The 56,669-nt window shown below is 71.3% G+C and carries 51 protein-coding genes and 2 pseudogenes (2 of these 53 running past the window's edge); 29 read left to right on the top strand and 24 right to left on the bottom strand.

Translation table 11 applies throughout. The features are described from left to right. Together WMF12_RS29575 and WMF12_RS29570 are read left to right on the top strand one after the other, a co-directional pair. Window positions 1-724: the 3' portion of a hypothetical protein gene (locus tag WMF12_RS29575; RefSeq protein ID WP_437850798.1), read on the top strand. 47 nt of this gene lie to the left of the window's left edge; the window shows 724 of its 771 coding nt (coding positions 48-771); the start codon falls outside the window, past its left edge; the stop codon is at window positions 722-724. A 491-nt stretch (window positions 725-1,215) separates the two neighbouring features. Then, complete coding sequence (locus tag WMF12_RS29570) at window positions 1,216-1,746, top strand: hypothetical protein (protein ID WP_437740037.1); 531 nt, start codon at window positions 1,216-1,218, stop codon at window positions 1,744-1,746. A gap of 206 nt (window positions 1,747-1,952) precedes the next feature. On the opposite strand, the gene WMF12_RS29565 is transcribed toward WMF12_RS29570, so the two are convergent. From WMF12_RS29565 to WMF12_RS29555, 3 genes are read right to left on the bottom strand one after another with little or no spacing between them, the layout of a single operon-like run. Continuing rightward, complete coding sequence (locus tag WMF12_RS29565; RefSeq protein WP_437850797.1) at window positions 1,953-3,764, bottom strand: hypothetical protein; 1,812 nt, start codon at window positions 3,762-3,764, stop codon at window positions 1,953-1,955. 1 nt (window position 3,765) lies between these two features. Continuing rightward, window positions 3,766-5,013, bottom strand: a complete 1,248-nt coding sequence (locus tag WMF12_RS29560) for a tetratricopeptide repeat protein (protein WP_437850795.1) — start codon at window positions 5,011-5,013, stop codon at window positions 3,766-3,768. 5 nt (window positions 5,014-5,018) lie between these two features. After that, window positions 5,019-6,665 (bottom strand): protein kinase domain-containing protein, encoded by a 1,647-nt coding sequence (locus tag WMF12_RS29555; protein ID WP_437850793.1) that lies wholly within the window; start codon window positions 6,663-6,665, stop codon window positions 5,019-5,021. 334 nt (window positions 6,666-6,999) lie between these two features. On the opposite strand from WMF12_RS29555, the gene WMF12_RS29550 reads away from it, so the two are divergent. From WMF12_RS29550 to WMF12_RS29525, 6 genes and pseudogenes are all read left to right on the top strand, one after another. Further along, entirely contained in the window at window positions 7,000-7,935 is a 936-nt protein-coding gene (locus WMF12_RS29550) for an ATP-binding cassette domain-containing protein (RefSeq protein WP_437850792.1), read from the top strand. Next, entirely contained in the window at window positions 7,935-8,993 is a 1,059-nt protein-coding gene (locus WMF12_RS29545) for an ABC transporter permease (RefSeq protein ID WP_437850790.1), read from the top strand. The genes WMF12_RS29550 and WMF12_RS29545 overlap by 1 nt, the downstream gene beginning before the upstream one ends. A 186-nt stretch (window positions 8,994-9,179) precedes the next feature. Next, window positions 9,180-9,755, top strand: a complete 576-nt coding sequence (locus WMF12_RS29540; RefSeq protein ID WP_437850788.1) for a cache domain-containing protein — start codon at window positions 9,180-9,182, stop codon at window positions 9,753-9,755. 70 nt (window positions 9,756-9,825) lie between these two features. Then, window positions 9,826-10,665 (top strand): annotated as a pseudogene (locus WMF12_RS29535) (ATP-binding protein); the annotation flags it as partial. 190 nt (window positions 10,666-10,855) lie between these two features. Then, window positions 10,856-12,538 (top strand): annotated as a pseudogene (locus WMF12_RS29530) (hypothetical protein); the annotation flags it as partial. 281 nt (window positions 12,539-12,819) lie between these two features. Beyond that, complete coding sequence (locus WMF12_RS29525; protein ID WP_437850786.1) at window positions 12,820-14,178, top strand: LLM class flavin-dependent oxidoreductase; 1,359 nt, start codon at window positions 12,820-12,822, stop codon at window positions 14,176-14,178. 66 nt (window positions 14,179-14,244) lie between these two features. On the opposite strand, the gene WMF12_RS29520 is transcribed toward WMF12_RS29525, so the two are convergent. Next, window positions 14,245-14,904, bottom strand: coding sequence for a TetR family transcriptional regulator (locus WMF12_RS29520; RefSeq protein ID WP_437850784.1), 660 nt, complete (start codon window positions 14,902-14,904; stop codon window positions 14,245-14,247). 47 nt (window positions 14,905-14,951) lie between these two features. Between WMF12_RS29520 and WMF12_RS29515 the strand changes: the two genes are divergently transcribed. Beyond that, the gene (locus tag WMF12_RS29515; protein WP_437850783.1) at window positions 14,952-15,833 is read left to right on the top strand and encodes a CPBP family intramembrane glutamic endopeptidase; all 882 of its coding nucleotides are present in this window, start codon (window positions 14,952-14,954) and stop codon (window positions 15,831-15,833) included. A gap of 291 nt (window positions 15,834-16,124) precedes the next feature. Beyond that, a complete protein-coding gene (locus tag WMF12_RS29510; RefSeq protein ID WP_437850781.1) occupies window positions 16,125-16,463 on the top strand; it encodes a hypothetical protein in 339 nt (112 codons plus the stop codon). Window positions 16,464-16,517: 54 nt separating this feature from the next. On the opposite strand, the gene lysA is transcribed toward WMF12_RS29510, so the two are convergent. The 4 genes from lysA to WMF12_RS29490 form a co-directional block, all read right to left on the bottom strand. Then, on the bottom strand, window positions 16,518-17,825 hold the full coding sequence (gene lysA / locus WMF12_RS29505) for a diaminopimelate decarboxylase (protein ID WP_437740022.1): 1,308 nt from the start codon (window positions 17,823-17,825) through the stop codon (window positions 16,518-16,520). A gap of 186 nt (window positions 17,826-18,011) precedes the next feature. Beyond that, a complete protein-coding gene (locus WMF12_RS29500) occupies window positions 18,012-19,568 on the bottom strand; it encodes a phospholipase D-like domain-containing protein (RefSeq protein WP_437850779.1) in 1,557 nt (518 codons plus the stop codon). Window positions 19,569-19,581: 13 nt separating this feature from the next. Beyond that, window positions 19,582-19,803 carry a hypothetical protein gene (locus WMF12_RS29495; RefSeq protein ID WP_012238184.1) on the bottom strand — a complete coding sequence of 74 codons (222 nt, stop codon included), beginning with the start codon at window positions 19,801-19,803 and terminating at the stop codon, window positions 19,582-19,584. Between the two features lie 276 nt (window positions 19,804-20,079). Further along, on the bottom strand, window positions 20,080-20,622 hold the full coding sequence (locus tag WMF12_RS29490; RefSeq protein WP_437850777.1) for a hypothetical protein: 543 nt from the start codon (window positions 20,620-20,622) through the stop codon (window positions 20,080-20,082). Here WMF12_RS29490 and WMF12_RS29485 point away from each other — a divergent pair. Next, window positions 20,621-21,115 carry a hypothetical protein gene (locus WMF12_RS29485; RefSeq protein WP_437850775.1) on the top strand — a complete coding sequence of 165 codons (495 nt, stop codon included), beginning with the start codon at window positions 20,621-20,623 and terminating at the stop codon, window positions 21,113-21,115. The two genes, WMF12_RS29490 and WMF12_RS29485, sit on opposite strands and share 2 nt — an antisense overlap. 338 nt (window positions 21,116-21,453) lie before the next feature. On the opposite strand, the gene WMF12_RS29480 is transcribed toward WMF12_RS29485, so the two are convergent. The 3 genes from WMF12_RS29480 to WMF12_RS29470 form a co-directional block, all read right to left on the bottom strand. After that, a complete protein-coding gene (locus WMF12_RS29480) occupies window positions 21,454-22,218 on the bottom strand; it encodes a hypothetical protein (RefSeq protein WP_437850773.1) in 765 nt (254 codons plus the stop codon). Window positions 22,219-22,764: 546 nt separating this feature from the next. Next, window positions 22,765-23,970 carry a glycoside hydrolase family 11 protein gene (locus WMF12_RS29475; RefSeq protein ID WP_437850771.1) on the bottom strand — a complete coding sequence of 402 codons (1,206 nt, stop codon included), beginning with the start codon at window positions 23,968-23,970 and terminating at the stop codon, window positions 22,765-22,767. 831 nt (window positions 23,971-24,801) lie between these two features. Further along, the gene (locus tag WMF12_RS29470) at window positions 24,802-26,169 is read right to left on the bottom strand and encodes a sigma-54 interaction domain-containing protein (RefSeq protein WP_437850769.1); all 1,368 of its coding nucleotides are present in this window, start codon (window positions 26,167-26,169) and stop codon (window positions 24,802-24,804) included. A 179-nt stretch (window positions 26,170-26,348) separates the two neighbouring features. Here WMF12_RS29470 and WMF12_RS29465 point away from each other — a divergent pair, with 179 nt between their 5' ends. From WMF12_RS29465 to WMF12_RS29450, 4 genes are all read left to right on the top strand, one after another. Next, complete coding sequence (locus WMF12_RS29465; RefSeq protein WP_012238179.1) at window positions 26,349-26,672, top strand: 4Fe-4S dicluster domain-containing protein; 324 nt, start codon at window positions 26,349-26,351, stop codon at window positions 26,670-26,672. A gap of 109 nt (window positions 26,673-26,781) precedes the next feature. After that, window positions 26,782-27,477, top strand: a complete 696-nt coding sequence (locus tag WMF12_RS29460; protein WP_437850767.1) for a hypothetical protein — start codon at window positions 26,782-26,784, stop codon at window positions 27,475-27,477. Then, window positions 27,474-28,016 (top strand): hypothetical protein, encoded by a 543-nt coding sequence (locus WMF12_RS29455; RefSeq protein WP_437850765.1) that lies wholly within the window; start codon window positions 27,474-27,476, stop codon window positions 28,014-28,016. Before WMF12_RS29460 ends, WMF12_RS29455 begins: the two co-directional genes overlap by 4 nt. 70 nt (window positions 28,017-28,086) lie before the next feature. Continuing rightward, the gene (locus WMF12_RS29450; protein ID WP_437850764.1) at window positions 28,087-28,764 is read left to right on the top strand and encodes a hypothetical protein; all 678 of its coding nucleotides are present in this window, start codon (window positions 28,087-28,089) and stop codon (window positions 28,762-28,764) included. A 14-nt stretch (window positions 28,765-28,778) separates the two neighbouring features. On the opposite strand, the gene WMF12_RS29445 is transcribed toward WMF12_RS29450, so the two are convergent. The 3 genes from WMF12_RS29445 to WMF12_RS29435 all read right to left on the bottom strand — a co-directional run bounded on the left by WMF12_RS29445 (window position 28,779) and on the right by WMF12_RS29435 (window position 30,523). Then, entirely contained in the window at window positions 28,779-29,162 is a 384-nt protein-coding gene (locus WMF12_RS29445; RefSeq protein WP_437850762.1) for a hypothetical protein, read from the bottom strand. Window positions 29,163-29,376: 214 nt separating this feature from the next. Further along, entirely contained in the window at window positions 29,377-29,601 is a 225-nt protein-coding gene (locus WMF12_RS29440) for a DUF2845 domain-containing protein (RefSeq protein WP_437873905.1), read from the bottom strand. A 445-nt stretch (window positions 29,602-30,046) separates the two neighbouring features. Then, window positions 30,047-30,523, bottom strand: a complete 477-nt coding sequence (locus tag WMF12_RS29435; protein WP_437850760.1) for a helix-turn-helix domain-containing protein — start codon at window positions 30,521-30,523, stop codon at window positions 30,047-30,049. Window positions 30,524-30,791: 268 nt separating this feature from the next. Here WMF12_RS29435 and WMF12_RS29430 point away from each other — a divergent pair, with 268 nt between their 5' ends. From WMF12_RS29430 to WMF12_RS29410, 5 genes are all read left to right on the top strand, one after another. Next, window positions 30,792-31,448 carry an FMN-binding negative transcriptional regulator gene (locus WMF12_RS29430; RefSeq protein ID WP_437850758.1) on the top strand — a complete coding sequence of 219 codons (657 nt, stop codon included), beginning with the start codon at window positions 30,792-30,794 and terminating at the stop codon, window positions 31,446-31,448. Window positions 31,449-31,847: 399 nt separating this feature from the next. Next, window positions 31,848-32,795 (top strand): hypothetical protein, encoded by a 948-nt coding sequence (locus WMF12_RS29425; RefSeq protein ID WP_437850756.1) that lies wholly within the window; start codon window positions 31,848-31,850, stop codon window positions 32,793-32,795. A 19-nt stretch (window positions 32,796-32,814) separates the two neighbouring features. Further along, the gene (locus WMF12_RS29420; RefSeq protein WP_437850754.1) at window positions 32,815-33,072 is read left to right on the top strand and encodes a hypothetical protein; all 258 of its coding nucleotides are present in this window, start codon (window positions 32,815-32,817) and stop codon (window positions 33,070-33,072) included. 182 nt (window positions 33,073-33,254) lie between these two features. Further along, entirely contained in the window at window positions 33,255-34,178 is a 924-nt protein-coding gene (locus WMF12_RS29415; RefSeq protein WP_437850752.1) for a HEAT repeat domain-containing protein, read from the top strand. Next, window positions 34,178-34,480, top strand: a complete 303-nt coding sequence (locus tag WMF12_RS29410) for a hypothetical protein (RefSeq protein ID WP_437850750.1) — start codon at window positions 34,178-34,180, stop codon at window positions 34,478-34,480. Before WMF12_RS29415 ends, WMF12_RS29410 begins: the two co-directional genes overlap by 1 nt. Here the strand turns inward: WMF12_RS29410 and WMF12_RS29405 are convergent. Further along, window positions 34,413-35,285, bottom strand: coding sequence for a carbohydrate-binding protein (locus WMF12_RS29405; protein WP_437850748.1), 873 nt, complete (start codon window positions 35,283-35,285; stop codon window positions 34,413-34,415). The genes WMF12_RS29410 and WMF12_RS29405 overlap by 68 nt on opposite strands. Before the next feature lie 125 nt (window positions 35,286-35,410). Between WMF12_RS29405 and WMF12_RS29400 the strand changes: the two genes are divergently transcribed. Then, complete coding sequence (locus WMF12_RS29400) at window positions 35,411-36,205, top strand: hypothetical protein (protein ID WP_437850746.1); 795 nt, start codon at window positions 35,411-35,413, stop codon at window positions 36,203-36,205. A 61-nt stretch (window positions 36,206-36,266) separates the two neighbouring features. On the opposite strand, the gene WMF12_RS29395 is transcribed toward WMF12_RS29400, so the two are convergent. Then, complete coding sequence (locus WMF12_RS29395) at window positions 36,267-36,419, bottom strand: hypothetical protein (RefSeq protein WP_437850744.1); 153 nt, start codon at window positions 36,417-36,419, stop codon at window positions 36,267-36,269. Here WMF12_RS29395 and WMF12_RS29390 point away from each other — a divergent pair. Beyond that, a complete protein-coding gene (locus WMF12_RS29390; protein ID WP_437873904.1) occupies window positions 36,352-36,984 on the top strand; it encodes an AI-2E family transporter in 633 nt (210 codons plus the stop codon). The two genes, WMF12_RS29395 and WMF12_RS29390, sit on opposite strands and share 68 nt — an antisense overlap. 21 nt (window positions 36,985-37,005) lie before the next feature. Here WMF12_RS29390 and WMF12_RS29385 read toward each other — a convergent pair whose 3' ends face one another. The 4 genes from WMF12_RS29385 to WMF12_RS29370 form a co-directional block, all read right to left on the bottom strand. Beyond that, window positions 37,006-37,911 (bottom strand): YihY/virulence factor BrkB family protein, encoded by a 906-nt coding sequence (locus WMF12_RS29385; protein WP_437850742.1) that lies wholly within the window; start codon window positions 37,909-37,911, stop codon window positions 37,006-37,008. A gap of 127 nt (window positions 37,912-38,038) precedes the next feature. Further along, window positions 38,039-38,968: an alpha/beta fold hydrolase gene (locus WMF12_RS29380; RefSeq protein WP_437850740.1), complete on the bottom strand. Its 930-nt coding sequence runs from the start codon at window positions 38,966-38,968 to the stop codon at window positions 38,039-38,041. 84 nt (window positions 38,969-39,052) lie between these two features. Beyond that, window positions 39,053-39,259: a hypothetical protein gene (locus WMF12_RS29375; RefSeq protein ID WP_437850738.1), complete on the bottom strand. Its 207-nt coding sequence runs from the start codon at window positions 39,257-39,259 to the stop codon at window positions 39,053-39,055. 264 nt (window positions 39,260-39,523) lie between these two features. Next, entirely contained in the window at window positions 39,524-41,017 is a 1,494-nt protein-coding gene (locus WMF12_RS29370) for a serine/threonine-protein kinase (RefSeq protein ID WP_437850736.1), read from the bottom strand. A 127-nt stretch (window positions 41,018-41,144) separates the two neighbouring features. Between WMF12_RS29370 and WMF12_RS29365 the strand changes: the two genes are divergently transcribed. Then, window positions 41,145-45,158, top strand: a complete 4,014-nt coding sequence (locus tag WMF12_RS29365) for a protein kinase domain-containing protein (RefSeq protein ID WP_437850735.1) — start codon at window positions 41,145-41,147, stop codon at window positions 45,156-45,158. Window positions 45,159-45,358: 200 nt separating this feature from the next. Continuing rightward, on the top strand, window positions 45,359-46,234 hold the full coding sequence (locus WMF12_RS29360; protein WP_437850733.1) for a hypothetical protein: 876 nt from the start codon (window positions 45,359-45,361) through the stop codon (window positions 46,232-46,234). 81 nt (window positions 46,235-46,315) lie between these two features. On the opposite strand, the gene WMF12_RS29355 is transcribed toward WMF12_RS29360, so the two are convergent. After that, a complete protein-coding gene (locus tag WMF12_RS29355) occupies window positions 46,316-47,683 on the bottom strand; it encodes a hypothetical protein (protein ID WP_437850731.1) in 1,368 nt (455 codons plus the stop codon). A gap of 120 nt (window positions 47,684-47,803) precedes the next feature. On the opposite strand from WMF12_RS29355, the gene WMF12_RS29350 reads away from it, so the two are divergent. The 3 genes from WMF12_RS29350 to WMF12_RS29340 all read left to right on the top strand — a co-directional run bounded on the left by WMF12_RS29350 (window position 47,804) and on the right by WMF12_RS29340 (window position 51,025). Then, complete coding sequence (locus WMF12_RS29350; RefSeq protein ID WP_437850729.1) at window positions 47,804-48,436, top strand: hypothetical protein; 633 nt, start codon at window positions 47,804-47,806, stop codon at window positions 48,434-48,436. A gap of 140 nt (window positions 48,437-48,576) precedes the next feature. Next, complete coding sequence (locus WMF12_RS29345) at window positions 48,577-50,163, top strand: SNF2-related protein (RefSeq protein ID WP_437850727.1); 1,587 nt, start codon at window positions 48,577-48,579, stop codon at window positions 50,161-50,163. Between the two features lie 307 nt (window positions 50,164-50,470). Then, the gene (locus tag WMF12_RS29340; protein ID WP_437850725.1) at window positions 50,471-51,025 is read left to right on the top strand and encodes a hypothetical protein; all 555 of its coding nucleotides are present in this window, start codon (window positions 50,471-50,473) and stop codon (window positions 51,023-51,025) included. 135 nt (window positions 51,026-51,160) lie between these two features. Here WMF12_RS29340 and WMF12_RS29335 read toward each other — a convergent pair whose 3' ends face one another. Then, window positions 51,161-52,540 (bottom strand): cytochrome P450, encoded by a 1,380-nt coding sequence (locus tag WMF12_RS29335; protein ID WP_437850723.1) that lies wholly within the window; start codon window positions 52,538-52,540, stop codon window positions 51,161-51,163. 67 nt (window positions 52,541-52,607) lie between these two features. Beyond that, window positions 52,608-54,065 (bottom strand): hypothetical protein, encoded by a 1,458-nt coding sequence (locus tag WMF12_RS29330; protein ID WP_437850721.1) that lies wholly within the window; start codon window positions 54,063-54,065, stop codon window positions 52,608-52,610. A gap of 125 nt (window positions 54,066-54,190) precedes the next feature. Between WMF12_RS29330 and WMF12_RS29325 the strand changes: the two genes are divergently transcribed. Then, window positions 54,191-55,951 carry a hypothetical protein gene (locus WMF12_RS29325; RefSeq protein WP_437850719.1) on the top strand — a complete coding sequence of 587 codons (1,761 nt, stop codon included), beginning with the start codon at window positions 54,191-54,193 and terminating at the stop codon, window positions 55,949-55,951. Then, the gene (locus WMF12_RS29320; protein WP_437850717.1) at window positions 55,921-56,163 is read left to right on the top strand and encodes a hypothetical protein; all 243 of its coding nucleotides are present in this window, start codon (window positions 55,921-55,923) and stop codon (window positions 56,161-56,163) included. The genes WMF12_RS29325 and WMF12_RS29320 overlap by 31 nt, the downstream gene beginning before the upstream one ends. A 27-nt stretch (window positions 56,164-56,190) precedes the next feature. On the opposite strand, the gene WMF12_RS29315 is transcribed toward WMF12_RS29320, so the two are convergent. After that, a protein-coding gene (locus WMF12_RS29315; protein ID WP_437850715.1) for a hypothetical protein crosses the window boundary here: on the bottom strand, window positions 56,191-56,669 show its 3' portion. It continues 49 nt past the right edge of the window; the window shows 479 of its 528 coding nt (coding positions 50-528); its start codon lies beyond the right edge, outside the window; the stop codon is at window positions 56,191-56,193.

The raw sequence follows: 56,669 nt of genomic DNA, 5'->3' as shown, positions 1-56,669 counted from the left end.
GAGCGGCGGAGCGGCGCCGGACGGCGTCGCAGCCGGGCCGCGGGACGAGAATTCGGTGGTGATCTCCCTGAGCGCGCTGCTCGCGGTGGAGAAGGACGCCTCCACCAAGAGCGGCGCGCGGGCCGATCGCGGCCCGAGGAGCTCCGGGATGGAGGATAGCCACGGGTCCCCCGCAGGCGACGGAGAGCGCAGCAGCTACCTCGAGATCTTTCCGTTCGGCGTGCCTTCCGAGCTGCCGGCGTTCAGGCCGCCGGATCTCACGCCCGTGCCCTCCGAGGTCCCGATCGACCTGCGCCCGCCGCGCGCGCGGCGGGCCGCGGGCGTGCGCTACGGAATCGCGGGCGTCCTCGGGGCGGCGGTCGTCGCCAGCGCGGTGTGGCTCGGCGCCCCGCGCGAGACGCTCCAGGCGGCTGCGCAGCCCGGCGTGCGGCACGCGGCGAGCGCGGCGCTGGCGCTGCTGCCGAAGGTGGAGGCCAAGGCTGCGGCCGCGCCCGCCGAGGCGCCTCCGGCCACGAAGAAGAAGGGCGACAAGGCGCGCGAGCGCGGGGCGAAGGCCCCACCCGCCGCCGCAACCGGGGGCAAGGCGTCGGCGAAGCGCGCCGCGGAGAGCAGTGGACCGGCGACCGCCGCGCCGCCGGCGAGCCCGGGCGGCGCGCGTACAGCGGGCGACCCCTGCAAAGGCGACCTCGACTGCGCCATGCGGCGCGCCGCGGGCGGCTCGTAACACAGCCCGCGCAAGCAAAAGGGCCGAGAGCTCGCCGCCGCTCCATCGAGATCTCGATCGTTCGGAGCGCGACAGGCCACCAGCGAGCTCTGGTGGGCGCCTCCTGTCTCACCTCTGCCGTTGAGGTCGCCCGCGTGCCCAGCGCGTTCCCCTGGAGCAGGTTATCCACGCGGAGCCGCTTGATCTCCCGCACCTGCCCTGTGCTAGGGTCTGCTCCTGTTGCATAAAACTGCTGACAACCGATCTGTCCCGGTGGATTGCGCGCACATTGTGCAGAGACATGCGTGCTCCTCGCGCGACCGCTCGGGGCGCAGAGGCGCAGCTGTAGGCACGAAGCAGATACCATCACGTAAAATTCTGGTGTAGGAACAGCGCCCGGCGCCGACGGTGGCGTTGAAGTGCACAGGAAGCGTGGCCCGGCGACGTCGCTCGACGTGTAGTGCCGAGTTACGAGCCGCGCGGCGCGACCCTACTCGTCTGGAGGTGGATTCATGAAAGCTTTCGGTTTCGCAGCGATCCTGATCAGCGTGGGTATGATGGCGGCCTGTACGGTCACGAGCGGTGATGGCGACACGAGCGGCGACGGCGGCTCGGGCGCCTCGGGCTCGACCACCACCACGTCGTCGGCCACCACGGGCGAGGGCGGATCAGGCGGGACGGGCGAGGGCGGCTCGGGCACGGGCGGGGCCGAGGAGTGCTCCGACGCCGGGACCGAGAACGAGTGCTTGGACTGCTGTGATGAGACGTACGCGGAAGGGCTGGAGGCCCTCGGGATTCACGGGTTCGAGGCGTGCGGTTGCACGGCTGACGCCACGTGCGCCAGCGTGTGCGATACCACCGATGCCACGACCGACGTCTGCAACGATGACGGCACCATCAACCTGGATGCGAACAACGCCGACTGCGTGGCGTGCCTGAATGAGCTCGCCGAGGACGATGCCTGCATCGAGGCCGCCGCGGCCGCCTGCGAAGACGATGCGGAGTGCCTCCCGTACCTCGAGTGCCTGGGCACCTGCCAGTGATGGCTCTCAGGCGCCGAGCCGGCGTCGTGCGCCATCGATCCTGAGGTGATCCGAGCCGGCCGGGCAGGACAGGCGATCTCGACGAGATCGCCTGTCCTGTTTTGTCGCATACCGTCCTGCCGGCGACCATCGAGGGGCGCGCGTCGAGCGGCCCCCTGCGATGAGCGGTCCTGCCGGGTGCGAACCTGCCAGGGAGCGCCGGCGCCCTACGGCGAGAGCCGCACCACCAGGATGTCGGACCAGGTCGACTGCGCCGTGGCGCCGTCGAGGTCCACGCTGCCCTCCACGGTCCCGGCGAGCAGGGCGTGGCCGCGGTCCACGAACGACGCGACCCCCGCCGCGGACCGGCGCCCGCCGCTGCTCCCGGCGCCCGGGCCGAGCCGCTTGCTCCAGACGTGGCGCCCCCCGGCGTCGAACCGCGCCACGACGATGTCGCCGCCGCCGCCCGCGCCGTCGAGCGGCCCCCCGCCGAGGTGGGTCGGGCCATCGACGTCGCCCGCCAGGACGAGCCCGCCGTCCGCCTCGAGCGCGACGCGCGGCGGCCGCTCCGCGGGGTAAGCCCGGCTGAAGCGGTGCTCTCGCGCAGGCCCGAGCTCGGCCACGAACGCCGACATCCCCTCCGAGAACAGCTCGCCGCCGCCCAGATCGAGGATCCCGTCGAAGGTCCCGCTCAGCGCGATCTCGCCGCCCGGCCCGATCTCGATGTCGCCGCCGCGCTGCAGGCGGCCGTCTCCGAAGGCCAGCGACGCGACGTGCTCGCCGCCCTCGTCGAGCTTGGCCAGGAACACGTCGCTCATCCCCCTGGACAGGAGCCGGGGCGCGTCGTCGCCGAGCTGGAGCTCGCCGTCGAAGGTCCCTGTCATGACCACATCCCCGCGCGGGTCCACCGCCACACCCGTCGGCTCCTGGTTCCCCGCGCCGCGGAACTCCCGCCTCCAGAGGAGCTCGCCCGACGTGTCGAGCTTGGCCACCGCCACGTCGGTCCCGCCGGGGTCCATCAGCGTCGACACGACCACGAACTCGCCCCGCGCCGAGGCCGCGATGTCCTGCGGCCTGCCGAGGAGCATCGCGCTCCACTGCGGCTCGCCCAAGTCGTCCAGCTTGATCACGAACCCCAGCGGCGCGTCGGCCGTGAGCCCCACGTCGTTCATCTTCCCCACGAGCTCGCCCGTGATCGCGACATGGCCGTCGAGATCCACCGCGAGCGCCTGCAGCGAGCCTCGCCCCTCGGTGACGAACCGACGTATCCACGCCACGGTGCCGCCCGGATCGAGCCGCGCGACGAAGACGTCCTGCTCGGCGCCGGTCGCGAACTGCCCTGCGCCGAGATCGAGGGAGCCCGCGAACTCGCCGCCCAGGATCGCGGAGCCCCCGGGGCCCGCCGCGAGCGCGCGCGCCCGCTCCTGGCCTGCGCCGCCGAGGAGGGCGCCGAGCGGTCCGCCGGGGAGCACCGCGCCGCAGTCCCATCCGCCGTTGCAGTCCTCGTCGGCCGGCGTGCTGCAGTCCTCGACCCGCGGCGTGACCTCGCCGGCGCAGGCGCCCCACCGGCTGTCGAGCCCGCACGTCCGCCGGCCGGCGCGGCACGCGCCGACGCCCACGGTGCCCGGCGGTCCTCCGTACGGGCACGGCTCGACGGTCCCGGGGGCGCAGGCGCAGACGGCGCTGCCGCCGTCGGCCGCGGGATCCTCTGGCCGGCCGCCGTCGCGGTCCGCCTCGTCGATCGCGCCGTCGCAGTCGTCGTCGGCCGCGTTGCCGCAGCGCTCCGGCGCAGGCGTCACCTCGCCCTCGCAGGGGCCGTAGCCGTCGCCGGCGGCGTTGCACCGCATGAGGCCGGTCTGGCAGGCGCCGACCCCCTCGGTCGCCGGCGGCCCGCTGTAGCAGGCGATGGTCGAGAGCGGCGCGCAGCCCTCCTCCACGAGGATGCCGTCCTCGAGCCCGAGCAGCGCGTTGCAGCCGGCGCAGCCGAGCGCCACGAGGGTGAACCGCAGGCCGAGCCCGGTCGTGCCGCGCGCGCCCACGTCAATAACTCCCGCCCACGACGAGGGAGAACCCGCCGGGGCCGGCGGCGGCCGCCGCCGTGGCGCGGCGCGAGGGCGGGCCGGCGGCGCTGGGCGGGGCCGTCCAGAGGAGCAGGCCGGCCGCGAGCAGCGCGGCGGTGCCGGTCGAGAACGCGATCGTCGAGGCGGTGCCGGCCTCCTGCGCGTCCTCGCGCAGCGAGACCCCGACGGCGTCGCAGCGGCTCCGGGCGTCGCAGTGGCCGCGGTTCGAGGCGTCCCTGCGGGCGATCGCCTCGGCGCCGAACACGGCGCCAAGGCCGAGCCCGACGAGGCCGGCGCCGCCGGTCACGAGCGCGATCACGCGCTGCGCGCGCCCGGCGCCGGCGCCGCCTCCGCGGTCGTCGAGCGGCAGGACGGGAGGCACCTGCGTCCTCTGGCCTTTCGGCGCGGCGGCGAGCGCGCGCGGGAGCGGCTCTTGCGCCAGGAGGAGGGGCACGTCGATGACGACGCCCGCGCCGTCGGGTGGGACGACGCGCTCGACCGACCAGCGCTTCCTGCCGGGCGCCTGCGCCTCGATCGTGTGCGTCCCCGGGTCGACCGGGAGCGCCTGTCCCCACTGGGAGGGCAGGAGCAGCACGCCGTTGCGGCGGATCTCGAGCCCCGGCGCGGCGCTCCCGGGGGGCACGGCGATCGCCATCCGCGAGAGCCGCGGCTCGAGCGCCGCCGCGAGCGCGGTCGCGCGCGCGGCGCGGGGGTCTCCCGCGCTCTTCGCGATGGCCGCGGTCTCGCTGAAGACGTTCCAGGCGCCCGCGGTCCTGCCTGTGCGCGCGAGGCACTCGCCGAGCCGCAGGAGGAGGTTGAGGGCGGTTGGATCGAGCGTCCGGCCCTGCTCGAGCATGGCACACGCCTCGGCGATGCGGCCCGCCTCGAGCAGGCGCGTCGCGGCCTGATAGAGCGCGAGCACCTGCTCCTTGTGTCCGCCCGGCTGTCCCGGGTTGGGGTTGGGCTGTCCCAGGTTGGGCAGGTTGGGCTGTCCCGGGTTGGGCTGTCCCGGGTTGGGCTGTCCCAGCCGTCCCGGGTTGGGGTTGGGCTGTCCCAGGTTGGGCTGTGCCAGGTTGGGGCTCGTCTGTGCCGTGTCGGACTGCGCCGAACCGGGCTCGCCGGCCTGGCCGCCCGCCGGCGCGAGCGACAGCGACACGGCCGCGAGGGCGGAAGCGAGCCCGCGCGGGCGCGAGCAGCAGGGGATCTTCGGCAGGGCTCCTCGGGGCATGGCGATCACCACGGGCTGTCCGGCGCGCCCGCCGGCGTCGCCGCTTCAGCGCCGCTGCCGGGCGCTGCCACGAGGGACGGCGCGCCCGCCGCCGCGCCCCGGACGGGCGCCGGCGCATCCGCCGCCGTCCGCACCGCGGCGCCAGCGGCGGGCGCCGGTGAGGACCCGGACGTGTGCACCCCGCGCGCCAGCGCGCGCTGCGGACTCCCCGCGTTCGCCCGCGCAGGCGGCGCGGCCCTCGTGGACAGGACGGCGCCGGCTCCGCTGTGCGCGGCCGGGCGCGCGGCTCTGGCGTCGGCCTGGGGCGCGTCGCACGCGCTGGCAGCGCCGTCGTGCAGCGCACCTTCGGCCGCGTCATCGGGCCCCTGGAACGACCTGGCTGCCACCGCGTTCCCCTTCGGCTCCGCGGCGAGCCCCTGCGGCACGCCCGCGAGGTGCTGGGCACCGGCGCCGTCGGCCCAGGTCAATCCCGCTGCCCGCGGCCACCCGGGCGACAGCAGGATCGCGGCCAGCGTGGCGCTCGCGGAGACCGCGCCGGCCGTGGCCGCCAGCCAGGTTCGCCTGGGGCGGCGGCCCTCGCGCCTCGTCTCGGCCGGCCCGGAGGACGTCGTGGGCGGCCGAACGGAGGTCGCGGCCGGCCGAGCGGAGGCCGTGGGCGGCCGCGCGGCGGTCGTGGGCGGCCCATCGTCCAGCCACGTGAACGTCGGTTGGCTCCGGTGCACCCCCGTGGGCAGCGTCGCGTCGGGCGCTCCGCGCAGCGCGAACGGCGCGAGCGCGGCGGCGAGCTCGCGGGCCGAGGCCGGGCGGCGCGTCCGGTCCTTCTCGAGGCAGCGCATCACGATCTCCTCGAACCCCTCGGGCAGATCGGCGCACGCGCTCCGGAGCGGCCGGGGCGCCTTCTCCGACACGACCAGCACGAACTGCTCCAGCGTCTCCGCGCCGAACGGCAGCGTGCCGCTCACGAGCTGGTACAGCACGACCCCGAGCGCCCACAGATCCGCGCGCAGATCGATGTCCTTGGGCGTCAGCATCTGCTCTGGCGCCATGTAGCGGCGGGAACCCATGACCGACCGCGCCGTCGTCATCTCGAGCCCGTCGTGCTCCGGCTTCGCGCTCATGAACTTCGCGACGCCGAAGTCGAGCACCTTGAGGAGCGGCGTGCCGTCGGTCCGGTACGTCAGGAACAGGTTCGCGGGCTTGAGGTCCCGGTGCACCATCCCGAGCGCGTGCGCCTCCGTCAGGGCAACGCAGGCCTGACGGACGTACTCCGCCGCCTCCTCGACCGGCAGCCGCCCGCGGCGCTCCAGGATCGAGCGGAGATCGTTGCCCGAGAGGTGCTCCATCACGATGTACGGCACCGGCAGCGCCATCCCCGGCCTCGGGGCGAGCGCGCCCAGGTCGTAGATCCGCGGCACGTGCTCCGTCTTCATCCGGAACATCCCGCGCGCCTCGCGCTGGAACCGCCTCAGCAGCGCCGCGTTGCCGCAGTGCTCCGGCCGCATGAATTTGACGGCCACCAGCTCGCCCAGCGACAGGTGCCGCGCCGCGACGACGGCCCCCATCCCGCCGATGCCAAGAGGCCGCTCGACCCGGTAGCGGTCTGCGATGACCTCGCCGCAGTGCACGGGCACCACTCCCTCTTCATCGCTCACCACGCGCCCCCCCACTCCGTCGCTCTGAGCTTGCAGACCGGCGAGCCACGATTCCGGACCGGATGGTTCCTTGCAGGGCCACGCTCGACGCGCTCGCCGCAGGGTGTCTGGTGAGATTCGATTCTCCGGAGAGGCGATACGTCGCGTCGTCTGTCGAATTTTCCGGCGCTCCTGTGGGCGCGTGGAGGTGCGCTTCATCTGCTGAGGGCGATCCGAGGGCGCCTCCGCCCTGCACGCGTCGTCGCGCCGGAGGCCGTGATGGGTCGCGCCGAACGCCGCGTTGGATTGAAGTGTCCCGGTTCCTTTCTGCCGTCCTCCGCGATACATACGTGCCGTGTCTGCCTCTCCCGCCCTGGTCTGCCGCGGCCTGGTCAAGCGTTATGGGGACGTCGTGGCCGTGAACGGGCTCGACCTCGAGGTGCAGCGCGGCGAGTGTTTCGGCCTGCTCGGCCCGAACGGCGCGGGCAAGACGACCACGGTGGAGATCCTCGAGGGGCTGACCCGCCCCGACGCCGGCGAGGTCGAGGTGCTGGGCGAGCGCTGGGTGGGGGACGGCATCGCGCTGCGCGCCCGGCTCGGCATCCAGCTCCAGGAGACGCGCTTCCCGGACAAGCTCCGGGTCGGCGAGGTGATCGCGCTGTTCCGCAGCTTCTACCCGCGCGGCATCGAGCCGGAGCAGGCGCTGCGCCGCGTGGCCTTGCAGGAAAAGTCGAGCGCGTTCGTGCGCACGCTGTCGGGCGGGCAGAAGCAGCGGCTGTCGCTCGCCTGCGCGCTCGCGGGCGATCCGGAGGTGCTGTTCCTCGACGAGCCGAGCACCGGCCTCGACCCCGCGTCGCGCCGTCAGATATGGGCCATCGTCGAGGATCTGAAGGCCCGCGGCCGCACGATCCTCCTGACCACGCACTACATGGAGGAGGCCGCGCGCCTCTGCGACCGCGTGGGGATCGTCGATCGCGGGCGGCTGCTCTCGCTCGGCACGCCGGCGGCGCTCGTCGCCTCGCTCGGCGCCGAGCACGTCGTGGAGGTCGAGGTGGACGCGGAGATCGCCGAGGAGGAGCTCATGGGGCTGCCGGGCGTGGAGGCCGTGCGCTCCGCGCAGGGGGCGCTCCGGCTGACGGTGCGCGACGTCGCGCGCGTGATCCCGCCGCTGCTCGCGCTCTGCGCGGCGCGCGGGGCCACGCCGAAGCGGCTCGCGACGCACCACGCGAGCCTGGAGGACGTGTTCATGGCGCTCGCCGGGCGGACGCTCGCGGACGACGAGGCCGCGTGATGGCGCGCTGGCTCCGCTCCCTGCGCGCCTCGTCGCTCGCGCTCCTCATCCGGGCGCGGGTCGTCGAGTTCCTGCGCGAGCCCGAGGCGATCTTCTGGATGTTCGTGTTCCCGATCCTGCTCTCGTCGGCGCTGGCCGTCGCGTTCAGGGACCAGCCCGCGGAGCCCGTGCGGGTGAGCGTCGAGGAGGGCGCCGGGGCCGAGCCGCGGCGCGCGGCGCTCGAGGCGTCGGGGCAGGTCGTCCCGCGGGTGGTCCCGCGGGCGCAGGCGCAGCAGGAGCTCCGGACGGGCAAGGTCGCGCTGGTCGTGCTCGCCACCGATCCGCCCACGTACTGGTTCGATCCGGCGCGGCCGGAGAGCCGCCTCGCCCGGCTCGAGGTGGACCAGGCGCTCCAGCGCGCGGCCGGGCGCGCCGACGCCTTCCGCCCGGCCGCGCTCGAGGTGACCGAGGCCGAGAGGGGCTCCCGCTACGTCGATTTCCTGGTGCCCGGGCTGCTCGGCATGAACGTGATGTTGACCGGGATCTGGGGGATCGGGGTCGCGATCGTGCAGCAGCGCATCGGCAAGCTCCTGAAGCTGTTCGTCGCGGCGCCCATGCCGCGGTGGCAGCTCCTCGCGTCGCACCTCGGCGCGCGGCTCGTGTTCCTGGCGCTCGAGGTCGTGGCCCTGCTCCTGTTCGCGGCCCTCGTGCTCGGCGTGCCGATCGCCGGCTCGCTCGCTGCGCTCGCGCTGGTCGCCGTGGTCGGCGCGCTGGCGTTCGCCGGGGTCGGCCTGCTCATCGCGGCGCGGCCGCGGACCCTCGAGGGCATCTCGGGCCTGGGCAACCTCGTCACGTTCCCGATGTGGATCTGCTCCGGCGTCTTCTTCTCGGCCGATCGCTTCCCCGACGCGATCCAGCCTTTCGTCCAGGCCTTGCCCCTCACCGCGCTGAACGACGCGCTCCGGGGCGTGATGCTCGAGGGGGCGCCGCTCGCCGCGATCGCGCCCGAGCTCGCGCTGCTCGTCGTCTGGGGCGTCGCGACCTTCGCGCTCGCCCTCAAGCTCTTCCGCTGGGAGTAGCCGCCGCGCCGCGGCCAACGCCAACGGGCCACGGTGCGTGAGCTCACCGGCGCACGCTGTGCGCCAATCGCTCCATCGCTCCGCGAGCATGTCAGTCAACCTGCGTCGTGGTGGCGGCGCAGTCCTCGTCAGGCTCGCATGCTCCTACCGTGTGTCCATATTTCTGTTCAGGACATTGACCTTCGCATGACCGAGCTGTACTCGGCGGGGGCGCCGGGGGAGCCCATCAACACCTGGCTCATCCCCAGGCGGAACGGGCTCGTGATGTACTGGCCCAGCCACACGAACTACATCGATCAGGTCGACACGACCGTCGATTTCGTCAACTCGGAGTGGACGACGCTCGCGCTCCCGGCGAACAACCCGGAAGGAAAGCCGCGCTGGACGCCGACGAGCTACGACCCGGGGGCACGCGAGTGGATGGTGAGCGTCGTGGTGCCGTTCTTCCGCGACGGGGTGTTCGCGGGGAGCGCCGGGCACGATGTCACGGTCAACGCGGTGATGGACAGCTTCCGGGAGCTCTCGCTGTATCCGGGGACGGAGCACGCCCTCGTGAGGGGCGAGGGGACGGTGCTCGTCTCGAGCGTGCACCAGGACAAGATCCACGGGAGCAAAGGCACGCTGACGGTCGACTCCATCGGCGACGACGATCTCAAGCGCGCGTTCGAGGCGGCGAAGCGCGACGACGCCGCGGCGGCGCACGTGGTCGGCCGCACGGATCAGCGCGTGATCGTGGCGGCGCGCATCGCGGCGCCGGACTGATTTCCCGTCGTTCTTGAACGCGACGGCCGAGATCTGCCGGATCCGCGCGGAGCAGAAGGCGATCGCGTTCGTGTTCAAGCCCGGCCCCACGCTGCCCGAGGGGGTGCGCGCCGACCAGCGGCGCCTGCGTCAGATCCTGCTCAATCTGCTCGGCAACGCCATCAAGTTCACCGAGAACGGGAGCGTCACCTTCACGGTCGTGGAGGTGCCCGGCGGGCCACACGGCGCGCGCAAGGATCTCCCGGAGGACGGCGCGAGCCCCGAATCGCGGACCAAGACGCACAGGATACGATTCCAGATCGAGGACACGGGGACCGGCATCGGCGCCGAACACCTGGACCAGATATTCCTGCCCTTCAAGCAGGTCGGAGACAAGAGTCGCCACCGCGAGGGCACCGGGCTCGGGCTGGCGATCAGCCAGCGCATCGTCACGCTGATGGGCAGCTCCATCCAGGTCAGGAGCGAGCTCGGGAAGGGCAGCGTCTTCTGGATGGACCTGGCGCTCGCCGAGGCGCCCGACTGGACGGACACCGTGAGGCGCACGGAGCAGGGGCAGATCGTCGGCTACAAGGGCTCGCGACGGAGGCTCCTCGTGGTGGACGACAAGCCGGAGAACCGCGCCGTGGTCATCAGCATGCTCGCGACCCTCGGGTTCGAGCTGGCGGAGGCGAACGACGGCCAGGAGGGCCTGGACAGGACGGCGAGCGAGAGGTTCGATCTGATCATCACCGATCTCGCGATGCCCGTGCTCGACGGCTGGGAGATGATGCGCCGCATGCGCAAGGCGCCCGAGCTCGCAGGGACGGTGATCATCGCGTCTTCCGCAAGCGCGTTCATCACCGACCAGGACAAGAGCCTGGAAGCGGGCGCGGACGATTTCCTGGCCAAGCCGCTGCAGATGGATGAGCTGCTCGAGAAGCTGCAGCGACACCTCAAGCTGGAGTGGATCTACGAGCGGCAGGACGGCGCCAGCGAGGAGACGGAGCCGAGCCCAAGCTCGGGTGTGACCAGCATCCGCGATGTCGTCCTGCCCTCGGACGAGGACCTCAAGGCCTTGCGCGATCTCGCGCGCAAGGGGCTCGTCAATCACATCCAGAAATACCAGCTGCTGCGCGCCGGTGCCGAACGACGAGAGCAAGAAGAGCCTGGCGCAACCGCTGCAGATGGCCGTGACGCGCAACGGCGCGACCCTGTATGTCGCGGCGCTCGGCTCGGACAAGATCGGCGTCTTCGACACCGCGAAGCTCGAGAACGACACGTTCGTGCCCAGCGCCGCGAACCAGATCCGCGTCCCTGGAGGCGGGCCGACGGGCCTCGTCCTCGATGAAGACAGGCACCGTCTCTACGTGCTCGCGCGCTTCGATAACGCGATCTCGGTCATCGACACCCGGACCCGCCGCGAGGTCGCGCACGTGCCGATGCACAACCCGGAGCCTCCGAGCGTCGTCCGGGGGCGCCGCGTCCTCTATGACGCGTCGCGGAGCTCGAGCCACGGCGACTCGTCCTGCGCGAGCTGCCATATCTTCGGCGATTTCGACAGCCTCTCGTGGGACCTCGGGAACCCGGACGGCACCGCGCTGGAGAACCCGGGGCCGTTCTGTACCGATCTCTTCGGCCAGGATACGAGCTTGCACCCGATGAAGGGGCCGATGACGACCCAGAGCCTGCGCGGCATGGCGAACCACGGGCCGATGCACTGGCGCGGCGACCGCACGGGCGGCCATGATGCGCCCACGTCGCAGCCGGACAGCGGGGTCTTCGATGAGCGGGCGGCGTTCAAGAAATTCAGCGTATCGTTCGTCGATCTGCTCGGGCGAGACGAGACGATCCCGGAGGAGGAGATGGACGATTTCACGGACTTCATCCTCCAGGTCACGTATCCACCCAACCCCATCCGCGCGCTCGACGACTCGCTCACGCCCGATCAGAGCGCGGGGCGCGACTTCTTCGGGGGGCCCGTGTCGAGCGTCCTCGGCGCCTCGTGCATCGGGTGCCACGCCGTCGATCCCGACGCCAACCCCGACGACTTCGCGCCGGGCTTCTTCGGCAGCGACGGCGGATCGGCCAACGCCAACGAGACCCAGCTCTTCAAGGTCCCGCACCTGCGCAATCAGTACCAGAAGGTCGGGATGTTCGGCATGGCGGAGTCGTTCGTGTTCCCGTTCGGCGGCTCCAACGCGCACATGGGCGATCAGGTCCGCGGCTTTGGCTTTCTCCACGACGGCGCCGTCGATACGCTCGTCCGCTTCAACGCGTTCTCCGATTTCGTCCAGACGCCGGAGAACCCCGGCGGCTTCCCCGTCGACCCCGACGGGGAGCTCCTGAAGCGCCAGGTGGCGGAGTACATGCTGGCGCTGGAGTCGAACCTCAAGCCCATCGTGGGCCAGCAGATCACGCTCACGTCGTCGAGCGCGGCCGTGGCCGGCCCGCGCGTCGATCTGCTCGTGGCGCGCGCCGACGCCGGCGACTGTGATCTCGTGGTCAAGGGCTGGTCACATGGGGACGAGCTGGGCTTTCTGTACACCGGCAATGGCCGTTTCGACGCCGACCGCGCGCGCGCGCCGCGGCGGTGGGACGGCGAGCTCCGCTGGCTGGCCACGAGAGGCGGCGGCGAGCTGACGTATACCTGCGTGCCGCCCGGGTCGGGCGAGCGCATCGGCGTCGACCGCGACGGCGACGGCTTCCGCGACGGTGACGAGCGGGACGCCGGCAGCGACCCGGCCGACCCGGAGAGCGTTCCGCGACGCGGACCGCACGGACCGCACCCGTGGCCGCATCGCTGAGCGGAGCGATCGCGCCTGCGCGCTCACCCGCCCATCGACCGATGAGCTGCCGCGGACGGGTGCTTCCCTGACAGCAATGCTTCCGCAGCGCTGGTGATCCGTTGCTGCCCTCGCAGCACGTCGCGGGGGCAGGGGAGGGGCGGCGCTTCGATCTCCGCCGCTGCGCCCGTGGCTCCGGCGCCGGGCACGGCGCTTGCGCTCTGGGGGTGGTGATCGCGTGCGGCGGTCGCGCGGCGACGTGCCCGCGCGCGCACGTGAAGGACCGAGACCGAGGACACCCCATGAGCGACAATCAGCGGAAGATCCGTTTGGGCGCCTTTTTGCCTGGCGCAGGCCACCACGTGGCGGCCTGGCGGCACCCGCAGGCGCAGGCGGACGGAGGCATCAACTTCGCGCATTACAAGCGCATTGCGCAGGCGGCGGAGCGGGCCAAGTTCGACGCCGTATTCCTGGCGGACGGGCTCGCCTTGCAGAACCGGCCCGGAGCGCAGGGCCGCACTGCTTATGGGGCCAGCTTCGAACCGGTCACCTTGTTCTCCGCGCTCGCGGTCGTCACCGAGCGCATCGGCTTCATCGCCACCGCGTCCACCACGTACGAGGAGCCTTACCTGCTGGCCCGCAAGTTCGCCTCGCTGGACCATATCAGCCAGGGGCGGGCAGGCTGGAACGTGGTCACCACCGGCGGGGGCGAGGCGGCGGGGAACTTCGGGCTCGACGCCCACCCCGACCATGCGCAGCGCTACGTCCGGGCGCGCGAGTTCGTCGACGTGGTCACCGGCCTGTGGGACAGCTGGGAGGACGACGCCTTCCTCCGCGACAAGGCGTCCGGGGCTTACTACGATCCGGCAAAGCTGCACACGCTCGATCACAAGGGGAAGTTCTTCTCTGTTCGAGGGCCGCTCAACATCCCGCGTCCACCCCAGGGACACCCGGTGATCGTTCAGGCGGGATCGTCGGAGGCGGGCAGGGAGCTCGCGGCCGAGACCGCCGAGGTGATCTTCACCGCGCAGCAGACGCTGGAAGACGCGCAGGCCTTCTACGCCGACGTCAAAGGCCGGATGGCCAAGTATGGGCGGCACCCCGACCAGCTGAAGATCATGCCGGGGGTGTTCCCCGTGGTCGCCAGGACGGAGTCGGAGGCCAGGGCGAAGTACCAGGAGCTGCAGGACCTCATCCTGCCGGAGGTCGGGCTATCGCTGCTCTCGGGCCTGTCGGGCGGGGTCGATCTGTCCGCGTATCCTGTGGATGGGCCGCTCCCCGAGCTGCCCGAGACCAACAACAACAAGAGCCGGCAAGCGCTGATGTTCGACATCGCGCGCAAGCGCAATCTCTCCATCCGGGAGCTCTACCTCTGGGTGGCTGGGGCGCGCGGGCACTGGACGATCGTGGGCTCGGTGGAGCAGATCGCGGATCAGCTGGAGGCGTGGTTCACCCAGGGCGGCGCCGACGGGTTCAACGTGATGCCGCCGTGGCTCCCGGGCGGGCTGGACGACTTCGTCGAGCTGGTGATCCCGGAGCTGCGGCGGCGGGGGTTGTTCCGAACGGAGTACGAGGGCCGCACGCTGCGGGAGAACCTTGGGCTGGCGCGGCCGGTGAACCGCCACGTGGCCACCGCGAAGCCGCGGGCGTCGGCGGCCTGAAGGCGCCGCTCCCGGGCGAGGGGGCGCCTGGCCGCGCGCGACACCGCGCCGGCGCGCCTCACCGCATCACGCGCTCTCCCTCGGCCGGCACGGCGGCTCGATGTACGGCGCGAGGTAGCGACAGACCGCCTTCTTCGCCTCCTCAACGTAGAGCGCGGACTGCTGCTCGTCCCGCTGAGCGGCGAGGGCGAGCAGCGTCGAGGCCATATACAGCGCGCTCTGCGCGACGACGCGCCGCTCGGCGGGCGCGAGCGCGGGCGTCAGCGGCGAGAGGAGCGCCTCGACGCGCGCCGAGAACTCGTCCCCCCACGCCGCGGCCGTCGAGAGCAGCGCGCCGGACAGCTGCACGCCGAACCACAGCTCCCGGTAGCCGGGCTCCGTCCGGTAGAACGCCGCGAGCGCGTCGAGCCAGCGCTCGGTGAGCTCCCGCCACGAGCCCGGCGGCGCCTCCGCGAGCGCCGCCTCGGTGCGCGCCCGTAGCCGCTCCAGATAACGCCCCGTCAGCGCGTGGAGCACGGCCTCCTTGTTCGGGAAGAACTCGTAGACCGAGCCGATGGACGTCCGCGCCCGCGCCGCGATGGCGTTCGTGGTGACCGCGTCGAGCCCGCGCGACGCGAGCAGCGCCGCCGTCGCGTCGAGGATCCGCTCCTTGCGCCGCTGGCTCCTCGCCTGAAGCGGCACCCGGCGGGGCGCGGTCGACGGCGGCTTCTTGCGCTTCGTGGCCATGCGCCGAGCGTACTTGACAACCTGAGCAAAAGCTCGACTATATCCGAGTGAAAGCTCAACTTCTGGAGCGCCTCGACCAGATCGGGCAGATCGAGCCGCCTCGCGCGGCGCCGGCCGGCGTTACGCCGGTCGGTGAGACCGCCGGGCGAGCGGGCGCGCCTCGCCTTGGCTGGCCGGGGCTCGCCGCGGTCTCCGCAGCGACGCTCGCCTACGCCGCGTACCCGCTTGCTGCGGCGGATCGCGCCCTCGGCCTCGCCTGCTTCGGCGTCGGGCTCGCCTCCCTGCTCGCCGTGGCGCGCGCGCCGGACGGGGCGGCGCTCCACGCCCCGCTCCTCGCGGTGCTCACGCTCGCGCCCGCGGCGGTGGGGCTTGTCGCGCCCTGGCCGCTGTCCCTGGTCGTCCCGCTCGTCGTGTTCGCGCTGCTGACGCGCGCCGTGCCGGCGCTGCGGTCGTCGATGCCGCCGCTGCGGCGCGGGGCGTTCGGGCCCGCGGTCCTCGGCTGGATCGCGGCGGTCGCCCTCGTCTCCGCGCTCGCGCTCGTGCTCTGGGTCCAGCTGATGCGGCCCGATCTGTCGCAGATGCGGGCCCTGCTCCCGCCCGTCTCGCTGCCGCTGTTGCTCCTCGGCGGCCTGGGGTTCGCGCTCTTCAACGCGCTCCTCGAGGAGGCGGTCTTCCGCCTGGTGTTCCTCGGATCGCTGGACGCCGTGACGACCTCCGGCTGGACCGCGGTCGTCGTCCAGGCGGCCGCCTTCGGGCTCCTCCACCTGAGCGGCTTCCCGAGCGGAGCCGTCGGCGTCGGCCTGGCGGCCATCTATGCGGTGATGCTCGGCGTGCTCCGGCGCCGCGCGGGCGGCCTCCTTGCGCCGTACGTGGCGCACGTCGCCGCCGATCTCACCATCTTCGCGCTGCTGCTGACCTGGACGCGGTGACCCGCGGCTCCGCCGCTTCGTCGGCGGGTTCGGCGGAGAAGCAGGACGCCTGGCTGCCTGCTCAGGCCGTTCGGAGCCCTTGCCGCTGACGGGCGGCCGGAGTTCGACACCTGCTTCGGGTTCACCGAGCACGAGGTCGAGTCGCTGCTCACGAGGTCTGGCCGGCTTGAGCGGCTCCCGTCGCTGCGCGCCTGGTACAACGGGTATCTCTTCGGCGACACCGTCGTCTACAACCCGTGGAGCGTCCTGAACTTCCTCTCCCGTGAAGACGGCGCGCCGCAGCCCTACTGGGTGAACACGAGCTCGAACGATCTGGTGCGGGAGCAGCTCGAGCGGCGCGCGCTCGCGCTCGAGCCGGCGTTCGCGACGCTGCTCGACGGCGGCAGCATCGAGCGCGTGCTCGACGAGAGCGTGCCGCTCGGGGAGCTCGACCGGAGCGACGAGGTGCTGTGGAGCCTCCTCGTCTTCACGGGGTATCTCAGGGCCGAGAAGCGCTCGCGCGGACCAATGGAGCAGCCTTCGCACCTGCTCTCGATCCCGAACCGCGAGGTACGTGGCGTGTACACGACGATCTTCCGGCGGTGCATTGAGCTGGGTGCGGCGAGCGTCCCTTTCGCCGTGTCGCCATGAAGCTCAGGTGCGCTGGAGCAGGGCGCATCTTGGTGCGCCCCAGCGATGTACCGCTCAGCCGCAGCCGCTCGCGCCGGCCGGCTCTCCCGCCGCCGCGCGCAGGCGCTCCTTGATGTCGTCGGACAGGCACATCCGCGAGACCATGTCCTCGAACGTGTCGCGCCGCCGGATCAGCCGGCTCTTCCCGCCGTCGACGAGCACCTCGGCCGGCCGCAGCCGGCCGTTGTAGTCGTAGCTCATCACGTGGCCATACGCGCCCGCGTCCATCAGGACGACCACGTCCCCCTCGGCGACGTCCGCGGGGAACTCGCGCTCCGCGATCCACATATCCGTGTTCTCACAGACCTGGCCCGTCATCGCCATCGGGGCCGTCTGGCCGCGGCGGCCGTTGATCCGGACCTCGTGGTAAGCGCCGTACATCACCGGGCGCGCCATCGTGTTCATCGAGATGTCCGTGCCGATGATCGTCTTGTATCCCTGCTTGATCGAGATCACCCGCCCGAGCACGTAGCCCGCGTCCCCGACGAAGTAGCGCCCCGGCTCCATGACGAGGCGCGGCTCCTTCAGGCCGTGCTCCGCGCACTTCTTCCGGACCATCGCGGCGATCCCGCGGGCGACGGCCTCCACGTCGAGCGGCGGCTGCTCCCGCCGGTAGGGGATGCCGAGCCCGCCGCCGATGTCCACGAACGCGAGGTCGAAGCCGAGCTTCCGGGCCACCGGGCCGATCAGGTCGAGCAGCTTGCCCGTGACGTGCGCGAAGTTCTCCGGCTTGTTCGCCTGCGAGTGAGGCATCATGTGCACCCCGAGCCGCTCGACCCCGTTCTCGAGCGCGGTGCGATAGGCCTCCTCCACGTGGCGCGGGTGGATCCCGAACTTCGCGGACGGGCCCGCGAACGGCTTCAGATCGGGGGTCGCGATGTCCTCGCCGCTCGGGTTGATCCGGAACGACATACAGCGCGGCTTCCCGAGCGAGAACAGGCGCTTCAGGATGCCGTGATCGTCCACGTTGAAGTTCACCCCGGCGCGCAGCCCCGCGGCCAGGTCCTCGTCCGAGAGGCTGTTGCCCGTGTAGATGATCCGCTCGCCCGACAGCCCGAGCGCCTGCGCCAGGCGGATCTCGTTCGGGCTCGCGGCGTCCACGCCCGAGCCCTCGTCGACCAGGAGCTTCGCTATCTCCAGGTTGTTGCACGCCTTGATGGCATAGAAGACGGACACCTCCGGGTAATTGCCGCGCAGCGCCCGCGTGAGTCGACGGAAGTTCTCCCGGATGCGCTCGGCATCGTAGGCATAGAGCGGTGTTCCGTATTGCTCCGCGAGGTCGCGGACCGAAATGCCCCCGATCTTGATCTCTGCCTCTTGCATACTCCTCGTGGCGTCAACGCTTCAACTTTGAGAGACAACCTGAAGAAACCGTTCGCGATTCCGCGGCACAGCCTACCATGTGCCCCTGGCGGCCGGAAGGGGCGCGCCCTGCCTCGGGGTCCAGGAAGGCCGCCGGTACCCGCGCCCGCGCGTCCCTGGCGCTCGCCCGGAGCGCCTCGCGCGCGGCTACTTCGCGGGGTTCCGGCTGGTGAACAGGTGCCGCCAGAGCGCGCCGAGCCCGCCCACGAAGAGCGAGCCCTGGCGCTGGTCGATGTCCTCGACAGCGGCGGGGTCGAACGGCAGCTGGTGCGGGTCGATCACCTCGAGCAGGGCGCGCTCGTCCGCGGTGGGCGAGGGGTGGAGCCTCAACCGGCACGAGCTCCCAGGCGTGCGCGGCCCGGTCGCCGGGCTCGCCAGCGCGTCGAGGCAGGCGACGAGGTCGTCCACCCGATCGAAGTCGGCGTCCCCCAGGTGCTCGCCGATGAGCGACGCGCGCACCGCGCGGATCGAGCGGCCGAGCGCGTCGTCGGGGTCGTCGGTCTCGACCGAGGCGTTGATCTCCGTGTCGATCGAGAGGCTGCGGTTCGTCAGGTTGGCGGATCCCACGGTGAGGAAGCGGTCGTCGACGATCATCACCTTCGAGTGGATGTACGTGGCGCGCTCGGCGGTCTCGTCCTCGCCGCACGCCGGCAGGGTGTAGTAGACGCCGAGGCGATGGCCTGTCTCGGCCGCCACGTCGCGCAGCCCGCCGAGCACCTTGGCCTGGGAGAGGCCGACGGCGATCTGCTCCTTCATCGTCTCGGCCTCCATGTTGAGCACGAGCACCACGTCGAGGAGCGGCCGGCCCTCCGCGCGCATCCGCCGCGCGAGCGCCTCGGCGATGACGTGAGAGCTGAAGTACTGGGTCTCGATGTAGATGAAGCGCTCCGCGGCGTCGATGGCGTCGAGGAAGAGGTCGCGTATCTCCGTGCGGTGCGGGGCGCCGGTGGGCGCGCCGTGCGGATCGGTGCGGCTCAGCGTGACGCGCGCCGCCGCCAGCGGGATGCCGCCCTCGGGCCGGTAGTCGGGGAACGTCGGCTCGACCTCGTCGAGGTCCGGCAGCGTCATGTCCACGCCGCCCGCGCGCCGCCAGCGATCCGTGAAGATCTCGGTCAGCGCCCGCGCGACCGCGCGACCGCGCAGGTAGGCCTGGACGTCGTGAAACGGCTTGTGCGGCTCTCCTCGGCTGACGCGGAGCGGGTTCTTGTTGGCGTGGCTGCGGTCGTCCCAGCGGTGGTCGCAGAGGTCGAGGCCGCCGAGGAACGAGAGCTCGCCGTCCACCACCACGAACTTCTGGTGATGCGAGGCGCGCTCGACGTGGGTGGCGTCGAAGAGGAAGCGCAGGCGATGGTTCGTCCACTCGAAGACGAGCTGCTGGAGCCACTCGCGCTCGAGCGCGAACACGAGGTGGAAGTCCCACGCGAGGATGAAGATCTGGAGATCGGGGCTCTGCTCGCAGAGGTGGTTCAGGAACTTGAGCAGCGTGATCGGGCTCGACACCTGCTCCTCCCTCCCGCCCCGGAGCAGGGCGACGTCGCTGTCGAACTGCCAGCCGGCGAGGAGCAAATACCGCCGCGCCCTGGCCGCGACCCGGTAGAACTCGGGGTAATACTCGTCGGCGTCGACCAGCAGGCCGATGTCGTCCACCGGGGTGTCGCACCACGTGTGGCGGCGAGGATCGATGATCTTCCGTGCGCTCCTCATCGCGATCGCGCGCCTACGGCTTCAGGTGCTCCTCGATGAGCCGCTTCAGGCCCGCGACGTCGGGCCGGCTCCCGCTCGCTTCGCCGATGACGGCGAGCCGCTCCGCCTCGTCGCGCGAGAGATCGGGGCATATCCACTCCAGCAACGCTGCCCAGTCCGGCGCGCCGTCGCAGCTATAGCAGTCATCGGGGATCGGCGTATTGTCGGGGAAATTCCGGAAAACCAGGTACGGCATCACATCTACCTTCGTGCCGGGATCGCGGTCGCGTCGTCCTTGCATCGTCACCGCGGCTCGCGCTCGCGCGCGTCCGCCGAGCGCTCGCCACCTCGGCTATGGCGCCGGCGGAGCCAGGGAGCAAGCGTGCCCGGGGCCGCTCCGCCGGCGGGCCGCGCCCCGAGTGGGGGGGCGGTGTGCGTTCAGGGGAGAAGCAGGAGGGAGGTCACGTGGCGCGCGCGATGGCGGTCATGTCATCGCGCTGGCATAACGCGCGCGCCGGCGTTCGGCCGCGTATCAGGGGGCGCAGCCGATCCGCTCCGGCGCGACCGCCACGTCGTCATACCACATCGTCCGCGCCGGGCCGTGGAAGCCGAGGTAGCCGAAGCTGAACGTCTTGTAGCCGAGCTTCTTCCAGCCGGTCTTGTCGATGATCTTGGTGCCGTTGGCGTAGACCTGGACGTCGCCCTTGGCGCCGTCGAAGTAGGCCTCCATGCAGTGCCACTGGTCCTTGGGGAGCTTCACACCGTTGCTCCCGCACCGGGTCTCGCCGCCTGTGGACAGGATGACCTCGTCGTGCAGGTTCAGCACGAGCTGGCAGTACTGCTCGGCGACCTCCATGTTTTCGCCCTCGTTCCGATCGCCGCTGCCCGTCATGGCCTGGAAGTAGGCGTTGTGCTCGGCCTGGCCGATATCGACGCTGCTGCGCACGTAGAGGCGGACCCAGAACGCCGGTCCGGGCGCCGGGACGGAGAGCATCCTCCAGTCGTAGCCGCCGCCTCCGGGGTTCACACGCAGCGCGCGCGTGCCGGCGTGGAAGATCGAGGAGTCGATCGCCATGTTCTTCAGCGCATCTCGCGCCTCGTCCGCGGGGCGGTACGTCGCGCCCTCGGGCAGCCCGTCGCCCTCGAAGTCGGAGCAGAACGTCGCGCTCGCCGGGCACCCGCCCGTCGGCGTCCCGCTGCCGGTGCTCGACGTGGCGCTCGTCTCGGGCGTCCCGGTGCTCGTGGTGCTTGTGCTGGTGCTGGTGTCGCCGCCGCCGCCGCTGCTGCTGCTGGTGCTGCCGTTGCTGGTGGTGCTGCCGTTGCTGGTGGTGCTGCCGTTGCTGGTGCTGCCGTTGCTGCTGCTCGCGGCGGGATTGCCCGCGCCCGAGCTCACGCTCGAGGCGCCGCCGGTCCCCGCGCCGCTGCCGCCCGCGCCCCCCGTTTCCGAGGAGTCGCCTGCGCCGTCCGAGCAGCCCGCCGCTGCAGCGGACAGGGCCAGACAGGAGATCCCAACCCAAGTGAAGCGTGCGATTTCGCGATCGAAAGTCATGTTGAGGCCCGAAAGGTGATAGGCCCGTTCGCCGGAGCTGTGCGCTGCCGCAGCGCGGCACGTCTGCCGGTGATCCTTAAGAAACTGCCGCTGCGCCGAGGCGCGACCTGCGCTCGACGCGGCTCACAGCTCTAGCAGAATTCGCCGCACGTCGGGAGGCGTTCTTCCGGGTCCAGATGGACCGTAAACTTCTCAGCGGGGCGGCGGGCGCGGACGGCCCGGCGCGGACCGCGGGATCCTGGGCGTGACCGAGCTGTTCGGCCGCCAGCACCGCGGCGAGCGTCTCGCCGACGCAGCCCTCGCGCACGGCCCTCGCGGCGACGGCGGCGAGGTCCGCGCTCACCGCCACCGCGCCCGTCACAGCGGGAGACAACGTGGATGCACGGAGCGCACATACTCGTCGGCGTCGCCGGTGATCTGAACGACGGCGCTCCCCATCGGGCATTTGACCCCGAAACCTGTGCTGTGCACGTTGCCGATGCCGGGGCCGACATTGATGTTGCCGTCGCCCGTCTTCCACGCCTCGACCGTCTGGCACAGCAGCTCGACCCGGTAAACGTAAGTGTCGACCCAGATGTTGATCCCGACCAGGACCTGGCTCGCAGGGCAGATCACGCTGCCCGGCCCGCCTCCGTTGCCGCCGGCGGTCACGGTCTGGAAGGCGGTGCCCAGGGTGCCGTCGCTGGCGAGCGGCGCGCAGATCAGGCCGATTTGATCGATCGAGCCGCCGCTCCGGCCGTGGACGCCCACAGCCACGTTGCCGCTCCCACAGGCGATGTCGTAAGAGATGTCGCTGCCCGTGCCGCCAGCGCCGCCGGTGCCGCCGCCGCCGCCCGTGCTGCCAGCGCCGCCCATGCCGCCAGCGCCGCCGGTGCCGCCAGCGCCGCCGGTGCCGCCCGTGCCGCCAGCGCCGCCGGTGCCGCCCGTGCCGCCGCCGCCGCCGGCCGTCCCGCCGCCCGTGCCGCCCGCGCCGCCGCCCGTCGCGCCGGCGGAGCCCGAGAAGTCGAGATCGTCGACCCCGGAGATCGCGTTGCATGCCGCGCTCCAGCACACGAAGGCGAGCGCCGCGGCCATGACCGTCACGAGAGGCTTCGTCGTCCGGACTGCTGCGTGTTCTCTCATCAGAAGCTCCCGTGGCGGATGAGCTGGCCGGGCCCGACGCTCGTCTGGAGGGCCGACGAGGCCGGGGGGCCGAGGCGCGCGGCGGGATCAACCAGGGGGGGTCGGGTTGGCGGCATGAGGTCTCCCCTTCGGGATCGAGGTCTCGTTGCGGGCGATGGTCTGCTTTGCCGAGGCCTGGCTGACCCGGAGGGGGCGGTCGCCGTGCCGGGCGGTCAGCGACGAGGGCAGCCAGGACGTCCGGCGTGACCATACCTGCGAGAATGGCCGGAAGGAACCTGAACGTCGCCCCGAAGGCCTTTGCGAAAGCGTTGCCGGCGGGCGGCCGGCCCTTGCCGGGGAGGCAAGGGCCGGGGCGTGCGCGGGCGACGCCCCTCTCGCCGCGGATGCATGGCGACGCCATGGCGGATCTGCGACGTCGCGGGGAGCGCCGGGACGTGTCTGTCAGATGGGTGGGGAGTCGTGCCTGGGACTGAAGAAGCCCGGGCGCGTGGCGCGCGGGATGGCCATCCCGCGCGCGTTCATCATGCGATGCTCAAGGCCGAGCGCTCACTTCATCGACACGTTCACGCTGGCGCTCCCGCTGCTCTGATAGCCCTCCACGACCATCGAGACCTCGTACAGGCTCCCCAGCTTCATCCCGAGGCGATCCCACGCGTTGAAGTGGTTGGCGACGGAGATGGTTCCGCTCGTGCGCTTCTGCTGCCGGACGCTCCAGAACTGATAGAAGGTCTTGGTGCCTTCGATGGACGGCTGGTTGACTCGCTCGGTCCGATAGATGTCATAGGTGCCTCCGTCGCTGGTGACGGTGCCCATGAATCCCTGGCCGCCCGGCGGACGCCAGGTGCCCCAGCTGTCGATGATGTAATACTCGATGAGCGGGCCCTTCGTCCACCCGTAGACGCCCAGGTACGAGTTGCCGTTCGGCCGGTAGTCGGCCGAGTAGGTCACGATCTGGTTCTTCGACCCGGGCCTCAGGCCTTTACGGCCCAGCAGGTTGTTGATGTTGCTCCATTCGACGTTGTAGCCAGTCGCCGTGTTGGTCTGGCATCCGCTCCCGGTGTCCTTCCAGTACTCGAAGGTGTAGCCGCAGTGGGTGCCCGTCTGATTGGCGCAGACCTGCTGGTTGGGTGACGTGCACGTGCTGCCGCCGCCGGAGCCGCCCGACCCGCCGGAGCCGCCCGACCCGCCGGAGCCGCCCGACCCGCCGGCTCCTCCCCCGCCCGAGCTGCTGCTGGACGAGCTCGAGCTGCTGCTCGACGAACTCGAGCTGCTGGACGAGCTCGAGCTGCTGCTCGACGACGAGGCCGAGCTCGAGCCGGTGATCGTGCCGCCGGAGCCGGTGACCGAGGCGATCGTGGGCCGCCCGCTGCCGTTCGCGCAGAAGCCCCACTGCGTCGAGGTGCCAATGCCGACCGCGCCGTTGTGGTCCACGTTCGTGGCGCTGAACTGGCCGTTCGACTCCGTGAACTTCACGTTCCACGGGTTGGGCTTCGTCGAGCCGTTGAGCGCGACGACGACGTTCCAGCCGGTGGTCGCCGGGCTGCGGGAGTTGTTCTTCACCGTCACGTTCGCGCAGTAGCCGCTTCCCCAGTCCGAGGTGACGGCGACGCTCGCCGACATCGAGCGGTCCGCGCTGTCCAGCGCGCCCTCCTGAGCCTCGATGTCCTCGTCGACGATGTTCTCGACGCTGCACGCCAGCAGGCCGCACGCGATCGAAGCGGATAGGTAGCCAAGTAAGGGAACGATGCGCATTTAAGATTCTCCATGATCGGATCGGCGGAGTCGCGGGCCTCTGCTCGAGATGGATCTATGAACCACCGAGACAGACGCGAGCCCTCCGAGCCATTGGTTAAAGTTCAAAATTTCCGGCCAACGTGCTCGTGATCCGGAGATCACGGATGCGCCCGCGGGCCTGCGCCGACCACATGCCTGGCAATCACGATGTTTGTCGGACAGATGCTCACATGCGAACACCCCGTGTGACGGGGCCGGGCATCAACTCGGAAAAAGCAAGAACAACTCGAACGCGTAGCCGCAAGAAGCAAGTAGCCCCGGCAGGTTCACCCGGAGTCCTCCCCTGTACGATCCTGCAACCGACTGCGGCCCCCGGCCGAGAGCGGTCCGGATCGTCAAGAGGGATTAGAATATTCACACAAACAGGAGGGGAAAGTCAAGACTCTTTTCTAAGTCGCGTTCGCTTTTCCACGGCCCGGCCAGCTGCTTCTTGGCGTGGTGCGGTTGTCTCGCGAGCGCGAGATCCAGTCACGTTGCGCGCATAGGTCCAAAGATGGAACCTAGATTTGTTCACTCTCCTGGAAAAGAGACGAACACGCGAAAAGCCGGCCTCCGGTTGATCTGATTCATCCGATCTCGTCTCGCGGTGAAACTCCACGAGGAACAGGGCCTGACCGTCGTGGTCGAACTGATGCAGCACCTCTGGCGCGACGATCCTGGGGCGCTCCGGATCCAGCGGCGACTCTCGACCGCCGAGCCCGTCGGTGCGAGAGCCGCGCCGCCTGGAGACCATGTGGAACACACCCCCACACCGGGTCTGGCCGCGTGGTTTGACGAGCCTCTCGGCCGTCAGCCCTTCTCTCCGTCCTTCCGGAGCCCGAGCTTCCGCATCTTGCTTTGCAGCGTCGTCGGCTTCAGCCCAAGCGCCGCCGCGGCCCCGTCCTCGCCGTAGATCTTCCCGCCTGCGGCCCGCAGCGCGTCCTCGATGCAGCGCTGAGCGGCCTCTCGGTACGTCATCACGCGCCCTGTCGCGCCAGGCGCCGCGGAGAGCGGCGCTGACAGGATGAGCTCGTCTCCGGTCGACATCACCATCGACCGCTCGATCACGTTCTCCAGCTCCCGCACGTTGCCCGGCCAGCCGTGCGCCCGCAGCCGCGCCATCGACTCCGCGCTCACCCGCGGCGGCGTCCGGCCGAAGCTCGCCGCCACCTTCTCCACGATGACGCGCGTGAGCGGCTCCAGGTCCTCTGGCCGCTCCCGCAGCGGGGGGACGATGATCGGGAATACCTGCAGCCGATAATAGAGGTCCTCGCGGAACGCTCCGCTCGCCACCATGTCCTCGAGCGGCCGGTGCGTCGCGGCGATCACGCGCACCGAGACGCGCACCGCGCCCTCGCCGCCGACGCGCTCGATCTCGCCCTCCTGGAGCACGCGCAGGAGCTTCGCTTGCGCCGCCCTGGGCAGCTCGCCGACCTCGTCGAGCAGCAGCGTCCCGCCGCTCGCGCGCTCGAACAGCCCGAGGTGCCGCGCCGCGGCGCCCGTGAACGCGCCGCGCTCGTGTCCGAACAGGGCGCTCTCGACGAGCCCCTCGGGCAGCGCTCCGCAGTTGACCGCGAGGAACGGCCGCTCCGCGCGGCGCGACAGCGCGTGGATGCGGCGCGCGATCACCTCCTTGCCCGTGCCCGTCTCGCCGCGCACCAGAACGGTCGTGTCCTGCCGCGCGACGAGCGGCACCATCTGCTGGAAGATCGCCCGCATCGCCGGGCCCACCGCGACCACCTCCCTCGGCAGGGCGACGCGATCGAGCTCCTCCTTGAGCGTCCGCTTCTCCCCCTGCGCGCGGCGCGCGATGGCCGCGACGCGCCCGAGGACCTGCACCTGACGCAGCGCCACGGCGAGCAGGCGACCGATCGCCTCGAGCAGGGCGGGCGAGACGTCGAGCGCCGCGCCGCCGCCGAGCGCCATCGTGGCGCAGCCGACGGCGCCCTCCGCGTCGCGGAGCGCGAAGACGGCGAGCGTCTCGCCGCCCGCGCCGCGCCGGACCTCCGGCGCGCCCGGCGCGGCCGCGCCGCGGCGCAGATCGAGCCGCCGCAGCGGGAGATGGCGCGAGAGCGCGGCGCTCACCGCGGGGACGAGCGTCGCCTCGGTGTGCGCGCGGGCCGAGGCCTCGCCGAGGTCGGCGAGCAGGAGAAGGGCGTGATCGGCGGAGGCGGTCATCGTGCGCGGAGCGAGGCCGACGAAATGGCGTTGCGCGGCACCGTAGGGGCGTTGCCTGGACCGCACAAGGCCGGCGAAAGCCCGGGAAAAGCCGCTCGGGCCGCGGGCACGCGCCCTGCTCCCTGCCGGAGGAGGGAGAGGAGAGCGCGCGGACGACCGCGCCACGGAAAGGAACCCTCATGGCCTACGTCATCGCCGAGCCCTGCGTCGCCACGTGTGATACCGCCTGTGTCCCTGTCTGCCCCGTGGACTGCATCCACGGCCCGCTCGCGGCGGACGAGATCTCGCGGATTCCCGAGGGAGAGCGGAAGACACGCCTCGCCGGTCTCCAGCTCTACATCGATCCCGAGTCGTGCATCTGCTGCGGCGCCTGCGAGAACGAGTGCCCGGTGGGCGCCATCTTCGATGAAGACGAGCTGCCGGCCGAGTGGCAGCGCTACCGGGAGATCAACGCGCGCTTCTTCGACGACCGCGCGAAGGAGCGCGCTCCGGAGGAAACCTGAGCGCGGGTCGGGAGCGGCCGATAGCGACGAGCGACACGAGGAGAGGCGGAGGTGGCCGCGGGGCATTGACAGCCCAGAGTCGTCGCGATGTCATGCGCCTCTCTTCCACGTGCTCCGCCCACCGGTCAGCTTCCAGGCGCGCGCGATGTGCATCGGGCTCTGCTGTGCGGCGCTCGCGTGCATGGCGCCGCCCGGCCCGAAGGGCGTGCTTCCCTTTCTCGCGTCTCCGGCGGGGCTGGGCGTCGCTGCGCTGGCGCTCATGGCGCTGGGGACGTCGATCGAGGACCTCGGCAGGATCCGGCGCATCCGCGCCGGCGTGGGCCTCTGTGTCGTGGCCGCCGCGCTCGTTGCGGCCGGCGCGCTGTGGGGCGCCGCGCTGCCCGCGCTCAAGCCGTCGCTCGCCTGGTTCGCCTGGCTTCTTTATGGCGCCGGCGCGATCGGCGTCGCCCTCGCGCTCCGGCGTGACATCGCCGTCTTCCGCGATCCACGTCACGGTCAACCCGTTCGCCTGGAGTCGATCTCGGCCGATGCCGTTCGTCTCACCGCCAACGGGGCTCTGGTCACCATCCCCGCCGCTCAGATCCGCAGCGTGAGCCTCGGCGCCAGCCTTGAAGGGCGGGGCGTCTTCGTCCTCGTCGGCAGCCGGGACAAGGTGATCGGCGACGCGCGCGCGCTGCCCTGGGTCGCCGCCCATCGGGACGGCGACACCTTCGTCTTGACCGAGCACCAGGCGGCGCTCGACGCAGAGGTCCTGGCCGTGCGGCTGCACGAGGCAGCTTCCGCCAGCGGAGGGGATTATCGATGAAGGCAAGCGAACACGCGGCGGACGGCGCTCTCGAGATCCCGCTCCGCCGTCCCTACCTGGAGCTCCTCCTGAGCGCCCTCTTCTTTGCGGTCTGCGCGGCGGTCCTCACCCATCGGGCACAGACGAACGACCGCGGCCTGATCCTGAACGGGATCCTCCATTTCGAGCCTGGAGGCGCCGACGTGTTCTACGCGGTGCTGGCGACCCTGTCAGGGGCCTTCTGCGCGCTCGGCGTCCTCGTCGCCGCGCGGTTTGCGGCGCTCAAGGAGTTCCGGATCGTCCTTGGCCCTCGATCGATCACCTTGCCGTCGATGCATCCGCTCCGTGGCGCGCGGGAGGTCACCGTGCCGCTCGATCGCGTCGAGTCCGTGGAGCTGCAGCCGCCGGCCAAGCCGATCACGCTGGTGATCCGCGAGGACGATCGCTCCCATAACATCCCGCAGCGCTGGCTTCCCAGGGGCAGGTCGGCCGAGGAGGTCGCCGGCGCGATCATCGCGCGCGTGCGGGGGTCGCAAGCGGGGCAGCGCGCCCGCGGGTAGCGCGCTGCAGGTCGTCGGATCGCGGCCGCGACGCGGTAGTAGGATGGCGCGCGATCACGAGGAGGCATCCATGAAGGCCGCGGCCGCGCTGGTGAAGGACATTCGCGAAGAGCTCCGGAGCATCGACGATCAGCTGAGGGCTCACCCCTATCCGGACGCCATCGAGCGGGGAGAGGTCACGGTCGAGGGATTGAGGGCCTTCCCGGGCCACCAGCACCACGTGGTGCTCAGCGACCTGCGCTCGATGGCGATGATGCTCCAGCGCTTCGGGGACACGCCCTGGCGCGATTTCTGGAGCGGTGTCCTCCAGGGCGAGCTCGTGGCGCCGGACGGGATCGCTGCCATGGGCCGGAAGCTCGGCATGACGAAGGACGACCTGGATCGGTACGAGGTCACCGCGGAGGGGTTCGCGTATGCCGTTCAGATGGCCTGGGCGGCGGCCAACGCCTCGGCGGCCGAGATCGCGTGCGCCCTGCTCATCAACTTCCCTGCCTGGGGGTACAACTGCGGCAGGATGGGGAAGGCGCTCCGCGACCGGTACGGCTTCGGCCCGGAGCACACCGCCTTCCTGGACGCGTTCGCGGCCCTGCCATCGTTCGAGGACACCGCGGTCGCCATCATTCAGGACGGGCTCGACCGCGGCGTGGAGCCCCGCGCGATCCGCCGCACGACCAGGCTATTTCAGGCGTATGAGAAGATGTTCTGGGACGCGATGATGGCGCTGGGAGCGCAGAAGGCGCGCGGCTAGCGCCGTGGACTGCCTCACCATCGGCTGGCGTCCGGAGGATAGTCGTCTTCCGTGCATACCACGTCGCTGTAGTCGGCGGTGCCGTCGACGTTCGGCCTCCCGCAGGTCATCAGCACCTGCTTCCCGCACCCGCGTGCCTCGAAGACGTCGTGCGCGTCGTTCCACCCCTCGACCCGCTCCTTGTGCTCCTCCTTCCAGACCTTCAGCCGGCCCGGGTCCGCCCTGACATCCTCCGGGGGCTCGAGCGTGCCGAACGACACGGTATAGGGCGCCAGATCCGGACGCTCACGGATCTCGATGCGCTCGTCAGGGCAGCTGTGAGCGCGACGAAACTCTTCCTTTGCGCCGGATTTGAGCCGCTTGCAGCCCCCCAGGGCGAGCGCCGCCGCGATAGCCACACCCGTCCAGCGAGAGAGGCGCCGCGCGAGGGATGGAAGGGCAATGGGCGGACGGAACCAGGGCTGCATCGGGTCATGCTACCAGCGCCTGCAGGCGCCGACGAAGAAACAAAATTCGATGCGTCTCAACCACCTTCCAGCTTCCCTTCGGGGATCTCAAACGTCCTCTCCCATGTCATCCCATGCCAGCACCGCCGGCATCTCAAGGACCTCCTCACCCGGCGCGGAGCGACACGAGACGGTTGTTGCGGAACTCGAGGAGGCGCGGAAACGTGCCGGGGCCGAGCTGATAAGTCCAGTCGTCGACGGTGTCGAGCACGCGACGGCCTTCCACGACGCGCTCTTCGTAGCGCGTGGTCTGGTGCGAGGGCGCCCCGCACCGCGCCGTCACCTCGGCTTTTGTCATGCCGAGCTCGACAAGACGGCCGCCGCAGCGCATGCCGTCGTGAGACTGGGCTACCTCGTGGACCCGACCCGTCACACGGCCGAGCACACGCGGCGCTGCTGCAGCGGCGTGCGGCGCGGCGAAGGCAGCGACCGCCAGAAGACCTGCGAGAGGGGCACGACGATGCGGGGCTCCCATCGACGCGGTGTGTACGGCGCGAGGTCCCCGATCGCAATGCCGCTCCGCCAGCCTTTCGCCGCGTTCCCGGCTTCCGCTCCGCATTGATCGTGAACACGTCCGGCAAGGGCGCGATCCCAGGCCGGTACGCGAGCGCGACGCGCAAAAGGAGGAGACGAGCGGGCGAGCTGCTGCGCTGCGCCCGGAGCCGGCTGCGCGGCAGAGGACGCTCCGCCAGCGATTGCTGATGCTGACACACGGAACCAGCGCGGTTGCGAGGCGGACGCTGGGGATATCGGGGCGAAGCCCCCGAAGGAAAGAGCTAGCGCCGCCCTTCCTCGCGCTCACACCCGTACTTCTCGCGGATCTCGGTCGCCATCCGGTGCACCACCGCGCCCGCGTCGGCGCGCACGTGCAGCTCCAGCCCCGGCATCAGCTCCACGCGCCGCCACGCCCGGCCGAGCTCCTCCGTGTCCGCGCGCTCTCCCGCGCCCGGCGCTGCGCTCTCGGGTGGCTCCGGCGGCAGCACCTCCTTCGCCAGCTCCTCGAGCGAGATCGCGGCGAGCTTCCGCTTGATCTCCGGGAGCAGCAGGTTGTGCTCGCGCAGCTTCTTGATCGCGAGCGCCCGCACGAGGTGCTCGCGGCCGTACGTCGTGCGGCGGCCGTGGAACGCGGGCTTGTCCATCAGACCCTCCGCGAACCAGTGCTTGATCGTGCCGGTACTGACACCGGCGGCGCGCGCCAGCTCGACGGCGCTGTAGCCGCGCGGGGCGACAGGGGGCGTGGGGACCAGGGGCATCGAGATATCCTAGCCAAAAAACCAGATAAAAGTCGACAGAATCTAGACAATTGTTTCTGGTTTCCAGGTGGATGGAGGCTCCAACGAGAGATTGACCATAGAAATCTAGCTAATATCAAGCCTGAACCAAAGAATCTTCTCAAAAAACCAGGATGATGCGCCCTGAATCCAGAAAAACGGCTCAAGGATCGAGCGAATCGAGTCGCCCCGATCGTGCTGGTCGCGTCGACAAGGGCGGCCGGCGCGGGCGGTGGTACACCCTGCCGGCATGACGACGACGGGCGCGCCGCGATCGATCTACCTCCCCAGGGTCTACGAGGCACCCGACCTCGCCGACCTCCACGATCTCATCGACGCGCACTCCTTCGGCATGCTCATCGCGCCCGGGGAGGACGGCGTGCCCATGGTCGCGCACCTGCCGTTCCTTCTGGAGCGCGACAGCGGCCCTCACGGCACCTTGCTCGCGCACGTCGCGCGGGCCAACCCGATCCGGCGCGCGCTCGACGGGAGCACGCCGGTCCTGGCCGTCTTCCGCGGGTCGCACGGGTACATCTCGCCCGGGTGGTACGCCTCGCGCGACGACGTGCCGACCTGGAACTACGCCGTCGTCCACGCGCACGGCGCGCCGCGGGCCATCGAGGACCACGACGCGCTTCTCGCGCTGCTCGCGCGCCTCTCCGACGTGAACGAGCGCGGGCAGCCCGAGCCCTGGAGCGTCGCGGAGCTCTCGCCGGAGAAGCGATCCGCGCTGCTCCCCGCGATCGTCGGCTTCTCGATGGAGATCACGCGGATCGAGGGCAAGCTCAAGCTGTCGCAGAACCGCCGCCCCGAGGATCGCGACGGCGCCATCGCCGGGCTGCGCGCGCAGGGCACGCCCGACGACCTCGCGCTCGCGGAGGCGATGGAGCGCGCCCGCCCCCGCTGAGCCGTCAGGCTTCGCGCGCTTGCGATCTCCTCGCGCAGGCCGCTCCGCGCCGCCCTTCCAGCCCGCCGCGCTCACGGTGGAGCGGCGCTCGACGTGAGGCGGCGCTTCCTCGAAGCGCGCCCGGGCAGCCCCCACGCCGGCCGCATTGAAGCTGGCGCCGGGATCTGCGCGCGACGAATTTGTGATCGCGGGGACGGAACCCGGAGATAGTACGGCCGGAGGCCTTGTCATGAGGCTCTTCATTCCTTGCTCCTGGAGCTTGCGTCCCGGCAGCGCGATCGGGCTTCGCAACTCATCGGATTCAGGGAATTTTTTAACCTGCTCGGCGCTCCGGGTGGCGGTCGTGGAGGGGCGGCTCCTCTCCAGGTACGGGAGATATCAATGTTCAGAATGTTTAGAGTGAACAAGGTGTTGGCAGGGATGGGCTTGTTGTCGGTCGGACTTACGTCCTGCGGCGACCACGTCGCAGGTGATGAACCGGCGGTCGTCGGGATGGAGCTCGATGAAGCGGAACAAGGGCTGGCGAATGGAACGCTCGTCTCGAATCGCTGGGCAGGCGGCATCGTTGATATTGGTTTCTGGGACGGGAGTCAGTGGGTCATGTCCGGCTGCAGCGGGCAGGTCGTGTCTCGTGATGCGATAGTGCTCGCCGCCCACTGTGTTCGTCGCTGGCTGACGCCGGATACGGCCAATCCGCCGAACGTCAACTACAATCCGCCGGATACCGGGACCACGTGGTTTGCGGCCTACCGAATGAACGAAGACGGCACCTGGACTTGCATCACGGATCCTGCCGGCGGTTGTCAGCTGCAGGCAAGCTGGGCGGTGCCGTCGACGTACCTGGGCGTGTACCACACGGCGACGCAAACATGGACCGGTGACAACGCGGATCGCGACGTCGCCACGCTGAACTTTGGCACGAACTTCGCGAACGTCGTGCAGAAGGACGCAGCCTATCTGAACTCAGGCGGTGACTCGACCATCGGGACCGCCTACGGCTACGCAGACTCGCCGGCGAGCGACGGCAGGCTTCGCGGGGGAAATTTCTCTGGTATTGCCTTGAGCGGCGGAGCCTACACGAAGACTGTCCCACAGGCCGACCCGCACCTGTGCGCCGGCGATTCGGGCGGGCCCCTGCGCTTCCTGACCAGCGCAGCGACCACTCCAGAAAGCACCGTTCGTTCGGGGGTCCTCCTGGGAGTCAACTCCAAGGGAGGGTGCAGCGGCGCCAATGTGGGCAACCTCTGGGCGCCGATCAACAGCAACCGTACCTTCATCGAGAACAACATCGGCCGGGCATGCGCCACCGTGGTTCAGAACGGTTGGAGCACCCGCGACTGCTGGTGAGCTTCACGCCAAGGTGACGGTGCGGGGCAGCGTAGACACCACCCTCCGCGCGGGCCCAGGCGGCGACGGCGGTATGGCCGTCCGGCTGGCCACGCGGGGGGAACGAGGCTCGTCGCCGAGCGAGCGCTACCGGACGCGAGCGGCCGCCATCGCGTCGATCGGAGACTACGACTACATCGACAACTTCTACAACCTGAAGCGGCGGCATTCACGGCTCGCCTACATGAGCCCGATCGAGCTCGAATTGACGACCTACGTGGCCGCGCTCGCGGCATAGTGAGACTGTCCGCGGAAGCGGGGGAAGACCAGTTCGCCCTCCCTGCCTGCGGCGGTTCCGCGGCGTGGGAGGTCGCGTCCGCTCCGCCGCCTCCTCCGCCTGCGGCGGCCTCCTCGCCGCCCACTTCGGCGACCCCTGCCGCTTCGGCCGCGTCCGCCGCTCCGCCGGCGGCCCCGCTGCCCGTGCTGAGGGGGGTCGACGTCTACGGCACCGACCGGTTCGACGGCGCCTGGGCGAAGACGCGTTTCGGTGACGTGCTTCAGCGCTGGTTCGACACGGAGGACGAGGCGGAGAGGAAGACCCTTGAAAAGGAGATGGTCGACGTGATCCTCGCCGAGCACAAGGCGGTCGGCTGGATCGAGCTCTCACCCATCATCTATTTCGATAGGGGCGAGGTCCTGAAGGCCTATGTCACCGTCGACGTGGTGGAGCGCAGGGACATGAAAAAGCGCCTCTCCTTCGGCCCGCAACCCAAGGGCGATTTCGAGGATCCGGCGGGCCTGCTCGCGGCGTGGAAGGACTGCCAGGACACGCTCTTCCGCATGATGTACGAGAAGAAGGAAATCGGTCCTGATCGCGTCGCGTGCCCCGCGTTTCATTGCCTGGGCGGCTACGAGCACGAAGAGCTGCGCCCGTACGTTGAGAGATTCGTGAACGACGTTCCGCCGAACGAGGACAAGCTCATCCGCATCCTCAAGGAGGACAGGGACCCGGAGGACCGGGGCGCGGCGGCGTTTCTGCTCGCGCACATCAAGGATGGCGAGAAGCTCGTCTCGCTGATGCTGCCCATGCTGAACGACCCCGACGCCCTCGTGCGGAACAATGCCATGCGCGTGCTCATGGACGTCGCCATGTTGCACCACGACGTCCCCATTCCGCTGACGCCGTTCCTCAAGGCCCTGGACGGCCCGACGACGACGGATCGAAACAAGGCGGCCGCCGTGACGTGGGGCCTCATCGATCGGCCGGAGGGCACGAAGCTTTATGCACAGGTCATCAAGGAGGCGGGGCCGACGCTCCTCAAGCTGCTCAAGCTCGAGCAGCCTACGCCGCGCTTCATCGGCTCGGCCTCTACACCCGCCCGGATGTCTCGACGATCTTGTTGATGGGTTGCATGGCCGGCCAGGGCGACGATGGCACTCGGCTCTTGACGGAGCTGTCGCTCATTTGGCCGAGGCGGCTCGTCGTCGGATTCACCACCATCGGGTATCGGCATCCGATGCACATGATGCCACACCCGGCGCAGGATCCGTTCCAGCTGCCAGGAATGCGCGACACCAACATCGAGAACGAAGTCCTGGTCAATCCTCACGCGCTGGACCGTCTGTGGTCGGACCTGGTCAAGATGCCCTGGGCGTCGGAGTATTCACCGCACGCGAAGATCGCGCGCAACGGCGCTCTGGTCTGATCCGGCGCTGCCGCCGCTGCCCGAGCCAGCGGTGCCGGTCGTACGCGCCCGAGACGTCACACGTCCCGAGCAGCGTGCCGGTCTGACTGTCGAGGTGGAGCTCGATCTTCGCGTTGCTGGCTGCGGACGATACCCGAGCCTCGAAGGAGGTCACGCCGTCCAGGAAATCGACGTCCTTCACCTTGATGTAGTCGCCATTGCTGATAAACTTGACGTTCATGCCGGCGCCGATGTCGGTGCACACCTCGGTCTTGAGCCCCGACGAGAAGGCGATGGTCTCGGCCTCGACTTGCTTGAACGGATCCAGCGTGGCGACGGCGGACGGTCCATTCATGGACATCGTGAGCCTCGGAATGCTGCCGTCGGCGCCGTAGGTGAACTCCTCCACGCACACCGAGCGCTTGGAGTCACCGCCGCCCGGCAATGCGTTGTTGTGATAGAAAAAATACGAGTGCCCCTTATAGTCGACGATGCCGGGGTGATTGGTGAAGGTTCGGCCAGCGCCCTGTAGCCCGCGGGCGAGCCGTGGTCTGTCCAGTTGACCATGTCCGTGGTGGAGTACAACCTCCAGTCGTTCATGGTGTAGAAGTTGTTCACCGACACGTCCTCGTCGTGTGACGTGTAGAGGTACAACCAGCGCGTGCGCTGACTCAAACTGCCTCCAAACATTTACCCGGAACGTCCACCGCCGCACGCTCGGCGCGTCACGGCTCGAGGGCGTCAAAGCGATCTCGAATCGAGCCATGCCGTCTGGGCCGTACCAGGCTTTGAGCCCCGCCCGGGTCGACGCGAGCACGGCTGACATTGGCCCGCTCCGTGAAGCTTGACATTCATTGAGAGTCACGCATGTTTAACTAAATTCCAAGGCCTGATTCGGCCGGAGGCGAGCCGTCGACGAGGTAAGTGGGGAGCGTTAATCAGGAGGTTTGTTTGAAAAAGCAAACGCCATTCGTCCTTTGCTGGTTGTTGTGTGTGGTGGGCCTGGCAGGTTGCGACGGGGAAGCGCCGAGCGAGGAGGAGGGGGTCGGAAACGTCACTGCCGCCGTGACGATGGCGAATCAGCACGACGTGGCAGCCATCGATTTTCGTGTCGCGACGCTTGCCCAGTCTTGTGATAATCCGCTCACGCAGGCCATCAATGCGCTGGAAACGGAGACCCTTCCACCATCGCTCCAACCACCCGGCTCCGGCGCACACGCATTCGCAGATGCACTCTTCGTGTTGCCAGCCGGCGACTACCGACTGTGCGTCATTCCTGTTACCACATTCGGCACGCCGTCAGTTCAATGTGGACGAGTCGAGGCCACAGTGACGGTGTTGCCGAACGTGACGAACGAGGTTGTCCTCGTGTCACAGTGTAGTGGCGCCGAGATGGGCGGGCTTGACGCGGTCGTCGCGCTCAATGATGCGCCGCAGATCACGGGACTGCTCATCGCCGAGAGCAAATTCATCACCTTGTGCCAGACGGCGCAGATCAGGGTCAACGCCGTCGATCCGAACGGTGATGCCCTCTCGTTCTCGTTCTCGGTCGTGTCAGGCCCCGGCCCGGGTTCGCTGATGCAGGGCGCTCCGGCGATCGTCGGTTGCACGGCCGAATCGCCGGAATGCCAGACCTTCACTCCCAGCATCGTGGGCGATTACCTGTTGCGGGTGGAAGTTGGCGACGGGCTCGGGGGCGTGGCTACCCTCACGTTCCCGATCCACGTCTCCCCATGTGACCACTAGCACCGCCGTGGAATTAGGGACGCAAGTCCTTGAAATGACCTGGAAGCGCACGTCGGCGAGGTCATCCATCGATCCGCGCCCGAGCGAGCCGCGAGCACGACGACGGCGCCGCCGCCGCGGCCGAGCTCGCCGCCCGCGCCGCCGGCATCGCGGCGTTCGTCGCCTCGGCCAGCTTCAGCGCTCTGCTCGGCTTCTTCTTCGTGTCGATGACCACCTACTTCGTCCTTCGGCACTGGACCGCGCTCGCGCGCCGCGCGGAAGACGTGCTCCCGCTGCACCCACGCCACACCCGCGCGTTGCTCGACGAGTTCCGGGTCGTCGGCCGGACGACGCTCCTCGGCACCGTGCTCACCGGAATCGCGCAGCGGTTTCTCGCGACGATCGGTTACCTCATTACGGGGATTCCCGAGGCGGCGTTCTTCGGCGCCGCGACGGCAATGGCCTCGCTGATCCCAGCGGTCGGCACGCTGCTCGTCTGGGTGCCGGCGGGCGTGTACCTCATCCTCACGCACCACATCGCCATGGGGATCGTCGAGCTCGCGTGGGGGGCGCTGGTGGTGGTGGGCCTCTCCGACTACGTGATCCGCCCGCGGCTCGTTGGACGGGGCTCGAGCATGCCAGCGCTCTTCACGTTCGGCGCGCTGTTCGGTGGGGTGGAGACGTTCGGGCTGATCGGGCTCTTGCTCGGGCCGCTGGTGATGGCACTGGCGATCTCGACGCTGCGGATCTACGTGGCGGAGACGAAGGGGAGGCGCACGGAGGGCGAGGCTCGGAGGTGATCGAGGTGGCGATCTCGACGCTCAATCGTCCATCCTGCTCCTGGCTGCCGCCCCGGGGCAGGTCTCGACGCCGCGCGCAAGCTTCCGGTTCACCACGGCCCCCACGAGGAGCGCTGCCGTGAACAAGTACAGGCCGATCATGGTCACGCCGATCACCGCGAGCCCCGCCAGGTAGGCGCCGCCATCTCCCGCTTTGGCGATGTAGAACGCATAGGCGAAGCCGAACAGGATCTCGAGCGCGACGGCGAGCAACGCACCGGGGAGGATCGGCACGCCACGCCGGGCCCGGGGCGGGATGCCGACCCGGTACAGGGCACAGACGTACGCGAGGACGATCCCCGCGCTGACGCAGAAGCGGAGAAGGCGGCTCGCCAGGGTCGGGGCTTCGGTCGCCCGCAGCGGCGGGATCCACCGCCCGAGCCCACCCATCGCGCCTTGGAGCGCGGGGCCCAGGGACGCGAGGAGAGCAACCGCGACCGGCAGGACGATGCACATGCCGATGGCGAGCAGGCGCTTCTTCCACCAGGGACGCGAGATCCCGGTCCCGATCTCGAGGGAGTCGAAGATCGAGTGCACGCCGCTCGAGGCGAGCCAGATGAAGACCGCTGTGGTCCCGACGCCCACCGAACCCTCGTTCCAGGTGGCGAGGTTGATCAGCTCGGCGCTGACGAGCTGGCGGGCCGCTGCCGGGAGCGGGCTCAACAGCTGCACGACCGCGCTCCAGTTGCTCGTCGAGAAGCGCCCGGCAAGGAGACCCGCGACAGCGGCGAGCGGCACGAGCGAGAGAAATAGCCAGAACGCCGTCTCGGCGGCGAGGCCGAGGACCCTCGTGCGATCCAGGCAGACGAGCACGTCCTTCGACCAGGCGCCGGCGCGTGAAAACCGCCGCTTCCATCCCGCCAGCTTCAAGATGTGCGGCCGACGCATCGATGCCTCCCACCTCGGGGCTCCATGGGCTCCTCTTCTGCATCCGGAACCGCCCCTCCGCGTCCTCCTCCCGTAGCTCGCCGTCGTGTGATCGCGCCCCGACATGGCCAGCGAAGGCGCGTCGCCGTCACGCCGCGCGCCCGCGCGTGAGGAGCTCGCGCCACCGCTGCGCGGAGACCCGCGCCGGCTCCGTCGTGTCCACGAACCCCTCGAGCACTCGCACGAATTTCTCCGGATCCTCGCAATGCGGGTAGTGCCCGACGGCGTCGAAGAGATCGAGGCGGCTGCCCGGCATCGATGCGTGTGCGTCGCGGGCGTGGGCGACGGGGATCACCGGGTCGTTGGTCCCCCACACGATCAGCGTCGGCACCTCCGCCGTCAGGTACAGCCGGTCGTGCGCGCTCACGCGCTGGCCGGCGCGGTCGATCACCGAGCGCAGGGTCTGGACGAACGCGCGCCGGGCGTCCGCGTCCGCGAGCGATGAATAGGAGTTGACGAACTCGACGAGCACCGGACCGGGGCGCCGGCCGCGCCGCTCCAGGAAGCGCAGGGCGGCGCGCGCGAGGAAGCGCTCCGGGCGGAGAGCGAAGCGGAGGAGCGCGCGGGAGAGCGGCCAGCAGCCGATCGGCAGCGCCAGCTCGGCCCCGGGCAGGCTCAGCGCCCGCAGGAGCGCGTTCACCTCGATCCCGAGGCCGCCGCTGCCGACGAGGACGAGCCGCTCGCAGCACTCGGGGAACTGGTAGACCGTCTGCATGGCGACGCCGCCGCCGAATGAGTGCCCGACGAGGGTGCCGCGGTCGTGTCCGAGCGCCGCCATGAGATCGCGGATGCTGCTCGCATACGCGCCGAGCGAGTAGTCGGTCCGCGGCTTGGCGGAGGCGCCGTGGCCCAGCAGATCCGGCGCGACGACGGTGAACCGCCGGGCGAGCGCGGGGATCACGTGCCGCCACGTCGCCGAGCTCCCGGCCATGCCATGGATGAGCACCATGAGCGGGCCCCGGCCTTCCCGGCGGAAGGCGATGTCGTGCCCGTGGATCGTGGTGTGGCGCAGCTCCATGACACGAAGCGTAAAGCGGTTCCGGCCGGTGTCGCTCAGATCCGACCTATGGGGGTCGCGCCTGGTCGAGCAGGCGCTCGTCCCTCAGCCGGAGCCGCGTCTCTTCGCCGCTTTGTCCTCCGTGTCGAGCCGCTTCGCGTCCTCGTCGTAACGCTTCTCGTCGGCGCGGATCTCCGCCTCGGTCTGCTCGCGGATCGGCGGGCGCACTGCCTCCGGTTTGTCTTCGCCGAAGATGGCCTTGGCCGCTCCCCGGCCGAGGCCGTAACCGAGCCATGCTGTGAACCACGACATGGTCAGCCTCCTTCCTGGGCTTCTTGAGGCGTCGTACGCGCCCCCTCGACGGACGCCTTGACGTCGCTTCAGACGTGGTCGGCGCCCTGCTTCACCTCGTTCCACTTATCGTCGGTCGTCTCGGCGATCTCGTGGAGCTTGGCCTTCGCGACGTCGAGCTTAAATCCGGGTGCGCCAGCGCTTCGCTGCCTCCCGCGCCGCCGCTCGCCGGGGAGCGCCGTGTCGGGTCCGCCTCGGCGCGGGCGCCGAAGGTTACGCCCGCTGCTAAGGGTCCAGCACCCGGAGCAGCGCGCTCGACCCGGGCGAGACGGGCGCGGGGTGCGCTGCGACGCCGAGCCCGTCGAGCAGGGCGGGCGATGCGAAGAGCCCCTCCGCCGCTCCCTCGGGCACCCACCCGGAGAGCTCCAGCAAGTCGCCGCCCGTCAGCGTGCCATCGCCGCTCGCCTGGAGCTCGCCGACGTGCGCGCAGAGGCGGACATGCACCCGCCGGTCGCGCCCCGCGCGCGCCTCTAGCCGCCGCTTCAGCGACAGCGCCGCGCCGAGCGCATCGCGGCGCGCGGCCTCGTCGCGCGCCGGATCGAGGGGCCGGTCGGCCGTGACCAGCGCGGTCGTGCCCGTCTCGACCGCGGTCGAGAACCCCGCCTTCGTGAGCTCGGACAGCGCGAAGGGCAGGACGGACTCGAAGTCATCGAGCAGCTCCGGCGTCGGCTCATCGAGCGCGCCCGGGTCGGCCTGCACCTCCACGTGGATGCCGATGGCCGATCGCCGCGGCGCCGCGGCCGCCCCGCCCGCCGCCCGCGGCGCCGCGGCGGCCTCGCGCAGCTCGGTGAGCAGCTGCCCCGCCGACGGCTGGCGCTCCCCCGGGTCCTTGCTGAGCGCCCGCAGCACCACGTCGTCGAGCGACGGGCTCACGCGCGCCTGCGCGCTCGGGCGGGGCGGGCTCGCGAAGAGGTGGAGCTGGCGCAGCACCGGGAACGACGCGCCGGCGAACGGCGGCTCTCCCGTGAGCATCGCGTACGCCAGCGCGCCGAGCGCGTAGACGTCCGTCCGCGCGTCGACGGGGCGGCCCGTGAGCTGCTCGGGCGACATGCTGGAGGGCGAGCCCAGGACGTGCCGCGACGAGGTCAGCGCGGGCCCCGGCGCGTCGAGCAGCTTCGCCACGCCGAAATCGAGCAGGACCACGCGGGGGCCGCGTCTCTGCATGTCGCCCGAGCACAGGAAGACGTTGGACGGCTTCACGTCGCGGTGCACGATCGCCCGCGCGTGAGCCGCGTCGAGCGCGCTGCAGAGCGGCTCCAGGAGGGCGAGCGCCTCCTCCAGCGGGAGCCGGCCGCGGGCCTCGAGGTGCCTCTCCAGGCTGACGCCGTCGAGCAGCTCCATGACGAAGTAGGGGCGGCCATCCTCGAGCCTGCCGACGTCCAGCACCTCGACCACGTTCGGGTGCCGCACCCGCTGCATCACCACGACCTCGCGCTCGAAGCGGAGGCACACGTCAGGGTGCAGCGCGAGCTCGGCGTGCAGGACCTTGATCGCCGCCTTCGTGCGGCGCGTCGCGTGCTCGCCGCGGTAGACGACGCCGAAGCCGCCCTCGCCGAGGACGCTCTGGAGCACATAGTCTCCGGCGCGCGAGGGCACCTCGGCGCTGCGCCGGCCACCCGCGGTGGATTCCTCCCCGGCCGAGAGGGTGACCGTCTCGTCGGTGGGGCTCACCACCCCGCGCGGCGCGCTGGGGATGGTGTCGTCATCGACGTGTACCATGCTGACCCGCGACGATAGCATAGGCGTGGTGCGCGCTCGCGCGCGCGCCTGCGTTAGCGCGCCTGCGTGCCTGCGTTAGCGCGCCTGCGCGCCTGCGTTAGAGAGAGGCCGAGTGCATCGCTGTCCTTTGTGTCACCGGCGTCGCGAGGGCGCGGCGCCGTGCCCCTTCGACGGATGGACGCCGCCGCCCGGCGAGCCCTCCGCGCCCGCTCCGCCGCGCGTCCCCGGTGTCTCGCTCGGCGAGCGCCTGGGGCAGGGCGGCTTCGCCATCGTGTGGGCGGGGGTCTCGGACGATGACGGCGCCCCGGTCGCCGTCAAGGTGGGCATGTCCACCTCGCCGATGCTGGAGGAGCGCTTCCGCCGGGAGGCCGACGCGCTCGAGCGCATCGGCCCGCCGCACGTGGCGCGGCTCCACAGGTGCGGCCGGCTCGACGATGGTCGCCCCTACCTCGTGATGGAGCGGCTCTTCGGCCGCACCCTCGCCTCGGAGCTCGCCGCCCTCGCCGCCCCGCCCGATCCGGGCTGGGTCGCGGCGCGGGCCGACGCCGTGCTCGCCGCGCTCGAGGCCGCCCACGACAGGGGCGCGATCCACAGGGATCTGAAGCCGGAGAACCTCTTCATCGAGCGCCGCTCCGGGGCGGCGGACGAGCGGGTCGTGCTGCTCGACTTCGGGCTCACGAAGCGCTCCGAGCGCACGCCCGGCGATGCGGCGCGCGAGGAGCTGCTCACCCGCAGCGGCGTGGTCCTGGGGACGCCCGAGTACATGGCGCCGGAGCAGTTCCGCGGCGAGGCGGTCGACGTGCGCGCCGACGTCTACGCGTTCGGCGTCATCCTCTTCGAGCTGCTCACCCTGCGGCTGCCCTTCGCGGGCGACGGCGCCTCGCTCGAGCATGCGCACCTCGCGCTGCGCCCGGAGCGCCCGGGCGAGCTCGCGCCGGTGCCCGTCGCGCTCGAGGAGCTCACGCTGGCGTGCCTCGCCAAGGATCGCGAGCGCCGCCCGGCGGACGCGCCCTCGCTGCGGCGCGCCCTCGCCGCGGCGCGCGCCACCTTCGCGCGCCGCGGCGAGGGCGCGCCGGCCGAGCCGGGCGCGCCGCCCGCGCGCGCCGCGGCGCCGGCGGACTCGACGAGCGCCAGGCTGATCGCCGGGGGGCGGAGCTCGGTCGTGCTGCTCGTCGCCGACACGACGGCCGCGGCGTCGCCCGTCATCGCCTCCGTGACCGGCCGCAAGGGGTTCATCACACGGCAGCGCGGCAGCCGCTACGTGGCGGTCTTCTCCGGCAAGGACGCCGATCACCCGGCGCAGGCCGCGCTCGCCGCCGCGCGCGAGCTCGCCGGGAAGCACGGGGCGCGCGCGGCGCTGCACCTCGCGTCGGTCACCCTCCGCCGCAGGGCGCGGGGCGCCGTCTCGGCGTACGGCGCCGCCGTCGAGCGACCCGAGACCTGGTTGCCGCCAGAGCCGTGGTCGGGCGTCGCCCTCTCCGCCGAGATCGAGCGCGCCCTGCCGGCGCGCGAGGACAGCGACGGCCGGCCCGCCTCGGCCGAGGCCGAGCCGTCCGTCGAGATCGAGGTCCCGCTCGCCGGCCGCGACGACGTCCTCGCGGCGATCGCGGAGAGCGCGCGCGCGGCCTTCGACGGCACGTGCCCGGGTCTGTTCACGCTGATCGGCGATACGGGGCTCGGGAAGAGCCGCCTCGCGGCGGAGGCCGCCTCGGCGGCGCTCCGCTGCGACGCCGGGGCGCTCGTGGTCTCGCTCCGCGCGGCGCAGCCGCTGCTCGGCGACGCGGCGCGCGACGCGGCCGAGCTCCTCGGCCGTGTCCTCGACGCGCCCGCGGAGGCGCCGCCGGACGTCGCCGCGTTCTGCCGCGAGCGGCTCGGCGCCGCGCTCGGCGAGGCGACGTGGCCGTCGGTCGCGGCGGCGCTCGGCTGGTCGCCGCTGCCCGCGCGCGGCGCGCCCGCTTCGCTCCACCACGGCGTGGTCCAGGCGCTCGGCGAGGCGCTGCGCCGGCGCGCCCAGCGCGGGCCGGTGGCGGTGATCGTCGACGACGCGCACTGGGCCGACGACGCGCTGGTCGACGCGCTCGAGTACGCCACGCTCGACGGCTCCGGCGTCGCGCTGTGGGTGCTCGTCGCCGCGCACCCCCGCTTCGAGCAGGTGCGCCGCGCCTGGGGCGCGCGCACCCAGCGGCACGACCGCGCGGCGCTCGCGCCGCTCGACGACGCGGCGGCGATGGCGCTCGCCGCCGAGCTGCTGCGGCCGGCGGAGTACCCCCCTGCCGAGACGCTGCGCCGGCTCGCGCGCTGGGCGGGCAACAACCCGGCGTGCCTCGTCGAGCTCGTGCGCTCGCTCAAGCGGGCCGGCCTCGTGAAGCGCCGCGTGAACGCCGGCAGCCACTACGTCGCCACGGCCGAGCTCGACAACCTCCCCCCGTCGCCCGCGTGGCAATGGCTCGCGGAGCGGCGGCTCGACGCGCTCTCGCCGGAGCTCGCGGCGTGCGTTCGGGTCTGCGCGGTGCTCGGCGACTCGTTCGCCCGCGCGGAGCTCGAGCAGATCCTGGACTCGATCGCCCGGGCGGGGGAGGCCGGCACGCCCATCGACGCGGGCTACGGCCTGAGCGCCCTCGTCGAGCACAGGATCCTGGAGCGCGGCGCGGGCGAGCGAACCTCGTTCCAGAGCGCCGTCTTCCAGGACGCGGTGGTCGAGCTGCTCGACCCGGCGGAGCGCGCGCAGATCCACCTGCGCGCGCTCGCGTACTTCACGGCCAGGGTGGAGGCGGAGGGGCCTCGCCCGGAGCTCCTCGCGCCGCTCGCGCGGCACGCCGGCGGGTGCGGGGCGCGGGAGGCGGCGGCGGACGCGTGCCTCACGCTCGCCGATCTCGCGTTCGCGCGGCACCGCCACGTCGAGGCGGACCGGCACTACACGGCGGCGCTCTCGTTCGCGACGGCGGACGACGCCCGCCGGCGGGCGCGCGCGCTGGCGGGGCGGGGCAAGAGCCGCTACCGCGTCGACCGGACGCGCGAGGCCACGGACGACCTCGCGGCCGCGCGGGCGCTGGCCGCGGAGCTCGGCGACGACGCCTCCCTCGCGGACGTGCTGCTCGAGGAGGCGGCCGCGCTCGACTGGGCGGGCGAGTTCGAGCGTTCGGCCGAGCGCGTCGGGGAGGCGCGCGCGCTCGTCGATCGGCTCGGCGCGCGCTCTCTCGTCGACCGGTTCGGCGCGCGCGCGCGCGCGCTCGAGGGCCGCGCGCTCGTCGCCGAGGGGCGCACCTGCTTCCGGCGCGGCCGCGTGGCCGAGGCCGTCGAGCTGCTCACGCGAGGCGCCGCCAGCGCGGAGGCCGAGGGCGATTACGGGACCAGGATCGTCGCGCTCCTCCTCCTGTCGCCCGCCTTGATGTGGCTGGGAGAGCTCGACCTCTCGAACGCCCGCTTCGACGAGACGTTCGCCCTGGCGTCGTCCGCCGAGGACTGGCCTCACCTCTGCGCCGCCTGCACGTGCCGCATCCCGCTGAGGGCAATGCGGCGCGAGCTCGACCTCGCCATGGCGGACATGCGCCACGCCATCGCGCTGGCGCGCGAGCTCGGAAACCCCGTCCTGGAGCGCCACGTGACGCTGAACGCGGCGGAGCTGCTCCACGCCAGCGACCACGGGGAGGAGGCGCTGGAGCTGGCCCGCCGCGCGCACGTGCTCGAGCGGCGGTTCTTCGAGCACGCCGCGCCCGAGTGCTCCCTGCTCCTTGCGCGCATCCTCGTCTCGAGGCGCTGCCACGACGAGGCGAGCCGCCACCTCTCGTGGATCGAGCGGAGCTGCCCGCCCGACCCCTCGGCGCCCTCGCTGTGGGCGTTCTCCCGCGCGCTCCACCTGGTGCTCTGCGAGCAGGGCCTCCGCGCGCGCGAGCCGTCCGCGAGCGCCGATCCGTGGGAGGACGTGCTGTCGCGGTGCCGGGGCGGTCTCCTGGCGATCGAGCTCGTCGAGCTGCTCTCGATGCGCGCCGAGATGGCGATCGCCGGCGGGCGGCCACGGGAGGCGGCCTGCGCTCTCCAGGAAGCGGCGGCGCAGCTCGACGAGGCGCCCGGCTTCCGCGCCCGGCTGGCGCGGCTCGCGGCTCAGCTGGAGCGGATGGCGGCTCCGGCCATCAGCGGGTGAGGGGCAGCGCCTCCATCCGACCCGATGCCCCCGGGCGCCCGCCTTCGCGCCGGGGCCAGATCGTAAATGTTCGATGTAATTAATGATTTTGTGAAATGGCGCGCGCCGACGTCCCGTGCGGGAGGGGGGCGGCCGCCTGGCACGAAAACTGGAAATAGCCGGTCAGAACGCGCCGCACGGCGTCGCCTCAGGAGAAGATCATGTCGAGCTTGGGAGCCCCGGTTACAGCGCTGCTCGGTACGTGCCTGTTCGCGCTTGGATGCGTGGTGACGCCGGCGCCGGCCGACGACAACGACAAGGACATCGCTGCCGAGGAAGATGTCGCGTCGGTCGAGCAGGCGTATGTCTTTCCCAACGGCGACGATCCGGAGTTCTTCTGGGAACCGAGGACGATACAGATGCTCCAGCGGCTCGCCCTGGCGCCGCTCGCGGACGGCGCCGGCAAGCTCGCCAGCACGCCGCTCCTGGAGACAGAGCAGGGCCGCAAGCTCCTCCACTATGTCGTGGGCTGCGCGCTCCGCCCGGACATGACGGTGAAGGGCGTGGTGGGCGCGTCCTCCTACGTGTACAAGGGGGCGCTCGGGCTCGCGGCGCCGTGGCGGAGCCAGGCGATGACCCTCACGTCCCCGCAGCGCTGGGTGACGGCGTGTCTCCTCCAGACCTTGAACGGCTTCCTGGAGGAGGTGCCGATCCGCATGGTGGGCAAGCACCCGGGCCTCGCGGACGCGCCGTGGATGAACCCGGCCCAGTACACGTTCCCGGACGCGACCATGTTCGGCAACATCTTCGTCCCGGGCCAGGAAGTCGCTTATGCCTGCGCGGATGAGGGCGCGCAGCTCGCGTGCGGCGATGTGTGGAGCACGTTCGCGAAGCTGCGGATCTGCGACTCGTCGCCGACGTGCAAGCTCACCCTCCTCGGACCGTGCAAGGGCTCGCTCCCGAACGAGACGGACTGCGCAACGAACGCCGCTGGCCAGCCGACGTGCCACGCGGACGGTGTGTCCTACCCGGAGTCGATCTCGTCGAAGCTCGACGCAGAGGGCGTCTTCAACCTCTACCCGAGCTGCGGGAACTGAGGCGCGGCGACCCTCGCCCACCGAGAGCACCGCCGGCAGCCCGAGCTGCCAGTGCAGCGCTGTCGTCGAAGGGTCGTCTCTCTACGGAACGGGGCTCCACGAGGCGCCGCGGCCGTAGGCGATGAACGCGGGCACGGCCTTGGCGTCCCGGGTGTCGATGACGACGACGCTTCGAATCGTCGGCTCGCAGCCAGCGTAAGGGCATAACGAGAGCGTGAAGGCGAGGTGGCGATCGTCGGGCGCCCAGGCAGGCTCGTAGGCGCTGTAGAAGGGGCGCGGAAACGCGCTGGTGAGCGGGCGGTCGGCGCCGCCGTTCGCGTCGAGCAGCGTGAGCTCGTTCCAGTAGTCCGCGCCGAACCCTCCCACGCGGACGGACCACGCGACGGCGATCTTCGAGCCCTTCGGCGAGACCTCCGGGTGCATCGAGCCCGAGACCCAGAACGAGCCGAGCCCCTTGATCCCGGTGCCGTCGAGGGCCGTCGTGTAGAGCCGCGACCGCTGGCAGCAGAGAGCCCCTGTCTCGCTCGCCGAGAAGAGCAGGCGATCGCCGAGAAAGCGGGCGGCGCTGAACATGTGGTTGCCCGCGTCCGGCAAGCGCCTGACACGCCTCGTCGCGAGCTCCACCGAGAGGAGGTGCTCCGCGTCGAACTCGCCTGCGACGCAATGAACCGCGTCGCCGCCCGGCGAGAACGTGCATTGGCTCAGCGTCGCCGGCTGGCCGATGCGCTGGTCGTCGCCGCTCGCGACCTCGACGAGGTGAAGCTCTTCCAGGCCTTCGTCCGCCGGCGCTCGCGCCCTGGCGACGTAGGCGACGCGGGCGCCGTCCGGCGAGATGGCGAACGAGGGCTCGCCGTACCATGCGGAGAATTTGCCGGTGATCGGCCGCTGCTCCGTGCCGTCCGCGTTCATGAGGAAGACGCGCCAGGCCATCCCGTCGCGGTTGCTGAGAAAGGCGATCCGCCGGCCGTCGCCGAGGAAGGTGGGCGCGACGTTGCGCTGCGTCTTTCGCGTGAGCTGCGCCTCGACGCCCGTCGCGAGGTCCATCGCGAAGACGTCGCCAGAGCGCACGAAGGTGATGCGCCCCGACGCGAGGGCGAGCTCCCTGGCGCGGCGGAGGCGCGGGGGCCTCTTCTCCGCCTCGGGCTCACCGAGCCCCGCGTACGCCTTCACCCAGTCGTCGAACGTGCCGATCGTCTTGCGCGGGGCTGGGCCCGTCGATTCCGCGGTTGGCTCGGGGGGCTGGTAGGGAGCCGTCGGAGGCTCCGCGCTCGGGGCTGGCGACGTCGCGACGGCAGGGGAGGCGGTCGGAGCCGGGTCGGCGCACTGGAGCGGGGCCGCCGCGTTCGAGGCGCTGGGCGGGGGAGGGGGCTCGCCGTCGCTCGTCGGCCTGGGCGTGCACGCGGCGAGCAGGAGCCACGCGATCGCGGTGCGCTGCGTTCGTTCCTGCATGGTCGTGGGAGAACGCCGCGGCAGGGGGGCGCTCATCCCGTTCTCGGAGCGCTGCGCCGCGCGCCGCTCGAAGGGCAGGGCTCCTTCTGGCGCCCACGCGAGGGGTGATAGGCTCGTGCGATGAGCGCCGCCGCGCCGCCCACCCTCGACGAGGTTCTCCACCGCCCCCTCGTCCGCGCGCGCTCGCCCGCGGGGCGCGTCCTCGGAGTCGCGACGATGGCCGCCGCGCTCGTGTCTCCGGCCGCGGCGAGCGCCTCGGACTCGGCGCCCGCGTTCACCGGCATGGGCTCCGCCGTCGTCGAGGCGCTCAATGAGCTCCGCTTCTGGGGCCAGGCACAGATAGGCGCCACTGGCGCGATCAGCGATTGGGCGGAGCCGGGTGGGGTGAGCCTGCGCGCCTCGATGAGCGTGCGCGGAGTCGGGCTCGCCGGCGCGCTCCGCTATGAGCAGGTGGAGGGCCGCGGCGGCGGCGTGCTCGCGCTGGGCGGCCAGCTCCGGCCGCTCGCCTTCGCCCAGATGACGGCCTACGAGCGGATCGATCCCTTTCTGAGCCTGGGCGGTGAGGTCGGCGGCGAGCGAGACGCGCTTCGCGCCGACCTCTACGCGGGCGCAGGCCTCGATTTCGTGCTCTTCCCCGAGGAGGACGCGCAGCCTGCGCTCGTCCTCGAATACCAGCTCCGCCCCCTCCGCACGCCCTCGGACACGCCGCTCCAGATCCTGCACCTCGGCGCCGCCATGCGCGGCGTCTTCTAGCGCGGGCGCGCGTCCGCGCTGGTATCAGGGTCGTCATGACGACGATGCGTGCCAAGCGAACGGTGTCGGCCCCGCGTAGAGCTTCCAGAGCGGCCCCTCCAGCGGCCCCCGCTCCGCGTGCGGCGCCGGAGCGAGCCCATGTGCTCGACGTCCCGTTCGCGATGCGCGCGGTCGCGTCCGCGAGCGGCGCGCGCTGGGACGCGGAGCACGGCGTGTTCGTCGTTCGCGCAGAGACGCTCCCGCCGGCCCTCGCGCCGTTCCGCGCCGCGCCGTACTCGTGGGAGCGACGCATCGAGCACGAGCTCAACGATGACCCCGCGCCCGCGCCGGCCGCCCCCGCCGGGGCGATGATCCTCCGCCCGCACCAGCTGGACGGCGTGCGGGCCATCGCCGCCGCGAAGGCCGCCAGGCGCGCCGGGTTCCTCCTCGCCGACGACGTCGGCCTCGGCAAGACGATCACCGCCTGGGCAGCGGTCCTCCAGATGCCGGACGTCACGACGGTGCTGATCGTCTGTCCGCTCGCCGTCGTCGCGCACTGGCGCCGCACGGTCCAGGCCATGGGCGACGCAGGCAAAGAGATCGTGATCATCAACTATGATCGGCTGGGCAAGCTCTTCGAGGTGACCCCGGAGGCGCGGCGAAGGATTCGATCGAAGAAGGGCCTCGCGCGCGCCGGCAGCGCCGCGGAGTTCGACGTGGTGATCTGGGACGAGAGCCATCGCTGCAAGAACCCGGCGGCGGCGCGCTCCAAGCTCGCGGTCAAGCTCAACGCACGCGCACGGTTCGTGCTGTGGCTCTCGGCCACCGCGGGGCAGAACCCGCTGGAGCTGTCGTATCTCGCGCCGCTCCTGGCGAGCGCAACCGGGAGCCGCTCCGCGGATCTGAAGGACTTCGAGCAGTGGTGCGCCGACCAGGGGCTCGGGGTTGCGCGCGGCGCGTTCGGCAGGTGGGACTGGCGCGGCGATCCGGCGGACTGCGGGAAGGTGCGTGCCCTCCTGTTCGACGGCCGTCCGGCGGTCGGGGTGCGGCGTCGCCCGGAGGACGTGGCCGGCTGGCCCGAGATCAACCGCATCCTCACCCCGCTCGAGCTCGACGCCTCCGCGCGCGAGCTCTACGCGCAGGCGTGGACCGCGTTCCGCCGGGAGATGGATCTCCGGCCGAAGGGCGCGAACCCGAAGTCGGCGCTCGCCGCGACGTTGCGCCTGCGACAGAAGAGCTCGCTCATCCGCGTGGCCAGCACCGTGGAGCTGGTGCGTGAGCTGCTCGACAACGGGCATCAGGTCGCGGTCTCCGTCGCCTTCATGGAGACGCTCGAGGCCGTGGAGGCCGCGCTGGCCCGGGAGCGCGTCCCGTGCGCGCTGATCCACGGCGCGCTGCCGGCCGGCGAGAAGGAGGCCGAGCGCCTCCGCTTCCAGCGCGGCGAGCCGCGCGTGGTGCTCTTCACCGTGGAAGAGGGGATCTCGCTCCACCAGGGCGAGCACAACGAGGTGCCGCGCTCGGCGGTGATCCACGATCTGCGGTGGTCGGCGATCCAGATGGCGCAGATCGAGGGCCGCTGCCACCGCAATGGACGCTTTGCGCAGGTCTACTGGGCGTATGCCGACGATACCGTTGAAGACAAGATCGCTGAGATCGTGTGCCGCAGGATCCGGTCGATGAAGGCGATGGTCGGCGATGACGTCGAGACGATGCACGAGATCGAGCGGTTGCTCGCCGGAGCCGAGTGAGAGACGCGCCACGCGCCGTGGCCATGATCGTCGCCTGCGAGCCAGAGACGAACAAGGCGACGCCTCCGGCTGCGCGTCCGCCGCGCCCCCAGCCCCCGGAGAGGTGGTGACTGCCGCCTGTTTGACGGAGCTTCCCTAGGGTGCTGGACAGCATTCGGGCCTTGCGGCGCAGACCCAATCCATGAGACTTTTCGTGGGAGAGGTCACAGAAGGCAACGATCTAGACAGATCTGGTCCGGCGGCTTCGGTTGACCAATCGACGGATAGCAGGGCCGGCAGAACGTTGCGCGGCAGGGGCTGAGTCGATATGTTGTTCGGGGATCGGCAGGACTTCGCCATCGAGGCGGACGTGGAGCCCAACCTGGAGCCCCCGAGCGCAGTGTGGGGGCGCATGTGCGTCTGGTGCCGCGGGGTGGCCCTCGGAGACCTTGGGGAGTCGCACTGTGCGCTGTACCCGGCTTACCTCTCCTTTCGCTGGCTGCCCTCCAACCTCGACCGCCTGTGGTCCGAGAAGCTGGCCGGGTTGGACGACATCGCTGCCTGGAACTTCCTCGACGGGCAATTGTACGGCCATCCTGGAGACGTCGAAGTGCCCGATACCCGAACGGCCGAGGAGCGCCGCCGGGACTGGACGTTCTGGAGCGCCCACGATTTCCTGACCAACTGGGGCGAGCAGTTCAACGGGTGCAAAGCATTCGTCCTCTGTCCGCCCGGCGGTGCAGTTCGCATCCTCTCTCGCGAACTACCCGGGCACATGGGCCGCGGCGTGCAGGTGTCGCGGGCCGGGCTCGTTGCAGCCGCCGAGGGGTTCGCACGCTGGTTCGAGCAACAGGCGCGGCGTCTGGAAGGCGGTCGGGTCTAATGCCTGCCGATGGGGCCCAACAAGGGGGCTTGCTGACCGACGCGCGGGCGCGCTGCGCGCACCCACGCGGCCTATACAATCGCGCCATCAACCGCGCGACGGACCGCTTGTCATGGTGTCGCCGGACGCGGCGCTTCAGCCGTCGAATCGGACGCGCGTGCCCCCCGAGGGCCGGAGCACCGGGAGGTAGCGCGAGGCGGGGAATCCGCCCTGGAGCCTGGGGCCCGAGGCCGGGAGTGTCCGCCCGAGCGCGACGAGGAACTGGACGATCTCCATCCACGCGAGGTGATAGCCGAGGCAGAAGTGCGCGCCGCCGCCGAACTGGGCGATCTCGAGCGGCGAGAGCGCCTCCTTGCGGCCGAGCCAGCGCTCGGGGCGGTAGCTGTCCGGATCCGGGTAGAGCTCGGGATCGCGGGAGAGCAGGACCAGCGGGATCGCCACGTGGGTCCCCGCGGGGACGGCGCGGCCGTCGAGCTCGAAATCGGCGACGGCGCGGCGGGCGTCGTGAGCCACCGGCGGATGGAGGCGGAGCGCCTCGCGGAACACGGCCTCGGCGTAGGGGAAGCGGCGGAGATCCGCGGGCGAGCGCGGGAGATCCGGCGCGCTCGACGCCTCCTCGCGGAGCGCGCGCCAGACCGCGGGGCTCTCGGCGAGGTGGGCGACGCACCAGGCCATGACCGAGGCCGAGGTCTCGTGGCCGGCGAGGAGGAGCAGGCGGAGGTTGCCCACCAGATCCTCCTCCGAGAGCGGCTCGCCCTGCTCGTCGCGGGCCGTGAGCAGCGCCGGCAGGAGGCCCTTCGCGTCGCCGCGGGCGCGCACGCCGGTGAGGATCCGGCCGATGCGCTCGTCGAGCCAGGCGCGGGCGCGGAGCCCGCGGCGCCGCGGCGAGCCCGGCACGTCGAAGGGCAGGCCGAGGATCACGAGCATCAGATCCTCGTAATAGTGGCGCCACTCGGGCAGCTCGTCGTCCTCGACGCCGGTGATCTTGAACATCACCTCCAGGGCCAGCTCGCGGGTCTCGCGCAGCAGCTGGACGTCGCGCCGGCCGAGCCACGAGCGGACCTTGCGCTCGACGCTGGTCGCGACGATCGCGCCGACCTCCGCGGCGTCGAGGCCCTTCGGCGAGAAGGGCCCGTTCATCGCGGTGCGGAGGCGGCGGTGCGAGGCGCCGTCGTGGGCCATCAGCGTCTGACCGAAGAGGTGGCCGACGCCGCCCTCGGTCAGATACGAGGAGTCGACGGCCTTGCTCTTGAAGAGCGAGAAGGCCTCGTTCGACGCGTAGATGAGCTGCCAGGCGTCGACGCCTGGAGCCCAGAAGAAGAGGGAGCCGAAGCGGCGCTGGCCCTCGCGGAGCAGACCGAGCTCGTCGACGGCGATCGCCGGCATGTGGCCCACGACCGGGAAGCGGCCGGGGAGGATGGGGAATCCATGCCGCGTCTCGATGCGGCGGGCGAGGGGGTTGCGGCCCTGAAGGAGCGGGAGATCGGCGAAGGAAGCGGGGAGGGCGGTGGTCATGGCGCGTGCGACCTCCACTTGTATCATCACGCCGGCGCGGCCTGGGCGCCCGGCGAGAGGCGCGCTGTCATCTCCGGATCTCGGACACGAGGACGAGCCGCCCGCCGTCGACTCGGGCGCACACATGGTAGTCGGGGTCGGTCCCGGGGCCCTGCTCGAGCACGCCCGCGATCACGCCGAGCAGGTTCAGCCATGGGCCGCCGGCGGCGATCAGGTAGGCAGACCAGCCCGCCTCCTCGAACGCGGTGACGACCTTCTTCGGGTCGCCGAAGCCCTTGCCCGGATCGCCCACCGCCGCGCGGAGCGCCGGCAAGAGCTCCGTGACCGCCGCGTCGCCGGCGGCGCATCGCTCGGCGGCGAACGCCCTCTCGACGCCGGCGCGCGAGGCGTCCGTCAGGGCCCACGACGCGACGAAGCGGCTCCGCTTGCCCTGCGCGGTGACCCCGAGGGTGCCATCGCCGGCGAGCCTGCGCGCCGGCGCGCCGAGCCAGAGGTTCTGCCGGGCCTCGGCGAAGCTCTGGGCGGCGATCCCCGGGATCACCCTCGGATCGACCGAGCCTCCGGAGAGCGCCCTCGCGATCTTGCCGTAGCCGTCCGTCGCGCCCAGCTCGCCCATCCGCTCGGGATCGAGGCACACCGACACAACGGGGCTCGCGTCGAACCTGGAGCACCGGCCCTCCGGGCCCCCGACCTCCTCGCTGAAGGCGACGAGCTCCTTCAGGACGGCCGGATCGCCGCCGGACCCGAAGAGCGACATCACGACGTCGAGCCGGAGGTCGGCGCCGTCCGCGTAGATCGCGACGGCGGCGATCCCGCCCTGCGCCACGCCGAGCGGCGCCCGGGCGCCGAAGCCGGCGCAGCGCGCGGCGCCCGGGCACGCGTCCAGCGGGGCGCCGCCCGTGAGGACGTCCACCACGGTCGCCAGCGCGCGCCGCGGGTCCGCCCCGCTCACGAGCGGAACGAGGAGCCGCACCCGCGTCACGTCCGCCGCGTGCCCGCGGACGACCTTCTCGAGCGCCTTGCCCGAGGCCCCCTTGGCCATGGCGTCGACGACCGCGCGCGCGCTCTTCTCGGACGCGGGCACCACGGCGCCCAGGATCGGCCTTCGCGGATCGACGCCGGCCTTCGCGAGCGTCACGTCCGGCGGATCCTGGCTGCCGAGCGCGCGGTTCGCCTCGATCAGGACCTCGGCGATCTGGGGCACGTACTGGACGGCGACGTCGAGGGCGCTGTTGCGAAGCGAGGCGTAGATCGCGGCGCCCGGCGGGAGGCGCGCGATCTGCTCGGCCGACGGGGGCGGCGGCTCGGGCGCGGCTCCCCCGGGCGCGGCCGGGTCGCTCGCCGCCGGTTGCACCGCCGCCGCCGCGGAGGCGCTCGCCGGTGCGCCTGGTCGCGCCGGTTGCGCGGCGGCGCTCGACGGGCTCGCGCCGGTCGAGCCTTGTCGCGCGGCGCAGGCCGCGCTCCCCGCCCCGAGCGCGATTCCTGCGCCGAGGAGGACGATGGGGAGGAGCTCTCGAAGGGGCATGAGCGGGCTTCATGCCCGCGCGGTCGCCGCGCCACAAGCCACGAGGTGATACGCTCAGGCGCATGGACGGCCAAGGGCGGAGGCGCGGGGCGTCCCGCAGGGTGAGCCGGGGTCTTCGCGAGATCGTGCGCGCCGTGGCACTGGGCGGGGCGATGGTCGTGACGGGCTGCGGGGCCGCGCCGCCTCCGCGGCCCGTGAGCGATTTCGATCTCCTCTTCCGAGACGAGGGCAAGGAAGAAGAGCCCGAGCAGCACCCCGTGCTCGACATCATCGCCGTGGCGGATACGGACTTCGACGGCAGGTCGGAGCTGTCCCTGAGGGGCATCCGCGGCGGCGCGCTGTACTTCACCGAGACCCGAGGACACGCCCTCCGTCGGCTCGATCTCGAAGGCGGCGCGCGGTTGATGGACGATGTGGATCCTTTCGGCAAGCCGATCGTGACAGCGTCCCTTCCTGGGGCGCTGTCGACGGCCGGGACCAGCGATCGAGCGCTCTGGCTCTCCAGGCGCGAGGGCCCGCCTGGGGTCGCCGCGAACGCGCCGGCCGGGCAATCCATCGATCGGACCGAGCTCGTGGACTCGGGCTTTCTGTACTGGAGGAGCGGGGACTACCTGATGCGGCAGCCGGCGCGAGGAGGTCCAGCGATCCCGGTGGCGCGCGCGCGCGACACGATGCGGAGCGAGTACACGTTCGCGAGCGATGGCCGCTCTCTTTATCGAGGCTCGCGCGCGTCCGTGTCCAGGGCGCCCCTCTCGGGCGGAGCCTGGCAAGAGGTCGCGAGCCTGCCGCCCGACGACCGGGCGTGGACCATCCATCCGATCGCAGGGAAGCTCTACGCGCTCTCCTCCAGGATGCTGCTCCGGCTCGATCCGGAGGCCCCCCGCGCGCGGCGGCTCGTGGCGCTCGACGGCGTACCCATCGGATCCATCGCTGTCCTGGGGTCGGAGCTCTACTACACGACCCGACAGGAGACGGGTGACGTGCTGTGGGCGACGCCGAAGCGCGGAGGCGCCTCCACGCCCGCGTTGAAGCTCGAGCAGCTCGGCGCTGCGCCCGCGCTCGACGAGGCGCATGCCTTCTTCCTCACCGTGGACGGCAGGCTGGTGCGCGCGAGCCTGACCGGAGGCTCGAGGGAGACGCTGGTCATGTCCGACGACGTCGCCCGCGCTCTGTCGGCGCCGGAGCCCTACGGCTACGGTCCGAGCGCGTCGCGGGAGGATCTCTGGGGATCGCCGGCCTTGCCAGAGCTCGGGGCGGTCGACGCGACGAGCGTGTACTGGGTGGACCGAGCACAACGCGCGGCGCTGAAGCTCCCGAAGCGAGGCGGTTCCATCGAAGTGCTCATGAGGGGCCTGGAGAACCCGGAGAAGCTCGCCATCGACGATCTGTACGTCTACCTGTCCGACGACGGTCGCAGCGGCAGTCGGCTGCTGCGGATCGACAAGACAGGAGGGCGCCCCGAGGTGCTGGCGCGCGTGCGGGTGCCGGCGTTCCACTTCAGCGCGAGCGGCGAGGCGCTGTTCTGGGCAGCGGACGACGACCTCTTCAGCCTCTCCAGAGAGGATGGTTTCCGCGCCCTGCCTCGCCTGGGGAGCTTGCTCGATAGCTCCCTGTCCCACAACGTCAACTGCAGCTTCGCCGCGCGTGGAGGGGACCTGTTCTATGCGCGGTGCGAGGACGACTGGAGCTCGTCGCTCGTCGTCCGCCGGAGCGGGGAGCAGCGCGCGCTGCGCATCCTCGGCGCCCACCACAGGCACCCCGCCAGGCTCGCCGTGGACGCGGACGCCGTGTACATCCTCGAGGTGGGCACGAAAGCGGGGCCCAGATCGCGCGCCTCGGGCCAGGAGCGCTTCCATTGCTGCAGCATCTGGGCGGCGCCGCGATGACGAGCGCGCGCGCCGGGGTCCTTCCTGGCAGGCTCTTGTCCTCTGCCAGGCGACCGTCCCGCCGCCGCGTCCAGGTTTGCAAGGTCTCGTACTGGACCGGCGTCGGCTCGGACACCCAGGTGAACGTGCAGTGCTACGACTATCTCGGCAACCCGGTCGACAGCCAGTTCACGAGTACGTATCTCGGCGCCGAGATGTTCACGCCCTGCTGAGCGAGCGCTGATACAGGGGGGCCGAGATCACTCGCCCGTGTCGAACTCGCACGCGGCGACCTGCGGCGCACACTCGCCCTCCACCTCGGCGGCCACAGAGGCGAGGCAGTCGTCGCACTCGGCGCTCCGCCCCTCGCCGGCGCCGCACGCGCCATAGCAGGGCAATTCCTCCACCAGGCCGCAGGCAACGCAGAGACAGTCCATGAGCACCTCGTAAATCTCGGCCGACTCCGCGCACAGGTCCGCCGGATCGTCGGTGTCGTAAGGGGGCAACGAGCAGGTCGCGCACTCGGCGCTGCCACCGGCTCCGCCCGCGGCGCCGACCTCGCCGCCCGCGCCAGCCCCCGCCTCGCCACCCGTCGAACTGCCGCCCGCGCTGCCGCCGGCCTCGCCTCCCGTCGAGCCGCCGCCGGTCCCGCCTCCCGTCGAGCCGCCGCCTCCGCCCACCAGATGGTAGCTTTCGTCCAGCCCCGCCAGCGCGGTACACCCGCCGGCCGCCGTAAGCC

This window comes from Sorangium sp. So ce363 (assembly GCF_051520435.1).
Taxonomy (GTDB): Bacteria; Myxococcota_A; Polyangia; order Polyangiales; family Polyangiaceae; genus Sorangium; species Sorangium cellulosum_B.
The sequence above is the reverse complement of the archived record's forward strand: the minus strand, read 5'-3'. Positions and strand labels throughout refer to the sequence as shown.

Coding starts and splice junctions, on each gene's coding strand:
- WMF12_RS29570 (WP_437740037.1), top strand. CDS start 1,216: ATGAAAGCTTTCGGTTTCGCAGCGATCCTGATCAGCGTGGGTATGATG.
- WMF12_RS29560 (WP_437850795.1), bottom strand. CDS start 5,013: ATGCCCCGAGGAGCCCTGCCGAAGATCCCCTGCTGCTCGCGCCCGCGC.
- WMF12_RS29545 (WP_437850790.1), top strand. CDS start 7,935: ATGGCGCGCTGGCTCCGCTCCCTGCGCGCCTCGTCGCTCGCGCTCCTC.
- WMF12_RS29540 (WP_437850788.1), top strand. CDS start 9,180: ATGACCGAGCTGTACTCGGCGGGGGCGCCGGGGGAGCCCATCAACACC.
- WMF12_RS29525 (WP_437850786.1), top strand. CDS start 12,820: ATGAGCGACAATCAGCGGAAGATCCGTTTGGGCGCCTTTTTGCCTGGC.
- WMF12_RS29520 (WP_437850784.1), bottom strand. CDS start 14,904: ATGGCCACGAAGCGCAAGAAGCCGCCGTCGACCGCGCCCCGCCGGGTG.
- lysA (WP_437740022.1), bottom strand. CDS start 17,825: ATGCAAGAGGCAGAGATCAAGATCGGGGGCATTTCGGTCCGCGACCTC.
- WMF12_RS29500 (WP_437850779.1), bottom strand. CDS start 19,568: ATGAGGAGCGCACGGAAGATCATCGATCCTCGCCGCCACACGTGGTGC.
- WMF12_RS29495 (WP_012238184.1), bottom strand. CDS start 19,803: ATGCCGTACCTGGTTTTCCGGAATTTCCCCGACAATACGCCGATCCCC.
- WMF12_RS29485 (WP_437850775.1), top strand. CDS start 20,621: ATGTTCTTCAGCGCATCTCGCGCCTCGTCCGCGGGGCGGTACGTCGCG.
- WMF12_RS29490 (WP_437850777.1), bottom strand. CDS start 20,622: ATGGCGATCGACTCCTCGATCTTCCACGCCGGCACGCGCGCGCTGCGT.
- WMF12_RS29480 (WP_437850773.1), bottom strand. CDS start 22,218: ATGAGAGAACACGCAGCAGTCCGGACGACGAAGCCTCTCGTGACGGTC.
- WMF12_RS29475 (WP_437850771.1), bottom strand. CDS start 23,970: ATGCGCATCGTTCCCTTACTTGGCTACCTATCCGCTTCGATCGCGTGC.
- WMF12_RS29470 (WP_437850769.1), bottom strand. CDS start 26,169: ATGACCGCCTCCGCCGATCACGCCCTTCTCCTGCTCGCCGACCTCGGC.
- WMF12_RS29465 (WP_012238179.1), top strand. CDS start 26,349: ATGGCCTACGTCATCGCCGAGCCCTGCGTCGCCACGTGTGATACCGCC.
- WMF12_RS29455 (WP_437850765.1), top strand. CDS start 27,474: ATGAAGGCAAGCGAACACGCGGCGGACGGCGCTCTCGAGATCCCGCTC.
- WMF12_RS29450 (WP_437850764.1), top strand. CDS start 28,087: ATGAAGGCCGCGGCCGCGCTGGTGAAGGACATTCGCGAAGAGCTCCGG.
- WMF12_RS29440 (WP_437873905.1), bottom strand. CDS start 29,601: ATGCGCTGCGGCGGCCGTCTTGTCGAGCTCGGCATGACAAAAGCCGAG.
- WMF12_RS29435 (WP_437850760.1), bottom strand. CDS start 30,523: ATGCCCCTGGTCCCCACGCCCCCTGTCGCCCCGCGCGGCTACAGCGCC.
- WMF12_RS29430 (WP_437850758.1), top strand. CDS start 30,792: ATGACGACGACGGGCGCGCCGCGATCGATCTACCTCCCCAGGGTCTAC.
- WMF12_RS29410 (WP_437850750.1), top strand. CDS start 34,178: ATGGGTTGCATGGCCGGCCAGGGCGACGATGGCACTCGGCTCTTGACG.
- WMF12_RS29405 (WP_437850748.1), bottom strand. CDS start 35,285: ATGTCAGCCGTGCTCGCGTCGACCCGGGCGGGGCTCAAAGCCTGGTAC.
- WMF12_RS29385 (WP_437850742.1), bottom strand. CDS start 37,911: ATGCGTCGGCCGCACATCTTGAAGCTGGCGGGATGGAAGCGGCGGTTT.
- WMF12_RS29380 (WP_437850740.1), bottom strand. CDS start 38,968: ATGGAGCTGCGCCACACCACGATCCACGGGCACGACATCGCCTTCCGC.
- WMF12_RS29375 (WP_437850738.1), bottom strand. CDS start 39,259: ATGTCGTGGTTCACAGCATGGCTCGGTTACGGCCTCGGCCGGGGAGCG.
- WMF12_RS29370 (WP_437850736.1), bottom strand. CDS start 41,017: ATGGTACACGTCGATGACGACACCATCCCCAGCGCGCCGCGCGGGGTG.
- WMF12_RS29360 (WP_437850733.1), top strand. CDS start 45,359: ATGTCGAGCTTGGGAGCCCCGGTTACAGCGCTGCTCGGTACGTGCCTG.
- WMF12_RS29355 (WP_437850731.1), bottom strand. CDS start 47,683: ATGCAGGAACGAACGCAGCGCACCGCGATCGCGTGGCTCCTGCTCGCC.
- WMF12_RS29350 (WP_437850729.1), top strand. CDS start 47,804: ATGAGCGCCGCCGCGCCGCCCACCCTCGACGAGGTTCTCCACCGCCCC.
- WMF12_RS29340 (WP_437850725.1), top strand. CDS start 50,471: ATGTTGTTCGGGGATCGGCAGGACTTCGCCATCGAGGCGGACGTGGAG.
- WMF12_RS29335 (WP_437850723.1), bottom strand. CDS start 52,540: ATGACCACCGCCCTCCCCGCTTCCTTCGCCGATCTCCCGCTCCTTCAG.
- WMF12_RS29330 (WP_437850721.1), bottom strand. CDS start 54,065: ATGCCCCTTCGAGAGCTCCTCCCCATCGTCCTCCTCGGCGCAGGAATC.